At 43.1% G+C, this 56249-nt stretch carries 72 protein-coding genes and 2 pseudogenes (2 of these 74 running past the window's edge); 46 read left to right on the plus strand and 28 right to left on the minus strand.

Features of this window, described 5'->3' with window-relative positions; all coding sequences use genetic code 11:
- Positions 1–120, minus strand: the beginning of a protein-coding gene (locus J2755_RS03255) for a monomethylamine:corrinoid methyltransferase (protein WP_209679585.1). It extends 1251 nt beyond the left edge of the window; only the first 120 of its 1371 coding nucleotides appear in the window; it begins with the start codon at positions 118–120; the stop codon falls past the left edge of the window.
- 335 nt (positions 121–455) lie between these two features.
- Here J2755_RS03255 and J2755_RS03260 point away from each other — a divergent pair, with 335 nt between their 5' ends.
- The 24 genes from J2755_RS03260 (at position 456) to J2755_RS03365 (ending at position 13675) form a co-directional block, all read left to right on the plus strand.
- Entirely contained in the window at positions 456–2438 is a 1983-nt protein-coding gene (locus tag J2755_RS03260) for a type II/IV secretion system ATPase subunit (RefSeq protein WP_209679588.1), read from the plus strand.
- Between the two features lie 18 nt (positions 2439–2456).
- On the plus strand, positions 2457–4676 hold the full coding sequence (locus J2755_RS03265) for a type II secretion system F family protein (RefSeq protein WP_209679591.1): 2220 nt from the start codon (positions 2457–2459) through the stop codon (positions 4674–4676).
- Between the two features lie 9 nt (positions 4677–4685).
- Positions 4686–5327, plus strand: a complete 642-nt coding sequence (gene rnhB / locus J2755_RS03270; protein ID WP_209679595.1) for a ribonuclease HII — start codon at positions 4686–4688, stop codon at positions 5325–5327.
- Between the two features lie 265 nt (positions 5328–5592).
- Positions 5593–5880: a hypothetical protein gene (locus J2755_RS03275; protein ID WP_209679598.1), complete on the plus strand. Its 288-nt coding sequence runs from the start codon at positions 5593–5595 to the stop codon at positions 5878–5880.
- A 156-nt stretch (positions 5881–6036) separates the two neighbouring features.
- Positions 6037–6369 carry a hypothetical protein gene (locus J2755_RS03280; protein WP_209679602.1) on the plus strand — a complete coding sequence of 111 codons (333 nt, stop codon included), beginning with the start codon at positions 6037–6039 and terminating at the stop codon, positions 6367–6369.
- On the plus strand, positions 6369–6581 hold the full coding sequence (locus J2755_RS03285; protein ID WP_209679604.1) for a hypothetical protein: 213 nt from the start codon (positions 6369–6371) through the stop codon (positions 6579–6581). The genes J2755_RS03280 and J2755_RS03285 overlap by 1 nt, the downstream gene beginning before the upstream one ends.
- Entirely contained in the window at positions 6578–7222 is a 645-nt protein-coding gene (locus J2755_RS03290; RefSeq protein ID WP_209679607.1) for a hypothetical protein, read from the plus strand. Before J2755_RS03285 ends, J2755_RS03290 begins: the two co-directional genes overlap by 4 nt.
- 18 nt (positions 7223–7240) lie before the next feature.
- The gene (locus tag J2755_RS03295) at positions 7241–8266 is read left to right on the plus strand and encodes a tyrosine-type recombinase/integrase (RefSeq protein ID WP_209679609.1); all 1026 of its coding nucleotides are present in this window, start codon (positions 7241–7243) and stop codon (positions 8264–8266) included.
- Positions 8235–8390 (plus strand): hypothetical protein, encoded by a 156-nt coding sequence (locus tag J2755_RS03300; protein WP_209679612.1) that lies wholly within the window; start codon positions 8235–8237, stop codon positions 8388–8390. The genes J2755_RS03295 and J2755_RS03300 overlap by 32 nt, the downstream gene beginning before the upstream one ends.
- Before the next feature lie 165 nt (positions 8391–8555).
- Complete coding sequence (locus J2755_RS03305) at positions 8556–8807, plus strand: hypothetical protein (RefSeq protein WP_209679615.1); 252 nt, start codon at positions 8556–8558, stop codon at positions 8805–8807.
- Positions 8804–9121 (plus strand): hypothetical protein, encoded by a 318-nt coding sequence (locus tag J2755_RS03310; protein WP_209679618.1) that lies wholly within the window; start codon positions 8804–8806, stop codon positions 9119–9121. Before J2755_RS03305 ends, J2755_RS03310 begins: the two co-directional genes overlap by 4 nt.
- A gap of 233 nt (positions 9122–9354) precedes the next feature.
- Positions 9355–9564, plus strand: a complete 210-nt coding sequence (locus tag J2755_RS03315) for a hypothetical protein (RefSeq protein ID WP_209679620.1) — start codon at positions 9355–9357, stop codon at positions 9562–9564.
- A gap of 108 nt (positions 9565–9672) precedes the next feature.
- Complete coding sequence (locus tag J2755_RS11425) at positions 9673–9798, plus strand: hypothetical protein (protein WP_280954361.1); 126 nt, start codon at positions 9673–9675, stop codon at positions 9796–9798.
- The gene (locus J2755_RS11430; protein WP_280954362.1) at positions 9795–9917 is read left to right on the plus strand and encodes a hypothetical protein; all 123 of its coding nucleotides are present in this window, start codon (positions 9795–9797) and stop codon (positions 9915–9917) included. The genes J2755_RS11425 and J2755_RS11430 overlap by 4 nt, the downstream gene beginning before the upstream one ends.
- Complete coding sequence (locus J2755_RS03320; protein WP_209679623.1) at positions 9917–10306, plus strand: hypothetical protein; 390 nt, start codon at positions 9917–9919, stop codon at positions 10304–10306. The genes J2755_RS11430 and J2755_RS03320 overlap by 1 nt, the downstream gene beginning before the upstream one ends.
- Before the next feature lie 4 nt (positions 10307–10310).
- Positions 10311–11099: a hypothetical protein gene (locus J2755_RS03325; protein WP_209679626.1), complete on the plus strand. Its 789-nt coding sequence runs from the start codon at positions 10311–10313 to the stop codon at positions 11097–11099.
- 33 nt (positions 11100–11132) lie between these two features.
- Positions 11133–11459 (plus strand): hypothetical protein, encoded by a 327-nt coding sequence (locus J2755_RS03330; RefSeq protein WP_209679629.1) that lies wholly within the window; start codon positions 11133–11135, stop codon positions 11457–11459.
- Positions 11460–11777, plus strand: coding sequence for a hypothetical protein (locus tag J2755_RS03335; protein WP_209679630.1), 318 nt, complete (start codon positions 11460–11462; stop codon positions 11775–11777).
- A 4-nt stretch (positions 11778–11781) separates the two neighbouring features.
- Positions 11782–11946 (plus strand): hypothetical protein, encoded by a 165-nt coding sequence (locus J2755_RS03340; protein ID WP_209679634.1) that lies wholly within the window; start codon positions 11782–11784, stop codon positions 11944–11946.
- A gap of 2 nt (positions 11947–11948) precedes the next feature.
- Positions 11949–12230 (plus strand): hypothetical protein, encoded by a 282-nt coding sequence (locus J2755_RS03345; RefSeq protein WP_209679637.1) that lies wholly within the window; start codon positions 11949–11951, stop codon positions 12228–12230.
- 2 nt (positions 12231–12232) lie between these two features.
- Entirely contained in the window at positions 12233–12688 is a 456-nt protein-coding gene (locus J2755_RS03350; protein WP_209679640.1) for a hypothetical protein, read from the plus strand.
- Between the two features lie 6 nt (positions 12689–12694).
- The gene (locus tag J2755_RS03355) at positions 12695–12913 is read left to right on the plus strand and encodes a hypothetical protein (protein WP_209679642.1); all 219 of its coding nucleotides are present in this window, start codon (positions 12695–12697) and stop codon (positions 12911–12913) included.
- Between the two features lie 98 nt (positions 12914–13011).
- Positions 13012–13182 carry a hypothetical protein gene (locus J2755_RS03360; RefSeq protein ID WP_209679645.1) on the plus strand — a complete coding sequence of 57 codons (171 nt, stop codon included), beginning with the start codon at positions 13012–13014 and terminating at the stop codon, positions 13180–13182.
- Positions 13169–13675, plus strand: coding sequence for a recombinase family protein (locus J2755_RS03365; RefSeq protein ID WP_209679648.1), 507 nt, complete (start codon positions 13169–13171; stop codon positions 13673–13675). The genes J2755_RS03360 and J2755_RS03365 overlap by 14 nt, the downstream gene beginning before the upstream one ends.
- Before the next feature lie 345 nt (positions 13676–14020).
- On the opposite strand, the gene purQ is transcribed toward J2755_RS03365, so the two are convergent.
- The 4 genes from purQ to J2755_RS03385 all read right to left on the minus strand — a co-directional run bounded on the left by purQ (position 14021) and on the right by J2755_RS03385 (position 16264).
- Positions 14021–14707 carry a phosphoribosylformylglycinamidine synthase I gene (gene purQ / locus J2755_RS03370; protein ID WP_209679650.1) on the minus strand — a complete coding sequence of 229 codons (687 nt, stop codon included), beginning with the start codon at positions 14705–14707 and terminating at the stop codon, positions 14021–14023.
- Entirely contained in the window at positions 14704–14955 is a 252-nt protein-coding gene (gene purS, locus J2755_RS03375) for a phosphoribosylformylglycinamidine synthase subunit PurS (protein WP_209679652.1), read from the minus strand. Before purS ends, purQ begins: the two co-directional genes overlap by 4 nt.
- Positions 14956–15040: 85 nt before the next feature.
- Positions 15041–15562, minus strand: coding sequence for a CDP-alcohol phosphatidyltransferase family protein (locus J2755_RS03380; RefSeq protein WP_245312629.1), 522 nt, complete (start codon positions 15560–15562; stop codon positions 15041–15043).
- A 252-nt stretch (positions 15563–15814) separates the two neighbouring features.
- Positions 15815–16264: a tetratricopeptide repeat protein gene (locus J2755_RS03385; protein ID WP_209679655.1), complete on the minus strand. Its 450-nt coding sequence runs from the start codon at positions 16262–16264 to the stop codon at positions 15815–15817.
- 336 nt (positions 16265–16600) lie between these two features.
- Here J2755_RS03385 and J2755_RS03390 point away from each other — a divergent pair, with 336 nt between their 5' ends.
- The 12 genes from J2755_RS03390 (at position 16601) to J2755_RS03435 (ending at position 28005) form a co-directional block, all read left to right on the plus strand.
- Positions 16601–18733: a diphthine--ammonia ligase gene (locus tag J2755_RS03390; RefSeq protein ID WP_209679656.1), complete on the plus strand. Its 2133-nt coding sequence runs from the start codon at positions 16601–16603 to the stop codon at positions 18731–18733.
- A 29-nt stretch (positions 18734–18762) separates the two neighbouring features.
- On the plus strand, positions 18763–18957 hold the full coding sequence (locus J2755_RS03395; RefSeq protein ID WP_209679658.1) for a hypothetical protein: 195 nt from the start codon (positions 18763–18765) through the stop codon (positions 18955–18957).
- 33 nt (positions 18958–18990) lie between these two features.
- The gene (gene pyk, locus J2755_RS03400; protein WP_209679660.1) at positions 18991–20493 is read left to right on the plus strand and encodes a pyruvate kinase; all 1503 of its coding nucleotides are present in this window, start codon (positions 18991–18993) and stop codon (positions 20491–20493) included.
- A 37-nt stretch (positions 20494–20530) separates the two neighbouring features.
- On the plus strand, positions 20531–21769 hold the full coding sequence (locus J2755_RS03405) for a GntP family permease (protein WP_209679662.1): 1239 nt from the start codon (positions 20531–20533) through the stop codon (positions 21767–21769).
- Between the two features lie 42 nt (positions 21770–21811).
- Complete coding sequence (locus tag J2755_RS03410) at positions 21812–22354, plus strand: O-acetyl-ADP-ribose deacetylase (RefSeq protein WP_209679665.1); 543 nt, start codon at positions 21812–21814, stop codon at positions 22352–22354.
- Complete coding sequence (locus J2755_RS03415) at positions 22354–22845, plus strand: metallophosphoesterase (RefSeq protein ID WP_209679667.1); 492 nt, start codon at positions 22354–22356, stop codon at positions 22843–22845. Before J2755_RS03410 ends, J2755_RS03415 begins: the two co-directional genes overlap by 1 nt.
- 267 nt (positions 22846–23112) lie before the next feature.
- Positions 23113–23229 carry a symporter small accessory protein gene (locus J2755_RS11520; protein ID WP_342591043.1) on the plus strand — a complete coding sequence of 39 codons (117 nt, stop codon included), beginning with the start codon at positions 23113–23115 and terminating at the stop codon, positions 23227–23229.
- A complete protein-coding gene (locus J2755_RS03420) occupies positions 23229–24821 on the plus strand; it encodes a sodium:solute symporter family protein (protein WP_209679670.1) in 1593 nt (530 codons plus the stop codon). Before J2755_RS11520 ends, J2755_RS03420 begins: the two co-directional genes overlap by 1 nt.
- Before the next feature lie 133 nt (positions 24822–24954).
- Positions 24955–25068: a symporter small accessory protein gene (locus J2755_RS11525; protein ID WP_342591044.1), complete on the plus strand. Its 114-nt coding sequence runs from the start codon at positions 24955–24957 to the stop codon at positions 25066–25068.
- On the plus strand, positions 25068–26660 hold the full coding sequence (locus tag J2755_RS03425) for a sodium:solute symporter family protein (RefSeq protein ID WP_209679673.1): 1593 nt from the start codon (positions 25068–25070) through the stop codon (positions 26658–26660). Before J2755_RS11525 ends, J2755_RS03425 begins: the two co-directional genes overlap by 1 nt.
- Positions 26661–26730: 70 nt before the next feature.
- Positions 26731–27516, plus strand: coding sequence for a DUF1638 domain-containing protein (locus J2755_RS03430; protein ID WP_209679675.1), 786 nt, complete (start codon positions 26731–26733; stop codon positions 27514–27516).
- A 42-nt stretch (positions 27517–27558) separates the two neighbouring features.
- Entirely contained in the window at positions 27559–28005 is a 447-nt protein-coding gene (locus tag J2755_RS03435; protein WP_342591052.1) for an adenylyltransferase/cytidyltransferase family protein, read from the plus strand.
- Here the strand turns inward: J2755_RS03435 and J2755_RS03440 are convergent.
- The 20 genes and pseudogenes from J2755_RS03440 to J2755_RS03535 all read right to left on the minus strand — a co-directional run bounded on the left by J2755_RS03440 (position 28002) and on the right by J2755_RS03535 (position 45392).
- Positions 28002–29144, minus strand: coding sequence for a pyridoxal phosphate-dependent aminotransferase (locus tag J2755_RS03440; protein ID WP_209679678.1), 1143 nt, complete (start codon positions 29142–29144; stop codon positions 28002–28004). The genes J2755_RS03435 and J2755_RS03440 overlap by 4 nt on opposite strands.
- Positions 29145–29158: 14 nt before the next feature.
- Positions 29159–29563, minus strand: coding sequence for a 6,7-dimethyl-8-ribityllumazine synthase (gene ribH / locus J2755_RS03445; protein WP_209679681.1), 405 nt, complete (start codon positions 29561–29563; stop codon positions 29159–29161).
- Between the two features lie 68 nt (positions 29564–29631).
- On the minus strand, positions 29632–30096 hold the full coding sequence (ribC, locus tag J2755_RS03450; RefSeq protein WP_209679684.1) for a riboflavin synthase: 465 nt from the start codon (positions 30094–30096) through the stop codon (positions 29632–29634).
- Between the two features lie 6 nt (positions 30097–30102).
- A complete protein-coding gene (locus J2755_RS03455; RefSeq protein ID WP_209679686.1) occupies positions 30103–31251 on the minus strand; it encodes a pyridoxal-phosphate-dependent aminotransferase family protein in 1149 nt (382 codons plus the stop codon).
- 81 nt (positions 31252–31332) lie between these two features.
- A complete protein-coding gene (locus J2755_RS03460) occupies positions 31333–31890 on the minus strand; it encodes a CBS domain-containing protein (protein WP_209679695.1) in 558 nt (185 codons plus the stop codon).
- A gap of 75 nt (positions 31891–31965) precedes the next feature.
- Complete coding sequence (locus tag J2755_RS03465; protein WP_209679707.1) at positions 31966–32418, minus strand: hypothetical protein; 453 nt, start codon at positions 32416–32418, stop codon at positions 31966–31968.
- An 84-nt stretch (positions 32419–32502) separates the two neighbouring features.
- Positions 32503–33462, minus strand: coding sequence for a calcium/sodium antiporter (locus J2755_RS03470; protein WP_342591045.1), 960 nt, complete (start codon positions 33460–33462; stop codon positions 32503–32505).
- A gap of 37 nt (positions 33463–33499) precedes the next feature.
- A complete protein-coding gene (locus tag J2755_RS03475; RefSeq protein WP_209679710.1) occupies positions 33500–33913 on the minus strand; it encodes a response regulator in 414 nt (137 codons plus the stop codon).
- A 151-nt stretch (positions 33914–34064) separates the two neighbouring features.
- Complete coding sequence (locus J2755_RS03480) at positions 34065–34499, minus strand: class II SORL domain-containing protein (protein ID WP_209679713.1); 435 nt, start codon at positions 34497–34499, stop codon at positions 34065–34067.
- Between the two features lie 60 nt (positions 34500–34559).
- Positions 34560–34814, minus strand: coding sequence for an AcrB/AcrD/AcrF family protein (locus tag J2755_RS03485; protein WP_209679717.1), 255 nt, complete (start codon positions 34812–34814; stop codon positions 34560–34562).
- A gap of 11 nt (positions 34815–34825) precedes the next feature.
- Positions 34826–35104 (minus strand): monomethylamine transporter, encoded by a 279-nt coding sequence (locus J2755_RS03490; RefSeq protein WP_209679720.1) that lies wholly within the window; start codon positions 35102–35104, stop codon positions 34826–34828.
- A 13-nt stretch (positions 35105–35117) separates the two neighbouring features.
- Positions 35118–36512 (minus strand): APC family permease, encoded by a 1395-nt coding sequence (locus J2755_RS03495; RefSeq protein WP_209679723.1) that lies wholly within the window; start codon positions 36510–36512, stop codon positions 35118–35120.
- Between the two features lie 211 nt (positions 36513–36723).
- A pseudogene (locus J2755_RS03500) lies at positions 36724–38100 on the minus strand (monomethylamine:corrinoid methyltransferase).
- 12 nt (positions 38101–38112) lie between these two features.
- The gene (locus J2755_RS03505; RefSeq protein WP_209679901.1) at positions 38113–38751 is read right to left on the minus strand and encodes a corrinoid protein; all 639 of its coding nucleotides are present in this window, start codon (positions 38749–38751) and stop codon (positions 38113–38115) included.
- Between the two features lie 322 nt (positions 38752–39073).
- Positions 39074–39472: a response regulator gene (locus J2755_RS03510; RefSeq protein WP_209679725.1), complete on the minus strand. Its 399-nt coding sequence runs from the start codon at positions 39470–39472 to the stop codon at positions 39074–39076.
- A gap of 3 nt (positions 39473–39475) precedes the next feature.
- A complete protein-coding gene (locus J2755_RS03515) occupies positions 39476–41659 on the minus strand; it encodes a histidine kinase dimerization/phosphoacceptor domain -containing protein (RefSeq protein WP_209679728.1) in 2184 nt (727 codons plus the stop codon).
- An 18-nt stretch (positions 41660–41677) separates the two neighbouring features.
- On the minus strand, positions 41678–42454 hold the full coding sequence (locus J2755_RS03520) for a helix-turn-helix transcriptional regulator (protein WP_209679730.1): 777 nt from the start codon (positions 42452–42454) through the stop codon (positions 41678–41680).
- Positions 42455–42472: 18 nt separating this feature from the next.
- Positions 42473–43255 carry a helix-turn-helix transcriptional regulator gene (locus tag J2755_RS03525; RefSeq protein ID WP_209679731.1) on the minus strand — a complete coding sequence of 261 codons (783 nt, stop codon included), beginning with the start codon at positions 43253–43255 and terminating at the stop codon, positions 42473–42475.
- 98 nt (positions 43256–43353) lie between these two features.
- A pseudogene (locus J2755_RS03530) lies at positions 43354–44730 on the minus strand (monomethylamine:corrinoid methyltransferase).
- A gap of 14 nt (positions 44731–44744) precedes the next feature.
- Positions 44745–45392, minus strand: coding sequence for a corrinoid protein (locus J2755_RS03535; RefSeq protein ID WP_209679732.1), 648 nt, complete (start codon positions 45390–45392; stop codon positions 44745–44747).
- Between the two features lie 164 nt (positions 45393–45556).
- On the opposite strand from J2755_RS03535, the gene J2755_RS03540 reads away from it, so the two are divergent.
- The 7 genes from J2755_RS03540 to J2755_RS03570 all read left to right on the plus strand — a co-directional run bounded on the left by J2755_RS03540 (position 45557) and on the right by J2755_RS03570 (position 51246).
- Positions 45557–45967 carry a helix-turn-helix domain-containing protein gene (locus J2755_RS03540; protein WP_209679733.1) on the plus strand — a complete coding sequence of 137 codons (411 nt, stop codon included), beginning with the start codon at positions 45557–45559 and terminating at the stop codon, positions 45965–45967.
- Positions 45968–46166: 199 nt separating this feature from the next.
- A complete protein-coding gene (locus J2755_RS03545; protein ID WP_209679734.1) occupies positions 46167–47045 on the plus strand; it encodes a damage-control phosphatase ARMT1 family protein in 879 nt (292 codons plus the stop codon).
- A gap of 5 nt (positions 47046–47050) precedes the next feature.
- Positions 47051–47245 (plus strand): CooT family nickel-binding protein, encoded by a 195-nt coding sequence (locus tag J2755_RS03550; protein ID WP_209679736.1) that lies wholly within the window; start codon positions 47051–47053, stop codon positions 47243–47245.
- A gap of 92 nt (positions 47246–47337) precedes the next feature.
- A complete protein-coding gene (locus tag J2755_RS03555) occupies positions 47338–48345 on the plus strand; it encodes a type II glyceraldehyde-3-phosphate dehydrogenase (protein ID WP_209679738.1) in 1008 nt (335 codons plus the stop codon).
- A gap of 16 nt (positions 48346–48361) precedes the next feature.
- On the plus strand, positions 48362–49171 hold the full coding sequence (locus J2755_RS03560) for a bifunctional fructose-bisphosphatase/inositol-phosphate phosphatase (RefSeq protein WP_209679740.1): 810 nt from the start codon (positions 48362–48364) through the stop codon (positions 49169–49171).
- Positions 49168–50004 carry an NAD(+)/NADH kinase gene (locus J2755_RS03565; RefSeq protein ID WP_209679742.1) on the plus strand — a complete coding sequence of 279 codons (837 nt, stop codon included), beginning with the start codon at positions 49168–49170 and terminating at the stop codon, positions 50002–50004. The genes J2755_RS03560 and J2755_RS03565 overlap by 4 nt, the downstream gene beginning before the upstream one ends.
- A 57-nt stretch (positions 50005–50061) precedes the next feature.
- On the plus strand, positions 50062–51246 hold the full coding sequence (locus J2755_RS03570) for a homocitrate synthase family protein (RefSeq protein WP_209679745.1): 1185 nt from the start codon (positions 50062–50064) through the stop codon (positions 51244–51246).
- Positions 51247–51251: 5 nt separating this feature from the next.
- On the opposite strand, the gene J2755_RS03575 is transcribed toward J2755_RS03570, so the two are convergent.
- From J2755_RS03575 to J2755_RS03585, 3 genes are all read right to left on the minus strand, one after another.
- On the minus strand, positions 51252–51779 hold the full coding sequence (locus J2755_RS03575) for a TIGR00288 family NYN domain-containing protein (protein WP_209679747.1): 528 nt from the start codon (positions 51777–51779) through the stop codon (positions 51252–51254).
- A gap of 313 nt (positions 51780–52092) precedes the next feature.
- The gene (locus J2755_RS03580) at positions 52093–52503 is read right to left on the minus strand and encodes a hypothetical protein (RefSeq protein WP_209679750.1); all 411 of its coding nucleotides are present in this window, start codon (positions 52501–52503) and stop codon (positions 52093–52095) included.
- Positions 52504–52507: 4 nt separating this feature from the next.
- Positions 52508–53374: a rhomboid family intramembrane serine protease gene (locus J2755_RS03585; protein WP_209679753.1), complete on the minus strand. Its 867-nt coding sequence runs from the start codon at positions 53372–53374 to the stop codon at positions 52508–52510.
- Between the two features lie 418 nt (positions 53375–53792).
- On the opposite strand from J2755_RS03585, the gene J2755_RS11320 reads away from it, so the two are divergent.
- The 3 genes from J2755_RS11320 to cdhA form a co-directional block, all read left to right on the plus strand.
- Positions 53793–54290, plus strand: coding sequence for a PEF-CTERM sorting domain-containing protein (locus tag J2755_RS11320; protein WP_245312634.1), 498 nt, complete (start codon positions 53793–53795; stop codon positions 54288–54290).
- Positions 54291–54516: 226 nt separating this feature from the next.
- Positions 54517–55023 carry a PEF-CTERM sorting domain-containing protein gene (locus J2755_RS03595; protein WP_209679756.1) on the plus strand — a complete coding sequence of 169 codons (507 nt, stop codon included), beginning with the start codon at positions 54517–54519 and terminating at the stop codon, positions 55021–55023.
- Between the two features lie 301 nt (positions 55024–55324).
- Positions 55325–56249 carry the beginning of a CO dehydrogenase/acetyl-CoA synthase complex subunit alpha gene (gene cdhA, locus J2755_RS03600; protein ID WP_209679759.1) on the plus strand. 1484 nt of this gene lie beyond the right edge of the window, so 925 of the gene's 2409 nt are visible here — the first part of the coding sequence; the start codon lies at positions 55325–55327; its stop codon lies off the right edge, out of view.

Here is a 56249-nt window from a genome sequence, read left to right on the forward strand (position 1 = left end):
TTCAATTTCATATTCCTTTGCCAGCTCTTCAGATTTCATGAATACTGACATATCGTGCTGGCTTTCACTTTTTTCATCGCCAGTCATCGCAGATTTCAGATATTTGTATATATCACTCATATTTACACCCGCCTAAACTTGTGGATCGCAACCAGAAACATTTCCATAATACCATCTTTCACGTGGAACTATATATAGATTTCCACATTCTTGCATAAAGACCAAATTTCACATGTAGATGTAATGGTTTATTTAAGTGCCAAAATACAAACCATTTTTCACATAGAACTTGGCCAATGGCAACTGAGTTATTGACGAAAAAAATCAACACAACAAAACCGAAAATCTTTAATCATGGAAATTTATAAAAACCATTATAATTATAATGATAATATCAGATCTGGAGATCCGGTTAGATCAAGAAGCAATCCACAAGGAAGTTGCGGGGATAGAAAATGCATACTGATGATGATAAGAAAAAAGAGGGAAATGATACAAAGGATACCCAGTCCGGTAAAAGAAAAATTATTTCCCAAAAGGACAAGGACAAAACATCCGGTCCAAAGGTTTTCAAACCAAGCCAGGCAGAAAATCCATTCTTCAAAAGCCGCCCTGTTAATCCTACAATAAGCGTAAGTGAAGAACCTGAAACTACAAAAGATGCGGATTTTTTAGCATCAAAAATTGACAACATTGAACTTTCCGATGACAAAAATATTGATCAAACATCAGGAGATCTGGAACTTGAGGAAATGAAAAACGAAGACCTCCTCGAAAAACCTGACTCAAAAGCGGAGGAACAAGCCCCTGTAAGTCCGGAAAAGGAAAGCGGCCAATGCGCACCCGAAACCGAAAAAAAGAAGAAACTGGACTTTGGCGGTAAAATAAGAAACCTGTTTGAAAATGAAAGTGAGCCAATTGAAGCATATGAACCGGAAAAACACGGAGATATCACTGTTTTTTGTGGAGTTGACAACTATGAAGAACAGGAAAGATATTGGCTGAACGAACCTTACTGTTTTACTGTCATCCTGTACAATCCTACTACAAACGACTATAAGTACCACGTAGTTGAGCCGGAACTTACTGACTTTGAAGAAGTCTTCCTGGCAGAAATACGCGATAGACTTAGGAATGTCTTACTTGTGGAAGACATACCCGAAGATTCAGACAGGGAAGAAATACTGGAACTGGAAATCCGGAAAATTGTCCGCGATTATGCTATTGAAGTAACTCCAATGATGCTTGCAAAGATTCTCTATTACATAAAAAGAGATTTTGTAAGATTCGGGAAAATTGATTGTGTGATGTATGATGAAGGGATCGAGGATATTTCCGGAAACGGACATGATAAGCCCATTTTCCTTTTCCATCACAAGTACCAGAATATTGCCACTAACATCACGTTTGATGAAGACGAACTGGATTCATATATAATACAACTTGCACAGAAAAGTGGCAAGCATATCTCAATTGCAGAACCAATGATTGACGCGACTATGCCGGATGGATCAAGGATCCAGATGACACTGGGAACCAGCGTAACCACACACGGAAGTACATTTACCATCCGTAAGTTCAATGAAAAACCGATTACTCCTGTTGATCTGATAAACTGGGGAACTTTTTCATCCGAACAAATGGCTTACCTCTGGCTTTGCATTGAAAATAACAAGAGCTTGATATATGCCGGAGGTACAGCATCCGGTAAGACCTCATCTCTTAATGCGGTTTCCCTTTTCATTCCGGAAAAAGCCAAGATTATTACCCTGGAAGATACAAGGGAATTGAAGCTTCCTCATGCAAACTGGATCCCCGGTGTTACGAGAGACTCTTTCACAGCGGATGAAAGAGGTGCTGTTGATATGTATGACTTACTAAAAGCAGCTCTCAGGCAGCGCCCTGAATACCTGCTTGTGGGTGAAGTCAGGGGTCACGAAGCCCTTACACTTTTCCAGGCAATGTCAACAGGCCACACCACTTTTTCTACAATGCATGCAGATTCAGTTTCTTCAGCAATCCACAGGCTTGAAAACCCTCCTATCAGCGTCCCACGTAACATGATACAGGCACTTGATATCATGAGTATTCAGGCACAGACCTATTCGCAGGGGAGAAGAGTCAGGAGAAATATCAAACTTGTAGAAATCACCGACATTGATCCGCATACAAGAAACATCAGGACAAGTGATATTTTTACATGGGATTCAACCAGTGATTTCTTCAGGAAAACAGGCGATTCAAAGGCCCTTGAAGAGATCAAAATGCGAAGAGGATGGAATGATTCCAAACTTGCAAAAGAGCTCGATAATAGAAGAAGAATCCTAGAGCACATGCTAGACAATCAGATCTACGATTTCGGGACAATTTCATCGATAATAAATGAATACCAGTCAATTCCTGACAGGCTAATGGAAAAGCTGGGTTTGGACTATTAAGGAGCCGGTGGGGTAACTGTGACAGGACCTGAAGAAGAAAAAATCGACCTTCCAAACCCGGAAAATGCTGCCGGAGAGGACACTTCTGAGTCTGATAATGAAGCTGCACTAACCAGTGCACCTGAGAACAAGCCCAAACTGAAACAAAAGGGAAGTAAGAAAAAATTCAGTTTTGAGCAGATAAAGAAAAAACTGAAAGGCAAAACAAAGGATCCAAAGCAGGATTCCGGCGAAAGCAATCTTTTCCATATTTTACAGAAAATACCGTTCACCTTACTGGGAGATCGAATACGTAACCGCCGGGAAAAATATGCCAGCCTCGAACTACAACTCAAACAGGCACGAGTTCCTACTTCATATGAGATGTACGTATCCAGTGCACTCTTTTATTCCCTAGTTACGGCATTTGTTGGAATGGTTATAGGGCTCACTCTTACGTACTTTGTTTTCGTTGTTTTCGGATTACCAGAGCAGCTGACCAACGTGAGGATTAACGAGTCATTTGCATGGCTCTTAGTATTCAGGGATGTCATCCTGGGCGCATTTCTTGTAATTTTCTCGGTTGTTTTCTTTGGAGGAATCACATATGCACTTTTCATGCTTTATCCTTCATTCCAGGCAGGAGAGAGAAAAAATGAAATTGATCAGCAATTACCCTATGCCGTTACCTTCATGTATGCCCTGAGCAAAGGCGGAATGAACATCATAGAGGTTTTCCGTTCCCTGGCAAAATCCGAAAATACGTATGGAGAAGTGTCAAAAGAGATTGACACCATACTCAGGGAAATGGATTATTTTGGGCATGATTTGCGTACAGCCATTGCAAATGTGTCTGAAACCACACCCTCCACCAGAATGCAGGATTTACTATATAACCTCCTTACAATAATTGACAGTGGCGGAGACATTTCAAAATACTTCCAGGACAAATCAGAAAACTATCTCCAAAAAGCTGTTGTAGACCAGAAAGGATTCCTTGAGACCCTTGCCTTACTGGCAGAATCATACGTAACTGCTTTTGTCGCAGGACCCCTGTTTATCATAATTCTTGGAGTTATGATGTCTGTCATGGGATCCGGATCTGACACCATGGTTTATGCCATCATCTACGCCGTGCTCCCAATCGGCTCTATCATGTTTGTAGTGATGATCAGCATTATTACACCCGGTGAACTTGCGGATCCTGAATTATTAAAGACAAGAGAAAACTTGGACCATGGAATTCCTGAAATTCCCGAGCATCTGCAGCCTGCTTTTGATGAAAATGGCAACCCACTTGAAGAATCGGAAGAAAATATTGCAGAAAGGGAAAACTACGAGAATTTTATCAAATCAAAAAAGAACTTAAAGTTAAAGGGATACATCAAAAACCCGGTAAAACCGTTTTTGGAAAATCCAGTTTATTCACTCGGAATTTTCGGACCCTTGGGTCTCATGGTTATGGTTCTTCCATTACTGCTGAACATAAGAACCCTGAACGGACCCGCTGAAATTGTTGATTTTGCAGATGATTACATTGTATTTGGCGCATTTTTGATGATACTACCATTAGCCATATTCTTTGAAATCAAATCCAGAAGGCTGAAAAAACTGGAACGAAGCGTCCCTGATTTGCTCAAAAGGCTTGCGAGCACAAACGAAACTGGAATGACCCTTCAGGAATCCATCAAACTCATTGCAAGAACCGAAACCGATGAAATCAGCAAGGAAGTACGGAAAGTCTGGAGAGATATTGATTGGGGACTGGGGATTAATGACGGATTGATTCGTTTTGCAAACCGTCTCCGGACACAGGTGGTATCCAGATCATTTACCCTGATTACCAAAGCAAATGAATCAAGCGGTGATATCGGGGAAGTGCTCAGGGTAGCCGCCAGGGATGCTGCTTCCGAACAGGATATGAAACGTGAACGTGCAATGAATATGATGATTTACATTGTCATCATCTATATTTCGTTCCTTGTTTTCGTAGGAGTCATCTACGTTATTTCCACAACATTCCTTACTGAAATGGCACGGGCAGGTGAACAAATATCATCATCCGGAGCAAGTGGTGGATTCATTACAAGTTTTAATCTTGAAGATTACACACGCCTTTTCAAACATGCAGCCCTAATTCAGGGACTGAGCTCAGGCCTGATGGCAGGTGCAATGGGTGAAGGAAGAATCCTCGCAGGACTGAAACATTCAATTATCATGATGACCTTTGCTTATGTCATATTTACTATGTTCATCTGATGAGGGAATATGAAAGTAGCAGGAATTGACGAGGCCGGAAAGGGGCCGGTTATCGGCCCGATGTGTATTGGAGGAGTTCTGACAGATGAAGAAAATCTCCATTCAATAAAGAATCTTGGAGTTGCGGATTCCAAAAAACTAAGCCCTAAACGAAGAGAAGATCTTTTTCTCAAAATTGAAAAATATGCATCAAAGACTTTTGTTCTCGAAATTAGTCCATCCCAAATAGATGAATTGCGGAAAATAATGACCATGAATGAGATTACGGTGATGGGTTTTTCAAAGGTTCTTGAAAACTTACAACCTGATACTGCATACGTGGATGCCGCAGATGTTAAGGCAGAGCGTTTCGGGAAAAAACTTACCGAAAGTTATACGGTAAATGTGAGAAAGCCACTTACGGTTGTTTCCGAACACAAAGCAGATGATAAGTACCCCATTGTTTCTGCCGCTTCTATTGTTGCAAAAGTAACTCGCGACAGGCGTATTGAAGAGCTTAAGAAAAGTATTGGAAAAGATTTTGGAAGTGGGTATCCATCTGACAGGAAAACAAAAGATTTTCTTGATAACTGGGTTAAAGAAAATGGAAGCCTGCCCGATTTTGTCCGCCATTCCTGGAAGACTGCCGAGCAGTGCCTGGAAAACAAATAATCACTTTATGTGTTCAACCATTGATTTGAACATCCTTGGGCTGGTGCTTGGGCCTGCCGACGCACGAAACATGAATCGGCAGACCGATTAAAGTAAATTTTGGCAGGCCCTCGCGTTGACGCACGATGCACCGGCAAAGATAGATTGTTTCCAGTTCTATATATAAGCTTCCGCTAATTTTCCAAAGTTATATATATTGATAATTATATCGCTTTTTTTAGAGAGGTTTTGACGGACCTCTACTAGTTGAAGGAAAGTACGAAACATGACAGAAGAAAACAAACAAACGGATAGCGTAAGCTTTGTAACGGCACGTGAAAAGCTCCTGAAAGCAATTCTTGACAATAGTAGTGAGACTCTTCTTTCCATGATAAAGGAACACGGAAAGGACAGTCAAAAGTATGTAATGACTGATCATATTTTCCAGGTCATTAAAAAGGAATATGAGTTCCTGAGAGAGAAGAGGAAGCTCCGGGAATTCTGCCATGAAAATGGCCTGAGTCCTCTTGTCATCCTCGCACATGTTGAAGAACTGCAGGAGCTGAAGGTATGAGCAAAGTACCTCCCACATTTCTTGAGTATATTGCAGAATGCGCTCAGGAATAGCTCGGTGCACTGGATTATGAAATCGTGAATGTACAGGAACAAGTCGACGCTGGTGACCGTGTCCTGAGTGTCGATCTCCGGATCCAGTTGGAGATGTGAGCATGTGGATCGAATTCCTGCCGGAATATATGGAAGTGGAGGAGCTGCCCCCTCTCACCATAGATCAGGCACTTCTGAGAATTGCGGAAAAGGTGAACGAGGCCACGAGGGGATCCCTGTGATGAGGAAGTGGACTGACGAGGAAACGGATACTTTGAAAGAGCTATATCAAAGCTCTCCGCTCAAGGTTTCGGAAATCGGGGAACAACTTTCCAGGACAAAGTACAGCATCTACGGAAAGGCCAGATCCTTGCAGATTCGCAGGTCTTCAATGAGGTTAAGGCGCCGTACGTACCAGAGCTCAAAGCTCACTGATTTTTCTGCAGGAGTGGAATAATGGCCCTGCAGCTTACCATGGAAGAAGCTGAGAGGTGGGCCGAGCTTCGGAACTTCAGCGCAAGAAGTTCCAGGAAAACCTCTCCTAAAAGAAAGGCAAAAGCACTCAAACTATACCATGTTTTCAACGGTAAAAAAAGGCGAGTGTGTGAGGAAATGCACATGAGTGTCGTTACTCTCAACAACATCCTCAAGGAAGAGGGGATCCAGTGACTGAGCTCAGAGCCTGCATTACTACTCCTACTACTGTGCAAACAAACAGGATCCGGGGATATTCCCTGGATATCCTTTCTGAATTACAGAACACCGTCTTAACCGGCCCCGAAATTGCAGGAAAAATAGATCGAGGATATGCGTACACTAAAGTCTATCTTTATCGCTTGTACAATTATGGATGCATAGATCGGATCGAAAGATGGAGCTGGAAAATCACTCCGCTTGGCACTGAAATACTCTCTACTAATACTAATACTAAACTTGGTAACAGAAGAGTAACAGAAAAGGAACAGAAGAGTAACAGAAGAGTAACAGAAGAGTCCAATAAATCTTACACAACCGATTCCTCAAGACAACTCAATCTTTCCCTCTATACCTCCGATCCGGATGTCACAGAGCCAGAGAGAGTAGTAGTACTGGCACTGGCCAGTCACTATGAGAAAACTGGCGAGAAATACCGGTACTTCAGAGACATGTATGACTTCTGCGAACAGATCGAGATCTCAGCCGTAGGTATCAATGAACTTCTTGCCAAGCTCAAGCAGGAAGGAGTGATCTACATTCGGCAGGAGAAAATGCTTGGAATGTGGAAAATAGGTTTAAAAGTTAACTTTGTAGAACGCTTAACAATGTGTTGAGGGGAACGGGGTTTTAACATGTATTTGTACTACGATGAATTCTTAGAAGAATGTGCAGCGAGGGATCTTGTTCCTCAAACCATCGCAACGTATCGAAGCAATGTAGGCCTTTTTCTCCTGCACTTAACGCAGAATGGAAAAGATCCTCTGGATATCCAGATGAGCGATTTGCGTTCATTCCTGGTATATCTCAAAAATATGGATTATACCGTCGGGCGCCAGAGACGCAAGGGAGTTGCTCCGGCAACCCTCAAGGCCTATTTTACAGCGATATCCTCTTTCTATGACTTCCTTGTGTGGGAAAAATACATAGACTCAAACCCTGTGCCGATGTTCCGGAAAAGATACCTCAAGATCAAACTGCAGAGAGGAGGAGAAAATAGCAGGCAAGTTGTCAGCATTCCCGTGATGATGGAACTCCTGGAACGTGCTCTTCTTGAGAAAGATATTGTAGCCTGGGCCTACATGTTCTTTTCAGCCAAAACAGGAATGCGTAAAGGAGAGCTCCTTGCAATGAATCTCGCAGATCTGGATCTTGAGAAAATGGAATTCATAGTTCCTGGAAAAGCCAAAAGGACAAACCGTCGGGGATTCCTGGATGCTGAAACTGCCTATGTACTGCATCAATATCTGGAATGGAGAGAACCACGGGCAAGGGTTGACGATGCACTCTGGATATCTCCTGAAGGTTTCCGGATGAGCCGAAACGGACCTTATGACCTGGTCACTTATTACGCACAGCTTATTGGCATACATAATCCAGACGGGCCACTTATCCAGAAGTTCACTCCGCACTGTTTCAGGCATTTCTTTACAACTCACTTGAGACGTGCAGGCATGTCCCGCGAGTTCCGGATGGAGCTCCGGGGAGATGTCACCACAAAAGCCATGGATGACTATGACGACATCGAAACCGAAGAGCTTAGGCAGGCATACCTGCAGTATATTCCAAAGCTCTTGAGAATCGATTCAAAGCAGAGCACATTGATACCATTTGCCCAGGAGGTGAGCTATGTCAATCCAGTTGGAGCTCTCGGAAGATGAAGCCAGAAAATTGCATCTGATTCTGCTAGGTACAAGCTACGGTTTCTTACTTGCAAGACGTGACCATTATTTCCAATTTGTAAACAGAATTGCCAAACGTCTTGATCAGAAATTATCCCCCTGACAGGATCCTATCAATCTGATAGTTTCTGATGAAAATTGATATAAAATTTTTTACCTTTGTGTTCCGACCTCAATCGGAACACCGTTTTTTACAATGTTATTTTTGGGGTTAATTATCGTTATTTTCGATATCTACAAAAGTACAAGTCATCAATTTGACTCTTGTATGGTACTTGCACTAGACTTGCAGAAACAAATTCTTGACTTGTACCTGGATGGAAAGAAAGCATACGCTATTTCCCAGGAACTTAAAATCAATTACAGGACTGCGAAAAAGTACACTGATCGCCTTGACCTTGTAATGGCCGAGATCAGGACAGCTGTTGTATGTTGTATTTTCGATGAAATCAGAAAAAACCCTGAAAATTTCGTTGATTATTACATGCAAGTGCAAGACATGCAGGAGGAAAATACATGAAACAATTACCTGCCACAACTGAACAGGTTGAAAGGCCCAATGCTTCCACTGCAATGGTAGAAGACATCAAGAATAATTTTGGCATTGATGTGGGGGAAATTGCCGGATCCATTGCCAGGGATTACGTGAAAGAGAACGTCTTTGGAAGGAAGAGCACCACGCCTGCAGGCCGGTCCAAGTTTGCAAAGGCCTTGTTTGGGATATCCGAGTTCTTCAGGTCTGTCTGGTGGGTTCCTGCAGCGGCCTATGCTGCCATGATGCTGGTTGTGATTGCTGTCAGGCTTCTGGCTAATATTGCAGGTGTTGAAGTATGACCTTCCATGAAGCAAAAGTATAGCTCTCCGTGATGACACTCTGTTTCCTGGGAGGAATTCTTGTGGGGTTGAGTCTATGAATCGAATGGGGCTAATGCTGATTGTCGCATTTATTTGCGGAATGTAGACAGGGATAATGCTGGGAGTATGTCTATGAGCGATGATGAGGCGGATTTACTGTACTACTTCATTGTGGTGCTTGTTATCGTTTTGTTTTTGATTGGAGGGAAGCTATGAAGAAAGAAAAAGTATGCCTGACAGAAACTCAGATGGAGCATATAATTGACGCTGCCAGGAATGAGCCGGGGGCATGTCCCAAGGCCAAGGATTTTGTCGAGAGCTTCAGGCCTACAAAAGAAAGCAATATTGTCCTGCAGGCAGTTGACAGGCATCTCGAAAAGAAAGCAAAAAAGCTAATCAGAGACTTCCAACGCTGGTTTTAATGTTGTTCAACATTGTTATTGGGGTTAAATATCATTATTTTTGTTAAGTTTTTATTCTGATTTTCCCCTCTCGAAATTGAGACCTGGTAAAATCCAGGGAGGAATTTCATGGCAAAAAAAGGCATGAATAAAGGATTACGCAAAGCGCAGTGCGTCCGGAAAAAGAAAGCACAGGGTAAATCCCTGGCGCAAGCCCGGAAGATCTGCAAGGTCAAGGGGGCCAAGAAAAGATGAATCAGAGTGAAATGGAAGTCAAGATCCTTGCCTTAGAGGAAAGGGTTGCAGCACTCGAAGGAAAAGCAGACGAACCCGTCACAGTCGATGTAGACAAGATCCTCGAGGAGGGTAAGTAATGGCACGCAGACCAATCGGAATAAGTGCAAAATGGCTGAAATACTTCCCACAGCTTGCCGCTGTCTATGCATTTTATGAGTATTATGCGGCTGTTGGAGTGGAAGGTATCAAGGCAGACCTGGAAGCTCTCACATTTGAAGGAATCAAAGCACAGGCACAGAATATTCTTTCAGGGCTTGCAGCATTCCTCATCGGTGATGTAATCGCTTCAAGAGTGAAAGACAAGTACATCAAAACAATTGTAAGGACAATTGCCTACTACGTAGGTGCAAAGCAGATTGCAGGAGCACTTGACGCAGGATCTACCGTATCCCGTCAGGTAGAAGCAACAAAGCCGGCAGTAACACACGGAGGCCCGGCAATATCAAACGCTATCAGGGGGTACTAAGTAAATGGGATTCACTACAATAGCATTCTACGAATCAAGAGCAGGCACAACCGCACTCAGCAATGTTGCAGGCCTTGAAGATACGCATGTTGCCGTAAATGGTGACAACATCACCGTACCGCCAAGATGGAACCAGCTCATAGCTGCATGGGGTGGAATGAGCAATGCAACAGATGTACTTGTAGCAGCTCGTCTTTCCTCACCATCCTTGCGTAAGACATCCCTGGTGGACCTTGCAAACCTTGAGGCAATCGCTGCAGGTGGAGCACTCCAGCCAAGCTCTCCAACTCCTATTGACATCTTCCTGCAGAGAGCTGTACAGCTCGTTTCAGGGGAATTCCTGAACTATCTGCAGGCATCAGATGGTACTACAGCTGCTAACCTCTGTACTGCTGTTGTGTTCCTGGGAGATGGAAATTATGGCAATCCGTATGCTGGGAGGCCTATCCAGACTGTCAGGGCTACTTCATCCACAACCCTTACAGCAAACAAATGGTCTGCATGCACACTGACACTTGATCAGCAGCTGGAGTCCGGAAGTTATGCAATCGTGGGAATGAGAGCTCAGTCTGCAGGCGCAAAGGCTGCCAGGCTTATTATGCAGGAAACTCCTGCACGTCCTGGCTGTATTGCCTATGACAGCAACGCTGACATTGAACACCCAATGTTCCGCAACGGAAACCTTGGTGTATGGGGTACTTTCGTGCACACTGCAATCCCTCAGGTTGAATTCCTGAGTTTGTCTGCAGACACCAGCGAGACTGTATTCCTGGACATTGTGAAGATAGGCTAAGCCTATCTTTTTTCCTTTTCCGGAGGCAAAGCCATGGGGAAGAAACCAATCGTGTGGAGTCGTCCGGATTCCTCTGGGAAACGGACGGACATCACCTCTGAAAGGACAAATTTGTCCAGGAAACAAAAGGAAGCACTGGCCAACGGCGGAAGTGTCAAAAGGAAACAGAAAACAGAGGACACTGCTCCTGTAACTTCCGGTCCAGCTTCAAGCTCCGGAAGCTCCGGCAAAGAGTATGTTTTCGAATTCTCAAGGCCTATCAGCTCACGGGCTGCAAAGTATGCAGGCAAGCTGGCGAAGCTCCTTGGAGGGAAACAGGCCTACATTGAGGACCAGACAAAGCTAGTGGTGGTGATGTAAATGGTTGCACCTGTTGTCATTGGAGCCGGCGCAATGGCCTTAGTGAGGCTCATAGCATGGCTCTCATCAGCCGTTCTCATCACATCCTATGTCAGGGATATCCTGACAAAGGAACCCGGAGAAGACGTTGAAATAAGCCGTGATGATGTAGTCGAGAAAATCCTTGATAATCCGGATTTAACTGAGGAACAAAAGGAAAAAGCTCTCCTGGAATACCTGAAGATCTCAGGCTCCGGAGGCGGTGGCCTTGAGGAATATGCAAAATACATTCCAGTAGCCGTTGCTGGATTTGTGGCCATCTCGATTTTTAGGAGGTAAAGATATGCTAGATGCTGAATTCTGGTTAAGGGTTGCACAGATACTCGGTGTGCCTGTGGTGGTTGCTGCGTATTTCATGTATCGGGATTACAAGTTCAATCAGAAACTGGTTGAAACACTGACAAAAATCAGCACAACGCTGGAGCTTGTTCATAAGAAGGAGAACTGATCATGGTATACAAACCACGAGCATTCAATGTAACAACCGATCCGGAAATGGCTGTAAACCCGGATCCTGATCGTGACGTTGTCGTCATCACGAACCTGTCCGGGGCTACAATCTACTGGGGCGTGGATCCGGAGCTCAGCACTGCCAACGGTGCGCCTATCTTCAATAATGGAAGGGCTGAGTTTTCCCGGGAGAATGGAAGGGATCCCAGGATTGCCAGGTATCTGGTAATAGGCTCTGGCTCCGGAGACGTCAGGATCGATGAAGAAAGCACAGGAGAATGATTATGGGAACATATTCAGATCCTGCATTGATTCTGCCTGGAAGTGTTGACACTACCGGACTTGCTGATGATGCAGTTACAACTGCAAAAATAATAAATGATGCAGTGACAGCTGCCAAAATTGACACTCTGACAGAGGCATTAATTGATGCTGCAATGGGTGGAGATGTCCCGGTGATCTCCTCCGATTCCTTTGTTGGAAACAATACTCAGAATCGTGCTATTCCGCATGGTCTTGGTCGAACTCCAAAAATGGTACTAATCCGGGCGCAGGACAGAGGGTGGAATCAGGTACAGCTAAATGGTGGGGCTCGAATACATTATCAAGATACAGTTAACCAAAGCGTTCGCAGTGTTACCGCACCAGATTCAACTAATTTCTATGTTGGTGATGGTGTAGACTATGCCATATCTTGTAACTCATCTTCCCATACTTGGGAATGGATAGCAATTGGGTGATTTTAAATGAAGTACTGGAGAAAACCAGACGGGACATGTGGAACTTACGATGATGACGGCTTTGTCCCTGATTCAGAGGAAGTTGACCAGGCTACTTATGATGCCTGGGTAGCAGCTCAGCCAGTTCCGGAACCTGAGCCAGACCTGAAGGTTGAGTACAAAAAGCTCACAGATGACAATGCCAGAATCAAATTCATTGCTAAGAAGCTTGGATTTGATGACTGAAAAGGTATACCTTTCTGCAGATGGGAAATATCGTTATTTTTAGGGTTAAATAATGATATTTCCGAATGTTTTTTTATTGTTGTATACAATGTTGTTGCATGCCTATTTTACAGCAGGGATCGGATGGTAAATTCACGGTCACAGTACCAAAGTCTTTTGTCGTTGCGAAGAACTGGAAAAAAGGTGACAAAATCGGTTTTTCAATCGTTGATGAAATAAACAGGCCACAGCCTGGAGATATCTACATCCGGAGAAATGCCAGCCGGTAAAAGTACGGTTGTGCAACCAGGAATACACAACCCTGGTAAAGTTGCCTATGCCAGGGTTTCTGCAGATCACCAGAACCTGGACTCTCAGCTTGACGCTCTGGTTTCTGCAGGTTTCCGGAAAAATGAGATCCTTGTAGATGTCGAGAGCGGAACACATGACGGCAGGAAGGCCTATCAGGACCTGTGTGAGCTCATCAGAAAAGGCAATATCTCGGAAGTCTGGGTATATCGTATTGATCGCCTGGGAAGAAATCACTATGAACTTGTTTCTTTTTTGAAGCTCCTTGAAGATTCTGGATGCGAACTTATCAGCCTGTGTGAACCGTTCGTGAAAGAGTGGAGATCTTTCAGTTGGGCATTCCGTGCAACCTGGGAAGCACTCGGTGATGCACGCTATGAGCTCATGAGATTGAAGGAACGACAGAAGGCAGGCATTACTGCAGCAAAAGGAAGGGGGAAACATCTTGGAAGACCAAGGAAAAAAAAGTCATAAAATAGTCATAAAAAAGAACCTTGCCTCCAGCTAGGCACAAATCCATGAGGACACATACCTATCATATCAGCTTCATTGAAATCTGGCTCGTCATGTGATTCTGATACAAAGGAACAGTTTCTTACAGCACATTTTGTACATTTCCAAATTTCCATACAATAACCTATCCCGGATTCTTTAAAAGCGTTACTTTCCTTTTTGTACACCTTGCAACTGATACTGATTATATCCCCAGCTGAGCTGGTCCTGGAGAAAGGCCTTTCTTTGAAACTAACCTAAAAAGGAAAAAAGGAGGTTTGGTGTTGGTGGTGGAGTGACAATAGGATGCCGCACCACCCAAGGATGTCAGCAATGTTCAACCATTGATTTGAACATTGCAAGGCCATCTGCAGACCCGAGGATGTCTTCAGAAGCACGCTCAGGGTGTGGCATCAAACCCACTACATTCCCTTCGGAATTGCTTATTCCCGCAATGTTGTTTCGGGAACCGTTTGGATTTGCTTCCCCTGTAGCATTCCCTTTTTCATCGACATATCGAAAAGCAACCTGATTATTCTCTTCGAGATTTTCCAGCCCTAAGTCATTGATGTAATAATTGCCATCTTTGTGAGCAATCGGAATACGGACAATCTGCCCTTCCTTAAAACCGGAAGTAAAGGGAGTATTAGTATTTTCAACCCTGAGATATGTCCATTCACATCTGAATTTTGGATAGCGGTTGGTAGCAAGCGCACCGTCAAGAAGACCTGATTCAGTTAGTATCTGGAAACCATTGCAAATTCCAAGTATTGGTTTTCCGTCTTCGGCCATTCTGCGAACGGAATCCATTATTGGAGTTCTGGAAGCAATAGCCCCTGAACGCAGGTAATCGCCATAGGAGAAACCTCCTGGAATTACTGCTCCTTCATAGTCACTGAGGTCCGCATCCTTATACCATACAAGATTGGCATCTGCACCCACTACATCTTTCAATACATGCAGTACATCAAGGTCGCAATTACTTCCACCAAACTGCACGATTGCGATGCTCATTCAATCTCCCTCAAATCAATGGTATAATCATGGATAATAGGATTGGCAATTAATTTCTGGCACATCTGGTCAATTTGATCACGTGCCATGTCGGAAGACTCAGCTTCAAGTTCAATAAGGTATTCTTTTGCACTCCGGACACTGTCAGGGAAATAGCCAAGGTGTTCAAGAGCACGTTTGATTGTGGTACCTTCAGGATCCAGCATCCCTGCTTTGAGTTTAACGGTAACTTCTGCGGAATAGCGCATTGTAGGGCCTCTTAATAATTCTGATATGAGTAGTATAAAACAATCAGGCAGGTTAAACACCTGCAATTTGGTATATAACCTTTATTCACAATCTCTCTTTTGCGGAAATAATCCTCTGTAATAGTGTTACATGAGTGATAAGGGCAATGAATGCTAAAATCGGTCCGAGGAAACCGGTGAAAGCAGCAATTATCAAAAGGATCATACGTTCGGAACGCTCGGCAATTCCCACATTTAAAACACCGGAACCGGCAGCTTCAGCCCTTGCACGAGTATAGCTCACTAAAAAAGAACCAATCATTGCAAACATAGCCCAAAGCCAGACATCGATTCCAAGGAGAGGGGATTGTACCATATTTCCTGAAATAAGGCCATAAATGATACCAGCAAAGATTAATGCATCTGCATAGCGATCACAGACGGAGTCCAGAACTCCCCCAAACCGGGTGGTAAAATTCGAAGCGCGGGCAACTGCTCCGTCAAATACGTCAAAAATACCACTAAGTAAAAGCAGTACGCCACCCAGGATCATGCTACCCCTTGCAAACATAAAAGCTGCTATTGCACTGACAACAAGTCCAAGAACAGTCAGGGTATTCGGAGACAAAGGAATCCGGGCAGCAACAGGAAGAACTTTGACTCTTACGGTATCTTTTAAATCACCTAGAATTCGTTATCCCTCGCGATATTTGTTTCCGGTTTAGATAAAGGGATTCTTAGTATTAAAAGTGACTGGATTTGCAGGCAATGAAGGTTTCTAATCTCAAAATTGATGATAACACTGGAAATAGAAAGCGAAGAAGGAATTGGAACAACAGTAAAGTTATTGATTCCAAATAAATGAAAATAAAGAAGTGCATCAGACTTTATTATCGTTTTCAGACAATTTTCGAATAACTTTCTGCATGTTTAATTTAGCGTCATGGTAATCAGGATCAATGTGCAAAACATGGGCAAAGCAGTTGATAGCATCATCATATTCTTCCAGGTTTGAATGGGCTATCCCTTTATTGTTCCAGACAAAAGCTTTTTTCTCATCCGAAATTGAATGTCCTTCAAAAGAGATGTTTTCATAGCATTTGATGGCATCCTGATGTTTGCCAAGCATGCACAACATTAAGCCTTTGTTTATCCAGGCATTGTCATATGAAGGATCTATTTTGAGAACTTCGTCAAAACAGGAAAGAGCGCATTCCAGATCATAAAGATTGGAGCAGGCAACTCCTTTATTATACCAGACAAATGGATTAGTTGAATCAAGAGCCAGAGCCTTTTCAAAGCATTCAATCGCTGATTCATACTCACTCAAATCACAGTGAGCAATACCCTAATTTACCCACACAAGAGCCACTGCTTCATCTTTCCAGAGATGTGGGTCACGTGGACCTTCAAGAACCATGGAGTAATACTTGATTTTGTCTTCGGGATACTCCGAGTGAAAGGCCATATGAAACCATTTTTCAGCCGTTTTGTCTTCAGATGACACAATAAAACGCCTACCACATTAATGTAATCTGTTATTGCAGCAATAACGATAAAAGTTATAGTCAACGTTAACCTTCAAATACCTATTGTTTCTTTAAAAGCTGTAAATTACATCTACAAAAAACTCCAATTTACCTACTACTCCAGCGAAGTATCCCACATGACCAGAATTGCCGCATACTTTGATTTGAATCTACAAAATTCTTTTTTGGAGGATCTGAATAAGAAATTGCATGCTCGCAATCATTCAAACATCCGTATCTACTCTGAAAAAGAAGGTTGGAAATATACACATCTAGTTAAACCGGAATTTGGTTGTAAGAATATCATAATTGAAGCATCAACAGATAAAAAAAAAGATACATCAGGAGATGCAATTGTATTAGATTGCGATATTGTAAACCTTAACCATCTGGTGCAGAAGTATGCAGTAAGGATAAACAGTTCAAATGAAATCCTGAAAGAAATACTCAGGAAAAAACTTCAAGAAATTGCTCCTTCCAAAAAAAGCATTGCAGAAACTCTGGACAATACTCTCCGGGACGCGAGAGGATCTTATGCAATAATAGGCAAACTTGATAACTACGTATTTCTCTCCTGCGATCTCGAAGGGGTAAAAAATCTCTGGTATTCCTGCAAAAACGGGTTTGCAGCAGCTTCCGAAAAGAAATTCTTGCCAACAGATACGGATGCCGAAAAGCTGGACCCCAGAACAATTCTTGTTTTTGATACAGAAGAAAAAGCGTGTGAGTCTTTTAAGAGGGCGCATAATTTCGGATTCAGCAGAGCAGAAAAAGAATGTGATACTGCAGCCAAAGAATTACTGGAACTGGTGGAAGAAACTACTGATATCCGGATACCAGATGAACCGTTCGGAATCCTGTTTTCCGGAGGGCTGGACTCATCATTAATTGCGACTATTTGTAAAAAGGTGAATCCTGAAGCCCAATTTACCTGCTACACAGCAGGTTTTGGAGAAGAAAGTGAAGTCCCGGACGTGGAACATGCAAGAAGAGCAGCAGAAAGACTTGGGGTCAAATTAAAAATAGCAACCTTATCACTTGAACAGGCTGAAAAATATCTACAAAAACTTGTTCCCCTTCTTGAGACCACATCCGTTCCGATGGTGGGTGTGGGCCTTGCACTTTACGCAGCAACAAAGGCAGCCAGTGAAGATGGGATTAAAGTCCTTCTAACCGGCAGCGGAGCCGACGAGATGTTTGGGGGCTACAACAGACATAAAACAGCTGAAAACCTTTCAGAAGAATGCCTGAACGATACACTGAATATCCATATTCGTGATACCTACCGGGATGAACTAATCGGTTCAGAATGTGGCATAATCATGAGGGCTCCGCTTCTTGACAGGAAAGTGATGGAATATGCACTGGAACTTCCTGATGAATGCAAAATGCATGACGATGAGAACAAATATGTTTTGAGGCTGATAGCCGGGAAACTTGGAATGACTGAAGAAACCACCCACAGGCCAAAAAAGGCAGCACAATACGGAAGCCGATCCGATAAAGCAATTGAGAAGCTGGCAAAAAAATATGGATATAGCTGTAAATCCGATTATCTTGAAAGTCTGAAAAATGAAGATAAGCCTCCTTTAGGCGTGCTTTTCAGTTCGGGAAAAGACTGCACCTATGCCCTTCACCTTATGCACGATAAAGGATATCCAATCAAATGTCTCATCACTATCAGGAGCCAGAATCCCGATTCATACATGTTCCATACCCCAAATATCAATCTTGCACAGATGCAGGCTGATGCGATGGAAATTCCACTCATTGAATGGAACACCGAAGGGGAAAAGGAAGTCGAGCTCGAAGACCTGAAAAATGCACTCCAGGAAGCAATAGATAAGTTTGGTATCAGGGGAATCATAACCGGTGCCTTGCATTCAAATTACCAGAGAGAAAGGATAGAAAACATCTGCAGGGAACTTGGAATTGAAGCATTTTCTCCCCTCTGGGGCATGGATCAGGAGAACGAAATGAGAGAACTTCTTGATTATGGTTTTTCATTCATTTTCAGCAGCATTGCAGCATACGGGCTTAACAGCAATTGGGTTGGGAGAGAGATAGCCGAGGGAGATATTGAGAAGCTTGTAAAGCTTAATGAAAAGATAGGACTAAATGTTGCCGGAGAAGGCGGGGAGTTCGAGAGTTTTGTGCTGGATGCGCCACTTTTCAAGAAGAGAATTGAAATACTGGAAAGCAAGGTCATCGAACTTGACGAGTACACTGCGCGCTTTGTAATTGAAAAAGCTTTATTGGTGGACAAATAAAATATATTCATCAATTGGGAGGGTTTTAAGTGGGAAATATCAATCCAGATAAAAAGAAAGATGAAATTACTGACAAGGAAGCAGAGGATACCGAAGAAGAAATCGAAGACTGGTGTGAATCTTTCGTCGGTCCTGAAGATGAAATGACCGATGCTGACAAGCAGGTCAGTCAATGGTGTCGTCTGGAATCCGACGACAAGAAAAAGAAAGAAGATAAGGATTGAGACTGCTATAAATTATTCTTCGGGGTAAAAGAAATGGATCTTCCTGAACACCAGACAAAAATCGTATGTACAATCGGCCCTGCCTCATCTTCTGAAAGTAAGTTGAAGCAATTGATTCCTGCAGGCCTGAATGTTGCCCGCCTGAATTTTTCCCATGGAGATCTTGAGCAGCACCGAAATACCATTAAAAATATCCGCAAAGCTGCCTCTGATCTTAATGCTATTGTTAATATAATGGTTGACTTGCCCGGGCCCCGAATAAGAGTTGGAGACATGGGTGATGAGCCCGTTGACATCGAAACCGGGAATTTTGTCTATTTAACTACGGATGAAGTAAAAGGCAATTCGGAAATAATTCCTGTCAACTATAGCCAGCTATATGACAGTCTTGAACCTAATTCGAATGTATACCTCAATGATGGATTTATCCAGCTACTGTGCCATGAAATAACGGATAAAGGTGCCAGGTGTGAAGTTCTCGTCGGAGGAATACTATCATCACATAAAGGAATGAATCTTCCCCGTTCAAAGCTTTTTATCGATTCTATCACAGAGAAAGACCTGGAGTTCATGGATTTCGCTCTTTCAGAAGGGATTCATACCTTTAGCCTTTCATTCATAGAAAAAGCAGATGATGTCAAAAAAGCCCGCGAATTTGCTGCAAGTAAAGGTAAAAATGTCTACCTGATAGCAAAAATCGAAAGAGAGACTGCTGTCCAGAATATCGATGCTATCATCGAAGAAGCAGATGCTATTATGCTTGCACGAGGCGATCTTGGAGTAGAGGTTCCCATCGAAGGAGTGCCAATACTTCAAAAGGTAATCATTCACAAGGCGAATCTTGCGGGCAAACCTGTGATTACCGCAACCCACATGCTCGAATCCATGATTGAAAACAACCGTCCTACAAGAGCTGAAGTAACCGATGTCGCAAACGCCATCCTTGATGGCACCGATGCCGTAATGCTCTCCGGTGAAACCACAATCGGAAAATACCCGGTTGCATCAGTTCGCATGATGGCTGAAATTGCCGAAAGGACCGAAAGCTGGAGAAATGAAACCGGCTGGGGCCTGGATATCCTGACAAAAGGGATTGATAAAATCGCAAGTTCCATCAGAGCAAAATATAATGAGGGAGCGGTTTGTACCCTGGGTGACGATTTCGGCAATATTAACTCGTCCATAAGCGATGTGATAGCTCTGCAGGTGAATGAGGCCATCCAGAAGCTGAATGTGGACTATGTAATCACTCCAACGGTTTCCGGACGAACACCACGTCATATTTCCAGATTTAAGCCCAAATGCTGGATATATGCAATGAGCAAAAATTCCGATATATGCGAGCAGCTTGCATTGTCATACGGCGTATACCCAATCTGTGTTAAAGACGGAAAAGAGGATTGGGAAAACCAGGCAATTGATATTCTGAAGGATATGGACATTGCATACTGTGGTGAACTTGTGGTGCTTACTCAGGGTGCAAGCTCAGAATCCGGAAGCGGAACAAATCTGCTGAAGATTTTCAACATTGAGTGAGTAAATTGTACAACTCCCAATACACAGGAAATCAAGAATGGAAAGTATCCTGATATTCGCCCTTACACTCATTGGAATCACTGCTATTCTCTGGCGTTTCAGGCTACCTCCCTTTTTCGCCCTGACAGGAGCTGCACTTTTTTACGGTTTTCTTTCCGGCATGCAGGAGATGACAATTGTTTTTACGACACAGGGAGCCGGAAAAATATTTGCACTACTTGCAATTCCCATATTTTGCGGGTCCCTCATCGCACAGGTTGTCAGGCAGGAAAAATACGGATCAAGAATCGTTACGGATATTGAGAAGCTTTCAGGAAAACCGGCTCTTTCATCAGGTATCGTGGGTTACCTGCTTTCAATACCACTGATGTGCTGCATGACAGCCTATGTTGTAATGGTGCCTCTTGTGGAAAACCTGAAAGTGGATGAACATGTCAGGAAAAAATGTTTCTATGCAGCAGCTATCGGCAGTACTCTCTCATTTGTCCTCCTGTTTCCCCTTCCTGTGCTATACAGTATTACTACTAACCTTGGAATTGAGAATGTTGCCGCCTTTAATGGAATAACCTTACCTGCTTCAATTGTACTGTTTATTATTGGTTATCTTGTACTCTGGAAAAAGGATGTTCTTGCAGATGTATGGAAAGGCAGTGATGAGTTAGCTAAAAACATATCGAGAATTGCGTGGATTCCGATACTTCTGCCAATACTATTACTTGCAATCGGCTATGCTTATCAGGGATTCAGTCTTCTGACAAATATCAACCTGGCTATGTTTCTTGCAGCCCTGTTCTCCCTTTTTCTGCTCAAAGAAAAGAATCGCAGTGTTGTTTTCGAAAAAGGAACAAAGAATGCTGGCATAATTCTACTTGATCTTTGTGGTGCCGGAGCCCTGGGAGGAGTGATTGCTGCAAGCTCTCTTGCAGACGATACCTACCTTTTACTTGAAGGAGCATTCCCTATAATCGTTATTCCATTCATTCTGGCAGCACTTGTGCAAACCGCACAGGGTTCCAGAGTTGTGACTGCAATTGTTGCATCTTCGATTATCGCGCAGAGCTCATATGCAGCAGAGCTTACAGCATCCTCGCTTATCCTTATGATTTCCGCAGGAACTTTGATCGTTTCATATGTAACAGACCCTTATTTCTGGCTGATCCAGAGAACAACCAAAGATTCGATAAGGGAAGTTATTTGCAACTATACTCTGCCGCTGGCAACTCTTGGACTACTGCTTTTTGCTGCAACTCTTGTGTTGGATGCTTTCCTGTTTTAACTGGCGATAGCTATTAATCCAAACAGAGGTCACCTCTCTTTCATGGCACATCCAAAAATCGAAGTGATAAAGGGAGACATCGTGGAGCAGCATGTTGACGCAATTGTGAACGCTGCAAACAACAGCCTTCTTGGGGGAGGTGGTGTTGACGGTGCAATTCACAAGGCTGCAGGGCCACAGCTTTTAGAAGAATGTCGAGCTTTGGGAGGATGTGAAACCGGAGAAGCAAAGGTAACCAGAGGTTACAATCTTCCTGCGAAATGGGTTATTCATACTGTAGGACCTATCTGGAAAGACGGGAAACACGGGGAAGATGAATTGCTGAAACAATGTTACACAAATTCCCTCAATCTTGCTGTGAAAAACGAGATAAAGACTATTGCATTTCCGTCAATTAGTACCGGTGTTTATCATTTTCCAGTAACAAGAGCTGCAAAAATTGCAATAAAAGCAATTCACAATTTCTTATTACATAGTAATGAAATAGAGAATGTAATGATTGTTTGTTACAACAATGAGGCCTTTGAAAGCTATATGAAATCATTGGAACAAGCTCTGAATAGCATTCCAAAGAGGAAAGAATAATGATTGGTATAATCTCAGACACTCACGACCATCTCAATGCTGCAGAAGAAGCAATTGAAATCCTCAATAAAAACGAGTTAACTGCTGTACTGCATGCCGGAGATCTTGTATCCCCTTTCATGGCCCGTGCATTCAGCAAACTGGAACCTGAATTATACATGGTTTCCGGGAATAATGATGGAGATAAAATGACCATAAAAACATTGTTCGAGGAATTCGGCACTAATATATGCGGGGATTTTGCATCAATTGAAATTGAAAACCGAAAAATAGCACTTCTTCACGGAACCGATGAACTCATCATTGACTCTCTTGCAAAATCGGGAAACTTCGATCTTGTTGTACGTGGACATACACACGAAACATCGATTAAGAAAATTGGAAAAAGCCTGATAATCAATCCAGGAGAATGTTGTGGTGTCCTCAGCGGAAAAAGAACACTTGCCTTTTGGGATCCGGAGACAAATGAAGCTGAAATTGTAGAGTTCTGATAGAAAATTGCCAATTTGCGACAAAAGAGAGGAGGGGGCATCTTTGTACCCCCGTGTCTGAATACTTTTAGGCTGATAACAATTATTTAATAAGACGTAATACTTAATTATACTTAACGGTTGTCTAAATAATAATTAATATTTTTTGATGCTCATACATATTCATTACTGTTGCTTTTTTGACATCAGTAGCCATATAATTATAGAAACTTTAATGTATGTTATTTGGTAACATACATCATGTTAACATTGTTATAAGGTGAAAAAATGCTTGGCATAGATGATCCGTACATTTGGAGTGCTTACATTCTTTGCATCGTTAGTGCAATAGGATGTGCAGTATACGGTATTTTAAAATGGAACGAAGAAGAGGAGGATGAATAATGGCTGTCAGTACCCCCCTGCTGGGAGTTATCGTCCTGATCTACCTCATGGTTGTTTTCTGGTGTGGTTGGCTCGCTTACAAGCGTACCAAAGAAGTAGATGACTACATGGTTGCGGGAAGAAACGTACACCCGGTCATATTAGCCCTTTCATACGGCGCGGCTTTCATCAGCACATCCGCAATTGTAGGTTTTGGCGGTGCTGCCGGTGTCCTTGGAATGGGACTTTTGTGGCTCGCTGTTATGAATATCATCGTAGGAATCTTTATCGCTTTTGTATTCTTTGGCTCCAGAACCAGACGCATGGGAGTTAACCTTAAGGCAGTCACTTTCCCGGAACTCCTTGGAAAACGTTTCCAGTCACGCTTCATACAGGGTTTTTCAGGAGCAGTAATTGGCCTGTTCATGCCCCTGTATGCAGGAATTGTCCTTATTGGAGGAGCAAGATTTGTTGAAACCACTCTTGGAATCAATTATGACATTGCAGTATTAATCCTCGCGATTATTGTTGCAGCTTACGTTATCACAGGAGGCCTGCTCGCTGTAATGTATACCGATGCATTGCAGGGAGGATTAATGTTCATAGGAATGGCGATTCTTCTGGCACTTACATACATTAAGCTTGGAGGCATTTCCGAAGCCCATCTGGCTCTAACCAATATGGCAAGCCTTGTTCCAGATAGTCTGGCTGCCGGAGGACATACCGGCTGGACTTCGATGCCTGCATTTGGTTCGCCGATCTGGTGGACATTGGTTTCCACCCTGATTCTGGGAGTAGGAATTGGTGTGCTTGCACAGCCACAACTTGCAGTTAGGTTCATGACAGTGGACAGCAAAAAATCCCTGAACAGGGCAGTGCTTGTTGGCGGTCCTTTCATTCTTATGATGACAGGTGTTGCTTTTGTTGTTGGTTCACTTTCCAACGTCTACTTCTTCCAACAGGATGGGCTCATTGCAATCGCTGCAGCCGGTGGAAATCAGGATCTGGTTATTCCGGAATACATCAATAGCGCAATGCCGGACATGTTTGTAATAGTGTTCATGGTAACCCTGCTTGCAGCAGCAATGTCAACCATGAGTTCACAATATCACACAATGGGAAGCGCAATTGGTCATGACTTCTATCGCGAATTCCTGAAGAAAGGCAACGCCGGAAAAACCATTACCATGACAAGGCTTGGAATTTCCGTTACCATTATTGCAAGTGTAATTCTCGCATACATCCTGCCTATCAGCATAATTGCAAGGGCAACAGCTATCTTCTTTGGAATCTGCGCAGCAGCATTCCTTCCAATGTATGCAGGTGCATTGTTCTGGAAGAGGATGACAAGAGAAGGTGCCATTGCAAGTCTTCTGGTAGGTACTTTCAGCAGTCTCTTCTGGCTGGCATTTGTCCACGCAAAAGAAGCTGTACCACTGGGAATTTCACAGGCGCTCTTCGGTGTTGATACAATTCTCACCGGAACCTGGACAGTAGTAGATCCAATACTGGTAGCTACTCCACTCTCAGCAATCGTAGCAATCGGTGTAAGCCTCATGACAAAACCTACTCCTGAGGAACATCTCGACTTGTGCTACAAGGGGCAAAAGTAAGCCCCATCTTTCTTCTTTTTTATTGTACAATTTTTAGCATTATTGCTCTTTTTTCGCCACCGGTTGACGCTACCGCATGCAAAGCTTCAAGTATGTTACTTGCTAACACAAACCGTTACTTTGAGGTGGCTAAATGCTAGGTATTGACGATCCGTATATCTGGAGTGCATATATCCTCTGCATCGCGAGTGCAATCGGATGTGCAGTGTATGGTCTTTTGAAATGGAACGAAGAGGAGGAAGAATAATGGCTGTAAGCACAGCACTCTTCGGACTCGTAATCCTTGTGTATCTTCTTCTTGTTTTCTGGTGTGGATGGATAGCATACAAACGCACCAAGGAAGTAGACGACTACATGTTGGCCGGAAGGAAGGTTCATCCTGTAATTCTTGCACTGTCCTACGGTGCCGCTTTCATAAGCACAGCAGCAATCATTGGTTTTGGAGGAGTTACCGCAACCCTTGGTCTTGGAACTCTTTGGCTTGTATTCATGAATATAGTAGTGGGAATTTTCATTGCTTTCGCAATATTCGGGTCCCGCACCCGCCGCATGGGTGTCAATCTTAATGCAATAACCTTCCCCGAGCTTCTCGGAAAAAGATTCCAGTCACGTTTCATACAGGGTTTTTCCGGTGCATTAATCGGACTTTTCATGCCTCTCTATGCGGGAATTGTTTTAATCGGCGGTGCAAGGTTTGTGGAAACCGCACTTGGAATAGATTATGATATCGCGGTCCTTATTCTCACAGTAATGGTCGCTGCCTATGTTATTACCGGCGGCTTACTGGCAGTCATGTACACTGACGCACTTCAGGGCGGACTTATGATAGTTGGTATGACAATCCTTCTCGCATTGACCTATGCCAAACTCGGGGGAATCGTAGAAGCCCATCAGGCACTCACCAATATGGCAGGTCTTGTTCCGGAAGGTCTGGCAGCAGGCGGTCATACAGGCTGGACTTCGATGCCCACATTCGGTACACCCATATGGTGGACAATGGTATCAACCATTATTCTAGGTGTTGGAATAGGCGTTCTTGCCCAGCCACAGCTTGCAGTTAGGTTCATGACAGTAGACAGCAAGAAATCCCTTAACAGGGCAGTCTTTGTCGGTGGTCCATTCATTCTCATGATGGCAGGAGTCGCTTACATCGTCGGTGCACTCTCAAATGTTTACTTCTTTGAAACACAAGGAGTTATTGCCCTTGTGGCAGCAGGCGGAAACATGGATTCAATCATGCCTGAGTATATCAACAGCGCAATGCCGGATATTTTTGTTGTCATTTTCATGGTAACACTCCTTGCAGCAGCAATGTCAACCATGAGTTCACAATACCACACAATGGGAACCGCAATTGGCCATGATTTCTTTAAGGAATTCCTGATGAAAGGAAAATCCCAGCAAACTGTAACCGTTACAAGACTTGGGATTTCTGTTACGATTATTATCAGTGTGATCCTTGCTTACATCCTTCCGATAAGTATCATCGCCAGAGGAACAGCAATTTTCTTCGGACTTTGTGCAGCCGCATTTCTCCCAATGTACGCAGGAGCATTGTTCTGGAGAAGAATGACAAGAGAAGGTGCAATTGCAAGTCTTGTAGTCGGTACATTCAGCAGTTTATTCTGGCTGACTTTTGTCCACGCAAAAGAAGCTGTACCTCTTGGAATCTCACAGGCAATCTTTGGGGTCGATACAATCCTAACAGGAACATGGACCGTTGTAGATCCAATTCTTGTTGCAACGCCAATAGCAGCAATCGCAGCAGTCGTGGTAAGTCTAGCCACAAAACCTACTCCAAAAGAACATGTGGACTTTTGCTATAAAGGATTAAAATAAACTCCCAGCGCGTCAGCGTTAAATACGGGCAACCTGCAAATTCCTGTAAAAGGAAAACGGAGGAGAAAGGTTGCCTGTATTAACCCTTATTTGCTGCAGGATGTTTGAAGACGAAGTTGTACATCTTCTGGAAGAAGACCCACTGATTACTGACATTACTGTTATTGAAAATGATGAATCTGAAGGAATACAGCGAAAGCTGGAAGCTTCAGGCGTCCATCACCATCTCGCGCCATTGGAATCACTCAGCCCTGATGATTTCAACAAAATGGGATTCCATGTAGTGGTTCAGATGCTTGAATTTGCATTGCATGCAGTACCTGCAAAACTGAAAGATGAAGTATATGCAAATATAGAAAAATTCACTCCATTCTCAAATGGCATTCTCCTTTTCTACGGACTATGTGGCAACATCTTAAGGGATGTTGAGAAGGATTTTGAAGATCATAAGTGCAGAGTTGCCATCCTGAAAGAACCAAACGGTGAAATTATCGATGATTGTATCGGAGCCGTACTTGGGGGCAGGGACGCTTACCTCCAGACCCTGAAAAGTTTCAACGGGGAAGGAACGTTTTTCCTTACACCCATGTGGGCAGCTAACTGGAGAGATATGCTTGTATCATCTGGTTTTGGAAAGGATCCAAACGATATTGAAACATCCCGATTTGTTTTTGAGACGGTGGGTTACGTGCATGTTGCCAAGGTTGAAACCGGACTGCATTATGAGAAAGACTTCGATGCACAGGTCAATGAGTTTGCAGAACTCTTTGAATTTGACATTATGAATATTCCTGCAAGTCTTAGTACCCTCAAAGCCTGTTATGCAAATGTTCGGGATGCGGTCCTTGAAGGATAATTGGGAAAGTTCAAAAATCCTAAATAGTTTGTCACCTATGGAATTCAAACAGGTGATATTTTGACGAGAGTACTTGCAACCGGCACATTTGACCTTCTTCATCCCGGCCATCTCTTTTTTCTTGAGGAAGCAAAAAAGCTGGGCGATGAGTTGTACGTAATCGTTGCAAGGGATTCCAAAATAGAGCATAAACCTAAACCCATTATTCCCGAAGAACAGAGAGTCAGGATGATTACAGCATTAAAAGTTGTGGATTATGCAATCTTAGGAAGTGAAGGCGATATGTTTGAGCCTCTTGAAGAAATCCAGCCTGACATAATAGCTCTTGGACATGATCAGGTTTTTGATTCCGACAAACTCAAAGAAGAACTTGCAAAAAGAGGATTTGCATCCGAAATTACAAGAATCGAAAAATCAGAAGCCTGCAGATTCTGCAGCAGTGGAAAGATCATAAAAGAAATTCTGAAAAGATATGGAAAAAAGGATTAAAGCAGACAATCTTCAATCCTTTTCAGGGCTTCCCTTATTCTTTCCTGTGAAGTCGCGTAGGAAATCCTTACGAAATTCTTACCACTTGCACCAAATGCAGAACCAGGGGTTAAAGCAACGTGAGCTTCGGAAAGCAGTTTTTCTGCGATGGTGTCACCATCACCATATTCACTGACGTCTGCAAATGCGTAGAAAGCACCATCAGGTTTGTTGCACTTGATTCCAATTGCATTCAAACCGTCAATAAGAATGTCGCGCCTCTTCCTGAATTCGTCCACCATCTCCATTACAGGTTCCTGTGGACCTTCCAGTGCAGCCACTCCCCCATATTGGGCAAAAGTGGTCGCGCTGCTTACTGAATGGGAATGAATCTTCTTGAATCCCTGAAGAAGTTCCGGATTGGCGTGGACATAACCAAGTCTCCAGCCTGTCATTGCATAAGCTTTGGAGAAACCATTTACTGTGATTGTACGATCCTGCATCCCGTCCATCGCCCCGATGCTAAGGTGCTTGCGATCGTACACAATTTTCTCATAGATTTCATCGGAAAGTACGAGAAGATCGTGATCAATTGCCAGATCTGCAATGTTCTTGAGTTCTTTCTGGCTAAAAACACCCCCAGTAGGATTGCATGGGCTGTTTACCACGATAATACGGGTTTTATCCGTAATGTAGTCAGCTACATCCACAGGCATAAACCCGTTGTCTGGATCTGTTGGAACCCAGGTCGTGTTTGCACCTGCAAAGCTGATACATGGATCATAAGACACCCAGGCCGGATCAAAAATAATGGCCTCATCACCGTCGTCAAGAACAGACATCATTATTTCAAAAATTGCCTGTTTGGCACCAGGAGTAACAAGTATGTCGGATGCTTTTGCTTCAAGCCCGTTTTCGGATACAAGCTTGTTGGCAATGGCTTCCCTTAATTCAGGGATCCCGGGAGATGGAGCATAATGGGTAGCACCATTGTAAAGTGCCTCACTTGCAGCATCTGATATGTGTTTTGGAGTGTCAAAATCAGGTTCTCCAAGACTAAAGCTTATGACATCAATTCCATCGCTTTTCATCTGGCTCGCAATATTTGCAATGCGAATCGTGGGAGATTCACCTACCCTTTTTAAGCGTGAAGAAGACATACAATTTCCCTCAATTAAAGGCGGGTAAGAAGTTTAACTGCAGCTTCAACGGCCCTTTTTGCATAGTCCACACGCTGGTGTGCTTCCATGCGGGTCATACCCGGACCGGCAATACCAAGAGTTACAGGCTTATCGAATTCGAGGGAAAGATCAGTTATTTTACGTGCTGCATGCTGGACTACAATCTCATCATGCTTGGTTGCACCTTCGATGACAGCACCGATTGTTACTACAGCATCTATATCATCCCGACTGCAAAGTTTCTTGATTGCAAGAGGCATATCATAGACACCCGGAACAAGAATTGTATCTACAACTTCTGCACCAAGGAAAGTTGCATGCTCCTTTCCGAGGAGTTCCATCTGGTAAGTCAGATCCCTGTTAAATTCTGCTACAACAAATCCCAGCTTCATAGTCATTTAATAACACTCCTGAGCAAATATTGGTTTATCAATTAATATAAGGTTAAGCAATAATTTTTGATTTTTCAGAGGCGTGCAGGACCTGCATCCCTGAACCCTTGTCTTTGGCCTGTTCCTGCTTCTTTGATAAGTTGCTGAGGCTTAAACAACATTTTGATGACATTTACCGCATGCTCACGGGTTCGCATATCCATAAGAAAAACAAGTTCATTTTCATCCTTTGCCTCGTCCTCATGCACAAATACCTCGATAATATGTGTATTTGTCATGAGCTGAACCTGAATAAGGCCGGTGGAAGCTTCATGTGCACACACTTTGTCCTGTGCTTTTCCTCCGGGCATCCCGAGAGCCATCACAATGTCACAATTCTCTTCTTCGATTAGCTTTTTAGAAGCCACTGGCAAATCCTTGATACCGGGAACCGTGACACGGACTATTCGCACTGATGCATGCTGCTGTAGCTCATCCACAGCAGCAGCACCCATATTAAAGCGTGAAAACGTCGTGTCAACAATTCCTACGGATTTCATGACTGATCAAGCTTTGTCTATAACATCGGCAGCAGCTTCAATTGCCGGGCCAACGGAGTTGATAAGACCTTCTTTCTTGAATATAAGAGCAGCTTGCTGTATGGTTCTCATCATGTCACCATAGGTAACATTGCCCATACTGCCTATCCTGAATATCTTACCACTGAGATGTGCCTGCCCGCCTGCGATCATAATACCGCTCTTAAGCATAGCTTTCTTAATCGCATTACCATCAAGACCCTCAGGTGCTTTCATGGCAGAAACAGTATTTGAGTAGTTGCTGTGTTCATCGAGTTGTGGGAACATCTCAATACCCATGACATCCATTGCGGCCCTGACTGCTGCAGCGCCCGTTGCATGACGTTTGATTCGTGCTTCCATTCCTTCTTCAGCAACTATGTGGAGAGCCTCCTGTAACCCATAGAAAAGTGGAATTGCAGGTGTGTAAGGAGTCTGTGTTTTATCCTTGTTTGCACTCTTGCGATATGCTTTAAGATCAAGGTAGTAAGGAAGGCTTTCCTTGTCCATTGCCTCGAATGCACGTTCACTTACGGAAATCATTGACAGACCCGGTGGTGCTGCGACACATTTCTGGGAACCGACAATTGCAATATCTGCACCCCATTCGTCTACGCGGACATCGTCACCGCCAATGGAAGTAACACCGTCCATAATGAAAAGAGCACCATATTTCCTGGCAAGTGCACCGATTTCCTTTGCAGGATTGAGAATACCTGAAGAGGTTTCATTGTGAACCATTGTGACAGCTTTTGCTCCTTCCTGAAGGGCTTTTTCCAGCTCATCAAGATCAAAGGAGTGACCCCATTCGTATTCAAGGGGTACAACATCACCATACATTCCGGCAAGGTCTTTGAGACGTTCACCGAATTTACCGTTTTCAAGAGAAATAATGCGATCAGAAGGACCGGCAATACAGCCTACAGCTGCTTCCATTGCGGCAGTTCCTGAGCCGCTTATCACAAAAATATCATTCTTGGTCTGGAATACATCTGCAAGAATGTTGCGGCAATCGTCATACATTTCTGAAAAAGCATCGCCCCTATGATTAATCATGGGTTTTGACATTGCCCTTAAAACTCGCGGGACAACAGTAACAGGTCCCGGCATCATTAATAGTGTGTCTTCAAGATCCATAGGAATACCTCTAGTGTTTGTAATCCAACTCTATCCTAATGAATCCTTGCTATATAACTCTACTCAAATTCCAAAATAGAGTTATTCATGAAGCAATTTTATGACATCATGCTTTGTAACAAAGCCGATTGTCTGACCTTTTTCAACAACAAGAACGGCTGGATATCTTTCCAGAACCTGGGACACAAGACCTATGTCGGTTGTTGGTGATACAACAGGGAATGATTCACCCATAAAATCCGCAACTTCCATACGTGAAAGCTGGGAAGCTTTGTTTTCGGCCATTGCACGAACCAGCATATCTTCTGAAATACTTCCCATTGGAACACCATTATCAATAACAGGTAATTGTGAATAACCGTATTCCTGCATAATTTCCACGGCATGATCCAGCGAATCAGAAGAAGAAACGAATGTTACAAGGGAATGCATTATGTCACAGGCATGAACCTGCTCTTTTTCGGATTCTTCGAATGCATCAAATATTTTCCGGAGTGTAGAAAGCCGCGGATCAACATCTCCCGATTCAATCCTGGCAATCAAGGGCTGGCTTACACCTGCGCGTACGGCAAGATCATTTTGCGTTAATCCCAGTTCAATGCGTTTTTGCTTGAGCTCTTTAGGAGTTGGAAGATGCATATTATTACTGATAGTAATTCATAAATATAAATATTAGTTCTGGTTATTGCCAGAAATAAAAAAAAGAAAGGAACCTCACTCGGTTCCAAAATTGCTGAAATCCAGGGTGCCTTCAGCTGTTGTAATTGTTACGGATTCACCAATAACCCTCATCTCATAGACAACGTCATCTGATGAATCATAAGCAGTCCAGATAACAACTTCACCTTCTTCAGACCAATAGTACTCAACTTTGCTGATTTCAACATCATCAGCACCTGTAAATCCTTCGAGTTCCGCAACCGCGTGGCACACTTCAACTCCTTCGATTTCATCTGTACCAACAATCTCAAGAGTTATTTCCTGATTAGTTTCAGGATATGTTGAAATGTATGTTGTCCCTACAGGACACTCACCCTCTGCACCTTCTTCAAAAGTTATCTCAACATCGCCTTCTGGCGTTGAAACTTCTGTTGTAGTTTCATCACCGGTACAGCCAGCTACAAGAACCATAGCCACTACTAAAAATAAAAGCCACCATTTTGACATAATTTATCTCCGCAAAAAAAGGGAAGGAATATGATATAAGTGTTTCCTAAAAACAAAAACAAGAGATGAATTTAGATACTATTTTTAACTGTATAATATGAACAGCCCTGCCACATAAGCAAGATAGAAGCAAAGGATAAGGAAACCTTCCCAGCGATCAAAGCGACGTTTTGTCAATCCAAATACAATGATTGCAACCATAACTACAAGCATTACAGGAAAATCATAGCGCAGGGACTGAGCACCAATCGGAAGGTTAGTAAGCTGGGACGAAAAGCCCAGGATAAGCACAATATCCATTGTATTTGCGCCAAAAATGTTTCCGATTGTTAAGTCCTGATGATTTTTGAGTGTTGCTGATACCGCAGTAATGAGTTCCGGAAGGGAAGTACCAAATGCTACAAGAGTTAATGCAATAATCATTTCCGGAATTCCAAGCCAGTAAGCGATTTCTGTACCTGAATAGATCAGAATGCGACTACCCACCACAACAAAAATTGAACCGGCAAGAAAGTACATCACATCTTTTTTCATGCTTCCGCACTCTTCATCTTCACATTGAACGGATCGATCAAAAATTGCAGGCTGGGACCGGTAATTGAAGTAGAGGAAACCTGCAAAAAACAGGAGCATAACCAAACCGTCAAATCGTGAAATATTCCCATCCAGTGAAGTTACCAGCAGGATTATACCGGAGACCAGCATGAAAAGTCCCCTCTGCAGGAAAGAATCATCTGTAACCTGAATTGCTTTCAGGGAAATGACCGCTCCCAGTATCAATCCGGTATTGCAGATTGCAGAACCCACGGCATTTCCCACTGTCATATCAGTTTGGCCTAAATATGCAGCATAAGCCGAAACTGTGAATTCAGGTGCAGTAGTTGCAAAGCTGACAATCGTTGCACCGATGACCACCTTTGGAATCCCACTTTTTGTGGATATTGAAACTGCCGATTCCACAAACCAATCCGCACCCTTTGTGATTAGAAGAAAACTCAAAATGAAAAGAATGAGGACGTCTATCATCGGAATCGGTTTCTTCAAAGTCTGGATTGGATATAAAGATTATGAAGTTCTTCTTTCAAAGCCCTATCGGACTCTCCCCCTGGACGGTATAGCTTATCGTTCTGGAACAAAGCGCATTTTCTATAGCATCTTCTAATTCAAGATCCATAAACGGCTTTTCAATAAAACCGGCAGGTGTAATAGCAAGAGCCCTTGCCATAGTCTCTGCACTGCTATCCCCTGTTAAAAAGACTAATGGTATATCGTGAGTTTGCTTAATTAAAGTCGCTGTTTCCACACCATCAATTTCCCCTTTAAGTATTATATCCATTAAAATGATATCAGGATACGTATCTTCCACAACTTTTAATGCACTTAATCCGTTTGAAACCAAACCACAAACGAAATATCCCATATTTTCAAGCTTAAGTTTGATTCCCATGGCCACTATCATTTCATCTTCAACGACGAGTATGCGTGGAACTACCATTATCTTCATTCCCCCATCCGACTCAATCAAAAATTGATCTGGAACACTAATTCCCTGATTTAAACGAATAAAAAATCAGTGCCGGCCTCCCCCAAGGCCGGCATAACACAAATCTAAATCATACTTAAGAACAGATACTCAATTTAAAATATCACTTCTGCTCTTTGATTTCTATTTTCTTATGGCTGCCCCAGACACCATGGACATTGCAGCTTTCGATTGCCCGAAGATGTGTGAGAACTGAATCAAGACTCTCAGCACAAACATTTACACCGCGGATATTACACATTTCATATTCTTTTGCTGCAATAATGTCTTTTGTCGGTTTAACTGTAAATACGGCTTCTGCCTTTTCTGCCGACGGACCAAGATCGACTCTCCCGATTTTGCGGTCAGCCAGCCAAAGTTCAATCCACTCAATGTAATGTTCACCTTCCATTACATGAGGCAATATTCCCACTTCTACCTTCACTTCATAGGAATCACCCGTATCCATAGTATCCGGAGTAGTGATAACCGGTGCATGTTTCTTTTCAAGCTCGTTGAGCTCATCATCACTTTCAATCCACTTAATATCATATGACATATTCTTACCTGCCTGAATAAATTAAAGGTGCCCTAGATTACAAGGCACCTCTTTCATATTTTAGAACTTGTAATTCCTGACAGAGTGATACAGGATCACAATGAAGAAGACAAGAATTACAGCCAGCAGACTGAAATACGCTACCGGATCCCATACGAACTGCATTCCTCCGGTTTCACCCCACCCCACAAGGACAGTACCTTGAAGGATAACCGGTGTAACCACACACACACCTGCTACTACGAAGATAAACAGGATATCGAAGATCTGCATGAAGAGACTACGCTCTTCTCCACTTTTAGTAGTAACTCCCATCGAAACCCTCCTTAATCATAGTACTCAAATGTGTACATATGTTCCTTGATCGAACCGTATACCTTCAGACATCCGACTGTCTCAATGCCTATTAAGAGCACAAAGAAGAGGATATAAGCAGGTAATATTGTTGCAGCTTCCGGTACATCAGCCCATACTGTAGTAAGTATGTTGTAGACGATATAGCTCTCTGAGAAGTATAGTATACCAAGCAACAACACCACAATACCGGCATCCGCTTTTAGTTTACCGGCATATTTGCCGGTATCAACATTTGTATTTTCTTCCATTGAGTATACCTCCTTAGTCAGCTCCTACAGGCTCAGGCCATCCCATATCCTCACCCCAGTCATGGTGTACTTCAAGCGAACGATATCTCCACGTGAAGTAGAAATACGCTATCACATAGAACACCAGTCCGAAGATCAGGTTGTAGTTATATCCCCAGTTCAGTGTAGACATGATTACTATTGCAAGGATGATTGTAAACCATGCCAGCCCGGGTTGTAGCGGTCCTGCAAACGGACGTACAACATTCATGGTACCGTTACCGGACAGGTGACTGTTCGGGAACATCTTCCTGAAGCGTATCAGTGAGAACGGAATCAGGACATAGCAGACCAATCCAGAAGTGATTGAGAACGTAATAACCTGATCAAGGTAACCACTGAATGCAAACGCAATTGCAATTGGCATTGTGAAAATAACAGCCCTGTACGGAGTGTTGTATTTTGGATGAATCGCTGAGAACCATGGGGTCAGGAAGTGATCCCTTGACAGAGCAAACCATGACCTTGAAGAGTCACAAACCGTACCATTCGCACTTGCGAGACAGGTAAAGAGTGTACCTACTGCCAATAGTGCAATCAGGATTCCTACGCCACTGTTAGTTGCTGCTTCAAAGAGCGGATATGCTGAAACACCTAGATCGGTATCTGGTACCAGACCTGAACAAACATATAGAGTCATACCAGCTGCAAGCAGAAGGGTAATCATACCGGCCTGCTGACCCAGCGGGATAGCTCTTGTTGGGTGCTTACATTCCTCTGCGCACATCGCAGCTCCCTCAATTCCAAGATAGAACCAGGGACCAAACTGCAACGCCGCAAAAATACCCACAAATCCATTGGGTATTGCTCCGGATATCAGGTATTCGGGATGCCACTCGCCACCGAATCCGCTTATGTTCATAAAGAAGAATACTATAATTGCAATCAGTGCAGTGAAAGTCAGAGCAAAGTTAAGATTTAAAGCCGCCACTACACCCCTATAGTTCATGAACGTTAAGAAAGCTATAACAATTAACGTCACCGGAAATACTTCTATTTGTGCCGACGGGAATATCGCCTGGACTACCGATGCCACCACAATCGCATCCGCAGCTTCAAGAGCTATATATTCCATGTATACTGCCAGACCTACCAGTGCTGCTGCACCGGGACCTACAAACAACCTGGCCCAGTCGTAAGGTCCACCTGCCAGCTTGGTAGATGCACCCAGTTCACTGGCACAGAGAGAAACCATGATGTACATGGTACCTGCAACAATTAATGCCAGGAGCGAACCGAGAATACCACCTTTAGCGACAGTAAAGTTCCAACCCATGTATTCGCCCACAAGCACGATACCGACACCAAGGGCCCAAACATGGTAAGGACGCAATGTTTTAACAAGTGCTGGAGATTCTTGACCATCCATTTTATTGTCCCCCCTTATTTCCTCGAAACCCTCGTGGCATCCAGTAGCATGTAGCCAATCATGGCAAAACTTACGAGGTAAAGTACACCGTTAACAAGTGTCCAAGTATCCATATTGATGCCTCCAATTTTGGTTTATCTATTTTTATTTGGTTTTCTGTTCTGCAAATAAAGAAAAGCAGGCATTTCGCCTACTTTTCAAAACTTCAAACTTAGAATGAAAGACCGAGGTCTTCGAGTTTCTTCCTTGCACCATCGTACACCTTGACATATTCGTCAGTTGGTGTAACGGTCTTGACATCGTAACATTCCTGGAATGTCTTGCCACCGGGAGCGGTAGCATAGTCACCCTCATAGCTTGCTACGAGTTTGTCGAGGATGTCGTTGATTGTCTCGATTTCGACACCAGCGGTTGCACGTGATACTTCACCCATCATACGTGCTTCCATACCGGTGGTCTTGTCAGTGATAACACCCTTTGCGGATGCTACACCGGACAGAATTTCACGGCCCGAAGCTGTGTCAGTGATGGACTGTGCGGATGCTTCAAGCAGACACATCTCGGTACATGGACCAGCGCATGGATAGTACTGGTTACCGGAGAGCAGGTCAGTGAATTCACTGATGGTTGCACATGCCCATCCAGCGATGGTCAATGTTTCCCTTGTGTTGGTGGATCCCCATCTGATGTGGACAGGACCGTCAAGGTGCCAGCTGGCACTGCTCATGACCATGGAGTTGATGTGGGTTGCGATGTTGACGATTGTGGTTTCTTCAATGCCACCAGCGTATCCACCGAAGATTGGCATCTGTTCATCCATGATTATGTCGCTGTTACCCTTGTAGTGAGCCATAACTGCAATTGCATCGAGGTCGATCTTAAGCTCGTTGAGCTGGGAGACTTCGTGGCTGTCGCTTGGAACCTGGCCACCGACACAGTCGGAAGCGATGTTACCCTGAGCGGACAGGGAGGTCTCTGGGCCCTAAACTGCCATACCTGGACGACCTGCCATTGCCGCTGCGTTCTTGATGAGCCTGGTTTCAGTCTTGGCTGCGAGAACTTCATATGGACTGCCTGGAATTGGTGGTTTGCCACGAACGGAGGTCATTACACCGTTTACAATGGTGTCGACTTCTTTCTCGAGAGCGTAGCTCATGTGAACTGGAATAAAGACATCTTCGGAAATTGGAGAACCGGTTGGACCACCCTGTACAATAGATTTCCTCTTGTCCCCTACGGATCTCTTGGTAACCTGAACAGCATCCCTGCCGGTACCAAGCTGGAATTCCTTGTGTGGGTTGTTGATTGCATCCCAGATTTCGTCTTCTGTGTATTTGACGATCCTCTTGGTGTCGGTACAGTAGATACCACAGTCGAGGAGCATCTCGAAACCTGCTTTGAAGAGCCTCTCCATCTGGTCTTTGTCGGTTGGGATGAATTCTTTACCAAAGTCAAGGTTGTATTTCTGCTTGAGTTCCATTGCTTTCATTGGAATGGTCATCAAGTCCCAATCATCCTGTGTTGTCTTTTCACCGGTTTGTGCACGGTCATAGAAATCAAAACAGGTTACTGATTTTGTGAATGTCATCTTGTACACCTCTTATGCTTTCATGATTTTAAGAGCAACACTTGCTGCTTCTGCTGCATTTTCTGCAGTTGCGTCTGCGCCAATTTCTTCAATCCATGAATCTGTAACAGGTGCACCACCAAACATTACTTTGACTGAGTCACGGAGACCTTCTTCCTTAAGGAGACGGACAACATCTTTCTGACCGAGCATGGAGGTAGTCATAAGTGCTGAACCGGAAATCATGAGTTTCTCACCTTTGTGTTTTGCGACTTCCTCAACGACTTTTTCGTTAGGTACGTCAACACCAAGATCAATTACCTCAAAACCGTTTGCACCAAGCATGGTTGCAACAAGCCTGTGGCCGATATCGTGAATATCACCTTCCTGGACAAACTTGATGACAGTGCCGACCCTCTCACCTGCACCTTCTGCGAGGAGTGGATCAAGAATTTCCATTGCGTTCTTCATTGCCTTTGCAGACATCATGATCTGTGGAAGGTAAAGCTCTGCAGCTTCGAATTTGTCACCAACAACCTTCATACCAGCAGAAAGAGCACTGACCACATCAAAAGCACTCATACCTGAGTCAAGGGCTTCATTAACTGCTGCTACACAACCATCTATATTCTGAGTTATGATGGTTTCACTTAATTTTTCTGTCATTCCCATTTCATCACCGATTCCTTTCTTAGTTCCTTTCAATTTCTATTCTCAAAATGCGGCACCTCTACTACACCGCCAAAAAAACGTTGATATGGATTTTATATAACCTAGCCGACCACGATTTTGGGATAAACCTAAAAATATGCGGTTAGCTATGTAAAACAACTTAAGTACTCAAAATGGTGATTTGCGAGGTAAAAGTACAAAGGTTTTAAAATTGGACATAAGCTTTAAAAAGCAAATTGAAATTAGAAATTGAACAAAAAAGCTGAGAGAACAAGATGTTCCCTCGCGTGAATGGAAAAGTGATATGAGTAATTGTGATGCATCAGGAAAACGCTTTTTCACTGTCGGAACGATGACGGTGAAGGGCGATTTCAATGGTAGCGCTAAGATCTTTTTCAGTAAATGGTTTGATTATATATCCGTAAGGATCAACCTGTTTTGCCCTTTCAAGCGTCTTGTCATCAGAATGGGCGGTTAGGAATACAATAGGGACATTAAAACGCTCTTTTATGATACCTGCAGCTTCTATTCCATCCATATCTCCTTTGAGCAATATGTCCATTAGGATCAGATCAGGGTATGTACCCTCAACCCTTGTTATTGCTTCATTGCCACTGGCAGCTACCCCGGAAACAACGTATCCAAGAGACAAAAGTCTCTTTTTAATGACCATAGCCACTATGGCCTCATCTTCAACTATCAATATCCTTGCAGTTTCCATAAATTACACCTTTCCATCTGAAAATGTTATTGTAAATGTAGTACCTTCAGTAGTATCAAGCTCAATCGATCCATCAATTTGGGCTACCAGACGAGTCACTAGCTGTAAGCCAAGCGATTCCGTATTATTGATATCAAGATCCGCCGGGAATGAAGTCCCGCTGTCATGAATAGACAAAATAAAATCATTATTGTTCCTGAAGAAACTCATATCTATAACCCCTTCTTCACCATCCTTGAATGCGTGTTTAAGAGCATTAGAAGTAAGCTCATTGATAATAATTCCAAGAGGAACAGCCCGATCCATATCCAGATATACATCTTCGACTTTCAAATTCATTTTTACAAGATCTTCGTCAACATCATAGGAATGGAAAAGGAAATCAATCAAATCCGTAACGTATTCCGAGAAATCAAGACTTACGAGATCTGCAGAGCGATATAGCTTCTCATGAATTAATGCAATTGAGCGGATACGATTTTCACTTTCTTTGAAAGCTTCAATTACTTCAGCATACTTAAAATTCAGGGATTCAAGATATAGCAAACCAGAAACAACCTGCAGGTTATTCTTTATGCGGTGATGGACTTCCTTGGTACGTATTTCTTCCATTGCAATAAGAGCATCCTCTGCTAACTTGCTTTCTGTAACATCACGAACAGTACCTTGATAGCGAATCACGTTGCCAGCATTGTCGCGCTCAATGTGAGTATCTTCATGCACCCATCGAACTTCACCGGTTTTTGTTATGAGGCGATATTCCTGATGGGATTCAGTCCAGCCTTCCTCTGTGCGTTGGTTCAACTCGTCATAAATCAGGTTTAAATCGTCGGGATGAACGATATCACCGTAAATCAGTTTTCCAGAGAGGAAATCATCTACAGAGTAGCCGTATCTTTCAATATTACTCGAAACATATTCCACTGGATAACCGGGTTCTGCCTTCCACCAGAATGCGACAACCGGACTGTTGGTAACGGCTGATTCCATCTTTCTTATTATTTCATACGAATTCTTGACTTCCCGGGAATACTGCGTAAGCGCATCAAGGATCTCATTCAACCCAACTGGAATTTGTTTAAAATCTGTTTCAACATCAGTGTTCGCCCTTCTATCAAGATCACCCTTTATGGCTGAACTCGAAATATTCTTAAAATCACGCACAATATCATTGATCCTGTCCGTAAATGAAGTGACAATGATGTATGCCATAAGGCCCATGAACACTATCGAGAAGGAATAGATAGTCAGGAGATTAGCACGCAATGCGTTTACGCCTGCGAACATTTCATCCGTTGGGACTGCCAGAAGAACTGAGTAATTTCCTGTTTCTATAGGTTCATAAAATACAATGATATTTTCCCCGGATACTGGATCGATGGTTTCAACAAAACCCCCTTTTCCTTCGCTTATATCAGAAGTAATTGCAACCAGTTCAGAGCGATCAAATTCATGAAGATTCTTGTATCCTATCCAGTCTTTTCTAACAGGGTGGGATACAATAACCCCATCATTGCTTACCATGAAGAGATAACCTGTTTCAAAAACAGTTACACTGCTGACAATTTCATCCACATAGTCAAGCAGGACATCCACGCCTCCGATACCTACGAAGGCGCCATCCTTTATTATTGGCGAGTCATAACTCACCATGAGCACTCCTTCATAGAAATAGGGTTCAGTTATAACATCCCGCTTAAGGGTTTCAGGACCCTGATAATATTCCTGTTCATCGTAATAAACAAGTGGTTCAAGGTAAATGTTGTCCCCCCGGCGATACCAGTATGGAACAAACCTTCCGGTTGAATCATGCCCGTATGTATTCGCGTATTCGGAATCCTTACCGTCAAAAGCGTTGGGCTCAAATCCGACATAAGCACCCACAAGGTGAGGATTATCTTTTAATTGCTGCTCAAGCATCCTGTTTACTTCATCCCGATCAGGCGAGGTATCCGCAGCCATTGAGGATGCAATGCTTCTGGCAATTGCCATATTGGATTTCATATCGGCATTGAATCCATTTGCATATCGCTTGGCAAGCTCAGAGGCTTCATCATATGCAAGCTGTTCTTCATTAGTTGTTACAGTAGAGATTACAATTGAAGATGAGATAGAAAGAATCAGGAAAACTCCCGCTACAATATAAAGGACAAATTTTACTCGCAGAGGAAGGTCTTTCCAATTCATTGCTACACATCTCTTGATTTAATCCATTCCCGATATTTCTTTCACAGCAAAATAATAATCAAACAGTTCAGTTGCCCAGATTATTGCGTTTTTATCATAGCTGCAGACATCCCTGTGATCGTACCTTCCGGAGCTATTTAGCAAAGAAATATAAGCAAAATTGTTTCCCACATTCATGGACACAGGATTTATACAATCCTGGCAAATTGCAATACTAACGTTGTCACTGGAATTCAATATACTAAATTTTTCTGTATATTCATCACGTATCCTCGAGTAAACCGATTCTGTCAGCAACAAATCAATTGAGTTACCCGATTCAGCGAGATCTGCATACAGATCAATTTGCATAGGATGGAAAAATGGAACAACTGCCTTGATTTGAGAACTCGCTTGGAGTGATTCCACGAAAGTTTCCTGTAATTCATACATGTGATCAAGATCCGGTTCAATAAAGGAGATGTCACCAAGTTCACCAATCCTGTCCAGTAAGTGAGCCGGTATGGAACTCAAATCACGATTATACCAATAGGGAAGATTTTTGTCAAAAACACGGAAAAGAAGGGACAGATCCACCATATTATTAACTATTAATCGACCAATCGTGGTCAATGAGTACACACCATTGTCATCCTTGTTTACAAGACCTTCCTCACGTAGTTTCTTAATCTGTGGAAGCATGGAAGAGGAAGTAACATCCAGATCTTCCCTGATTTTCTCCATATCTGCCTCACCTTCAAGCAACATAAGCAGGAAATTCTCACGTTTCTCCGAAAGGAAAATTGTATCTATCATCCTGGAAGACATTCGTTTTCACCCATCAATCCTTTTTGAAACTGATTTGCTGTGTTCAAAAAGTTCCATCCCCCACTTAAGAGCACTATCATCAAAACTCATTATGTCACGATGATCATAACGCCCAAGCTGGTTGAAAAAACTTATGTACATAAACCAATCGGAAACATCGAGTGCTGGTGGTCTGGAGTTCTCCGGGTAGAGATATACTTCGCTTTTCGGAGAATCCATAAGTGTCTGCAGTTCATCCTGGCATGTATCTTTCATCCTTTCAAAAACAGAATCACTTAAAATAATGGTGACTTTGTCAGCAGTTGTGAGAAGTTCACAATAAAGTGACGGGTACTCCGGTCGGAAAAAGGAGATTATTGAATTAATGTTCCTGGAACGTCGCAGGTTTTCCGTGAATTCACGCGGTATTTCAAACGTATAGTTAAGATCCGGTTCAATTAAGAGGTAATTTCCAAGCTCCTGAATACGGGTAAATAGATGAGGAGGAAGAATGTCCAGATCACGTTGTTCCCAGTATTCACGGTTCTGGGATACCATGCTTAGGGTGTTCAAAAGCGGAAGTACTTTCTTTATGACAAGATCCCCAATATTGGAAAGCTTATAAGAACCCCCATCTTCCACAATAAGATACTTCTCTTTAAGTTTCTTTATCTGGGGCATCATACCCCTGGAAGTAACATTAAGAGATGTCTTAATCTGGTCAATATCCCTTGGGCCTTCCATTAAGAGTAGAAGCAAATTTAGTCTTTTTTCAGAAAGCCAGACAGTATCGCTTAGTGAAGCCGCCATATCATAGAATAGGAGGAGAGGCGCAATATTAATAGTTTATGCGTAAAGCAAAAAAAAGAAAGTGGGTGGCCGGCATGTTGCCAGCCGAAATATCAAACTTAGAATGAAAGACCGAGGTCTTCGAGTTTCTTCTGTGCACCCTCGTACACCTTGACGTACTCGTCGGTTGGTGTAACGGTCTTGACATCGTAACATTCCTGGAATGTCTTGCCTGCTGGTGCATTTGCGTAGTCACCCTCATAGCTTGCTACGAGTTTGTCGAGGATACCGTTGATGGTCTCGATTTCGACACCAGCGGTTGCGCGTGCGACTTCACCCATCATACGTGCTTCCATACCGGTGGTCTTGTCAGTGATGACACCCTTTGCGGATGCTACACCGGACATAATTTCACGGCCGGATGCTGTGTCAGTGATGGACTGTGCGGATGCTTCAAGCAAGCACATTTCGGTACATGGACCTGCGCATGGGTAGTACTGGTTACCAGACATCAAGTCTGTGAATTCACTGATTGTTGCACATGCCCATCCAGCGATGGTCAATGTTTCCCTTGTGTTGGTGGATCCCCATCTGATGTGGACAGGACCGTCAAGGTGCCAGCTGGCACTGCTCATGACCATGGAGTTGATGTGGGTTGCGATGTTGACGATTGTGGTTTCTTCAACGCCACCAGCGTATCCACCGAAGATTGGCATCTGTTCGTCCATGATTATGTCGCTGTTACCCTTGTAGTGGGCCATAACTGCGATTGCATCGAGGTCGATCTTAAGCTCGTTGAGCTGGGAGACTTCGTGGCTGTCGCTTGGAACCTGGCCACCGACACAGTCGGAAGCGATGTTACCCTGAGCGGACAGGGAAGTCTCTGGGCCCTAAACTGCCATACCTGGGCGACCTGCCATGGATGCTGCAGTCTTGATGAGCCTGGTTTCGGTCTTGGCTGCGAGAACTTCGTATGGACTGCCTGGAATTGGTGGCTGGCCACGAACGGAGGTCATTACACCGTTTACAATGGTGTCGACTTCTTTCTCGAGAGCGTAGCTCATGTGAAGTGGAATAAATACATCTTCGGAAATTGGGGAACCGGTTGGACCACCCTGTACGATTGGCTTCCTCTTGTCACCAACAGTCCTCTTCCTCATCTGGACAGCGTCCCTGCCGGTACCGAGCTGGAATTCCCTGTGTGGGTTGTTGATTGCATCCCAGATTTCGTCTTCTGTGTATTTGACGATCCTCTTGGTGTCGGTACAGTAGATACCACAGTCGAGAAGCATCTCGAAACCTGCTTTGAAGAGTCTCTCCATCTGGTCCTTGTCGGTTGGAATGAACTCGTTGCCGAAGTCAAGGTTGTATTTCTGCTTGAGTTCCATTGCCTTCATTGGAATGGTCATCAAGTCCCAGTCATCCTGGGTGCATTTCTCGCCTTTCTGGGCACGGTCATAGAAGTCAAAACAGGTTACTGATTTTGTGAATGTCATTTAAAGCACCCCGATTACTGGCCCATCAATTTCAGAGCAACGGTTGCGGACTCTGCTGCGTTTTCTGCAGTTGCGTCTGCGCCGATTTCCTCGATCCATTCATCGGTAACTGGTGCGCCACCGAACATAATCTTGACGGAGTCACGGAGACCTTCTTCTTCAAGAAGACGGACAACATCTTTCTGACCGAGCATGGAGGTGGTCATAAGAGCTGAACCGGAAATCATGAGTTTCTCACCTTTGTGTTTTGCGACTTCCTCAACGACTGCTTCGTTTGGAATGTCAACACCGAGGTCAATTACTTCAAAGCCGTTTGCAGCGAGAAGTGTTGCAACAAGCCTGTGGCCGATATCGTGAATGTCGCCTTCCTGGACGAACTTGATAACAGTGCCGACCCTTTCGCCAGCTTCTTCTTCAAGTAATGGAGTAAGGATTTCCATTGCACCCTTCATTGCCTTTGCAGACATCATGATCTGTGGAAGGTAAAGCTCAGCAGCTTCGAATTTGTCACCGACGATCTTCATACCTGCGGAAAGTGCAGCTACTGCGTCAATTGCGCTGATACCTGCATCGAGAGCTTCCTGAACTGCTGCTGCACAACCAGCAACATCCTGTTTCACGATAGTTTCATTGAGTTTGTCTAAAAGTTCCTGATTTCCCATTTCATCACCTAATTTTAATATTTTTTGATGATAAGCGCAAAACCGACCCTTGGGTTATAGAGTATAGGTGGCCTGCTAAACAGAGGAATGTATCGAGTTATTTTATTTAAATGTTTTCCGTAGCGAACCAAATGTTTTATACATATAAAGCACAATCATAAGACATGGTAAAAAAAGAAATGTATCCAATTCAAGAAAAAGTGACTTTTGAGGAACTTGAAAAGAGGATCAAGTACATCGAAACATTGATAAAAATACTGGATCGATTATATTTCGTAAGGTACAGGTACATGGGAGATTCCGTCGAAGAAGCTGCCAAAAAAGTTGGGGTGACAAAGCGTGTGGGATACATCTGGCAAAAACGCTGGAATCGTGATGGTTATCCCGGATTACTTCCACGATATAAAGGAGGAAGACCCTCAAAACTAAACCTTGAGCAAAAGGCTGAGCTTAAGCAGTATCTTGTCCAGAATGAAGGGCTCACATCGCACCAGATAAGAGAATATATTGAAGAGAAATTTGATGTAGAGTATTCATTAAAACAAGTAAGACTTATAATCAAGACATTGGGCTAAAAGTATAACTATATAAGTGCACTACATTTAAAATAATATCCTTAGATATAAACCGAATCGAGTTATGTGATCCTGTCAGGCAATAACAGACTAAAAAACGCTTTATCCTTTAACTCAGGGAAGCTGAATCGAAATTTTAAAATACTGTAGTTCACAGTTAACCATCAATTTCAGAAAACAAAAGCGGAAAGACAAAATCATGAAAATGGATCCACGCTGTACATACTGTTTACTCTCAAGAGTGCATTATGAATCAATGCTCTCGACAAAAGATGAAGAGCTTATCCGCAAAGCCCTTGTCTCCTGCATGGATGTAATGAAAGAAAAATACATTCCCGGCGTCGCTGCAGGCCACGTTTCAACAGCAGTCCACAGAAAAGCGTATGAAGTCCTTAATGATCCTGATCCTTATTATGAATTAAAGCAAGTCAGTAATCGCGCCGCTTCAAGAGTCTTCCCCATTGCGAAATCACTTATTTACGAGGGAAAGCCGAATGTAAAAGAAGCTTTCAGGAAAGCGATTCTTGCAGCAGTGATTGGGAATTTCTTCGACTTTGGCATCATGGGCCTGGAAGTTGGAGAAGATAATTTTGAAGCTACGTTTACAAAAGCTTTTGAAAAAGGACTTGAGGTCGATGATACTGACCGGATGTTTGACCTAATATCTAATACTGTATATGTAGCTGACAATTGCGGTGAAATAATCCTTGATACACTGGTGTTTGACATTATCCGAAAGCAAGGAGGAAAAGTAACTCTTGTTATCCGTGGCGAACCAATGTTAACTGACGTTACGATGGAAGATGTTAAGGCACTTGGAATCGAAGAACATGTAGACAGAATAATTACTACAGGTTGCAATGCAGTTGGAGTCTCCTTTGAGGAAGCACCGGATGAATTGCTTGAGGCGTTTGACAATGCCAGTCTTATTATTAGTAAGGGAATGGCAAATTATGAAACCCTCTCAGAGAGAACACTTCGCCCGATAGCATATCTCCTAAGAACAAAATGCGATGCTGTAGCTGAAGACATGGAATTGGAGAAAGATTGCTCTGTTGCTAAACTTTTCATGGAGTGATATGGATGTGTGAACTTAAAGCCATCTTTAAAACCGGAGACGATGAAAGTCGCACCGTAATGGAGTCTGTTACAAAAGTAATCGTAAACGACTCTCTTATAGAAATGACAGGTATCTTTGGTGAAAAGGAAGTCATTGAAGGCAAAATAAGTGAAATTGATTTCTCAAAAGGAGAACTCATAATTGTTGCAAATGACTAAATACTGCTCTGTATTATACTTTAGTGGGGTACTCTGTTCATATTAACTAAGTGGAACTCCCTTATTTTACTATTCAAGGAAGGTAAACTAAAATGGCAAAAATCAAAGTTGCTATAAATGGATACGGAACCATTGGAAAGCGTGTTGCTGATGCGGTAATGCTTCAGGAAGATATGGAAATAATCGGCATATCAAAGACAAGGCCAAATTTCGAAACACAAATGGCAGTCGAGAAAGGCTTTGACGTATACACTCCTGCTGAAAAGGTCAGCGACATGGAAAAAGCCGGAATAGAAGTTTCAGGCAATATTGAAGACATGGCTGCAAACGCTGATGTTGTGGTTGATTGTACACCAGGAGGAGTCGGAGAAAACAACAAAGCCCTCTATGAAAAGACAGGCACTAAAGCAATCTGGCAGGGCGGTGAAGACCACGAACTTGCAGGATGCTCATTCAATGCTATCAGTAACTACAGTGAAGCCCTTGGAAAGGATTTTGTCAGGGTGGTCTCATGTAACACCACAGGGCTGTGCCGGGTACTAACCCCACTTGACAGGAATTTTGGAGTTAAGAAGGCCAGAGTTACCCTTATGCGCAGGGCTGCTGATCCAAATGATATCAAGAAAGGCCCAATCAATGCAATTGTGCCTAATCCTATCAAACTACCTTCCCATCATGGCCCGGATGTAAAAACCGTAATTCCACACCTTGATGTGGCAACAACTGCAGTAAAATTGCCTACTACCCTTATGCACCTGCATACCTTAAACATCGAACTTGAAAAGGAATGCTCTGCAGAGGATGTTAAGGAACTCTTTGAACAGCAATCAAGAGTTCGCTTTGTCGGCCAGGGCATTACCTCAACTGCAGAAATTATGGAACTTGGAAAGGACCTCGGAAGACCACGTGGAGACATGTGGGAAAACTGTGTCTGGGATGAATCCATAACCATGTACGAGGGCGAATTATACTTCTTCCAGGCAATCCATCAGGAATCCGACGTAATACCTGAGAATGTAGATGCAATTCGTGCAATGACTGAGCTGGAAAGCGATCCACTCAAATCCATTGCAATTACTAACAAAAACATGGGCATTTAATGCCCATTCTTTTTTTATGGAGAACACAAACGAGTTCCTGGACATCTGTGAGAGAGCCTCAGAAAAAACTATTGAGGCAATCAGCAAACTTGTCGGGACACAAGAAGCCTATAAAGAGATATATGTAGGAGCCGACGGAACTCCCACGCGACTTATAGATGAGTTTGCAGAAAAGGCAATTCTGGAAGTCTTTGAAAGTACCGGGATTCCCATGAGAGTACTCAGCGAGGAAATCGGGGAAGTTATTTTTGGAAATAATCCGGAAATAACCATTGCGCTGGATCCACTTGACGGTACTTATAACAGTTCAATGGGAATCCCATTCTATAGCATCTCCATTGCAATTGGAAATCTGGATCTTTCAAGAGTAGATTTTGGATACGTAAGAAACCTTGCAAACAACGATACATATTATGCTATTGCTGGAAAAGGTGCATACTTCAATGGCGAAAGAATCCACATATCCGGAAAAAAAGAACTAAAAGAGGCCTGTGCAAGCCTTTACGGATACCGGAAAAATGTTGAGCACACATTAGGAATTGCCAGGGAAATCCGGCGTGTACGGCTTCTTGGAAGTGTCGCCCTGGAGCTTTGTTACGTTGCATCCGGGAAAATGGATGCTATAGTGGATGTGAGAAACTCATTAAGGCTTGTCGATGTTGCCGCTGGAAAACTCATTCTTGAGGAAGCAGGCGGCACTGTAACCAATGGTGCAGGAAGACAACTGTCACTTGATTGTAATGTTATAAACAGGCTCTCCATGGTAGCGTCAAACGGATATGTGCATAAAGCAATACTAGAATGTATTGGGGGAAAATACCAATGAAAGTCAGGAAAATCGGAATCGTTTCAAGATACGATAAAGCCGATGCAAGAGAAATGGTCAAGACTGTGGTCGAGCACTTTAAGGATAAAGTTGGTATCGCAGTCACCCCGAATTCAGCTTCATATTGTAAAATTACTGATGCCGAAATCATCCCAATTGAGAGAATGAGGGAAGCAGGCGTTGATCTGATTGTATCCATAGGCGGAGACGGCACGGTCCTGCGCAACATTTCAAAAATGGATGATCCACTGCCTTTACTCGGCATACACATGGGAAACCTTGGTTTTCTTGTAGAAACCGCTGCAGAGGATGCTATCCCTACGATTGAAAGAATACTGGATGGCTTTGAGTATGAAGAGAGAAAACGACTCAGGGTCATGTTGAACGGGAGAGAATTACCCTCTGCTACAAACGAAGTTGTCCTGACCACTGCAAGACCGGCTAAAATAATGGCTTTCAGAATAACAGTAGACCATTGCATGATAGAAGAAATACGGGCTGATGGCGTGGTTATTGCCACACCCACCGGTTCTACCGCTTATGCAATGAGTGCAGGAGGACCAATTATTGACCCCCGCGTAAATGCCACACTTATTGTCCCGCTGGCGCCTTTTAAGCTTTCTGCAAGGCCCTGGGTAGTCCCGTCAGACAGAAGTATCCGTGTTGAAATCACCATTCCTGAAAAAGAAGCTGCGATTGTTATTGACGGACAGCACAATTTTACCATGAAAATGAATGATGTAATTACACTCACAGAAGCGCCAAATCCTGCACGTTTTGTTTCAACGGACATTACTGGTTTTTACCAAAAAGTGGAGTCAAAGCTTCGATAATACCCAATGCATACTTATTTAAATGAGAGCTGAAGTTACGTTCTGACAGCGATTACTATGCCTTCAGATGAATTGTACTCCCGAAACAAACTCATTGATTACGTGGACATCAGACCCATTGACATCGAAATTTGCGATGTGACCCTCCGGGACGGAGAGCAGACGCCGGGAGTCGCTTTTACAAAAGAAGAAAAAATGGATCTTGCTACAGAATTGGATAATATCGGGATTGAAGTTATTGAAGCAGGTTTTCCGGTAGTTTCAAGTTCTGAAAAAGAAACTGTGAAATCAATCAGCAACATGGGACTTAATGCCAAGATCTGCTGTCTTTCAAGATCAATAACAACAGATGTGGATGCTGCTCTTGATTGTGATGTGGATATTGTAAGCGTATTCATAGCCATGTCTGATCTCCATCTCAGGTATAAATACCACAAAAGCTGCCACGATGTAGTTGCATGTGCAATGCACACTATTGAATATGCAAAAGATCATGGCTTAAAAGTAAGATTCGCAGCAGAAGATGCGACACGTACTGATGTAGCTCTCCTCCAGAAAGTCTTCAAGGAGGCGGAAAAATACAATGTTGAATACGTTAGCATCGCGGATACAATCGGAATACTCAATCCCAGTACAACTTACTACCTGGTAAGCAAAATCAAAGAAACCGTGAAAACCGACGTTTGCATACATTGTCATGATGATCTTGGACTGGCTACTGCAAATACGCTGGCAGCAGCCGAAGCAGGAGCAAAGCAGCTCCATACGACGGTAAACGGGATAGGGGAAAGAGCCGGAAATGCAGCCCTTGAAGAATTACTTGTTGCGTTGCGAGTCCAATACGGACTGGAAAGATATGATACGACTGGACTTAACCGGCTTTCAAGGAAACTGGAAAATTACTCTGGCCTGACAACACCTGTTAATAAGGCAATTGTTGGAAAGAATGCCTTTACCCATGAATCCGGCATACATGTGATGGCTATTCTTGAAGAGCCCCGTACATACGAATTATTCAGCCCGGAGATGGTTGGAGGGGAAAGAAACCTGATTGTAGGCAAGCATACCGGAATGAAAGCTCTTAAAGGAATCATAAAGGATATGGGATGCAATCTGGAACACGATGAACTCTGCGCTTTAATTGACAGGATTAAAAGCTGTACAGAAGTTAAAAGGGGAATCTCAAGATCCCGGCTCAAAGAAATAATTCTTGAATTAAAAGAACATGAAGGGCAGCAATAACCCCTTCATTCTTCATCCAGATCTTCCTCATCCACATCTTCTTCGTCAAGTTCTTCCATATCTTCATTCAGCATGACGACATAGTCAGAAGAGTTTTTCAATGCCGTCGAGAAACCTGGTTGAACTCCGAAAATTATCGTCTCTTTTCCATGCTCATTGGCTTTGCTTAAAAGAGGTTTAAAATCAGCATCCCTTGTTACAAGGGCAATGGTATCGATGTTGGGGTTGTGGACAAGTTCCATGCCTTCTACGGCAAGCCTGACATCCACATCGCTGGAACATATTATTGGTTCAAAACCATTGTTTTCTACAGCTTCAACCAGTTTATTTGAAGCGTACTGGTTTAGAAAAACACGACCTATTTTGACGTTTCCATACTCTTTGAGGACATCACGGATTTCCTCAAGATTCACATCGAATTCCTTACGAAGGACATTGGGACCATCAACCAAAAGTCCAATACTTCGGCGTCCTTCCTTCTTTGTACTCAGGTAATTCACAATGGAATTTATCCCGGTTTTAACATTCGCCATACTGCCTCACGATAAATGAAATAAATTCAAATAACAATTATAACTGTACCCGCATAATAACAATTAATATCATGAGATGATACGGCTAGGGTTTGGATGTTATCTTATATTACTCTATTGTGAGATATTAATCATGATTGAAACTGTTCTTAAAATGCCAAACCAGACAGATGTTAACAACGTTAACAATATAAGTCATTAACAATATATGGAAAACTTGGAGCAGGAAGTTACATTCAGTACAATTTTCAAAGAAGAAGGATTAGCCACCTCACTTTTTTGTATCCTGCTCCTAATCCATCTAACCTAAAAATTATAATTTTTCCGCAAGCATCCAGCCCCGAATATTTCCGTCTGTACAATCTGAATATTCAACACGGAAAAAATTTACGTGCTTTCTGCCTTCTTTCTTTCTAGAATAGTGTATCTCTCCACCATAGAGCAAAAATTCATTCAAAGTATCCTCAAAATGCATCCTTTCACTATTTGTAAGCTCTACTATGGATTCACCATTTCTATACCAGTTAAAAACCTTGAGCAGGAAAACTTCACGGACTCGTTTGAAGTTATCAGTATTTTCAAAACTATCTAAATAGACAGTATGTTTGAGTTCAGGAGACCATGCAGCGATTTTTCTCTCGAGATCTATAAAGCTGATAGGAATTTCCTCACCTTCATGCGGTCTTGGCCTGTAAGAGGAAAGCCGCTGAAGCCTGCCTTCCATGAAGTCAACTCCCGTAAGTCCTGCGTTTTCTGCCCATGGCTTTAATCCGAAGGCCCATGTAAAGACCAACCGCAATTCCACTCAGGTGAGCAGTATGGGCAACCATGTCATTTGTACCCATCAGTGCAAAGTCCAGTATCGCAAACAGGATAAGAGCATGTTTGATTCTCATCGGGAAGAAGAAAACATAAACCGGCAATTCCGGCGCAAGAATGGTCAGTGTTGCAAAAACTCCCATAATTGCTCCGCTTGCACCAACCAACGGCAGTGTGGTACTTGAAGTAAGCGAAAAACCAATCGCTGCGACTATGCCAGAAATGAAATAAACATACAGGAAAGTACGATTGCCTATCCTTCTTTCAAGTTCCCTGCCAAAGAAAAACAGAACCATCATGTTGAAGAAAAGATGGGATAAACTCGCATGCAAAAACATGTGAGTTATGATAGTCCATGGAAGGGAGAAAAGATCGTTCGGATAAAGCTGGAATAAGCCGTAAAAAATACCCAAAAATCCCGGAAACAAAACTGAAAGGAATCTGGGAATAAAAAATGCCGCTACACATGTAATTAAGATAGCCATTGATGGGCTGCTGTAAAATGAACGACGGGTGCGATAGGCAAAGTCATTTGCCGCTCCCTTGGCAGCTCCTTTTGCTGCATTCTTGAAGAAGACCTTAAACATCTCATCGTTGCCTGGAGAGCGATAAGTCCTCCCAGCACCGGGTTGGTTCCCAAAACGAGAGGAGCGATCTACGCCTGAGCAGGCATGTTGATGAGGCAACCTGTGTTCTGCACAGAAAGTATGCCCGCAATAAGGACATCCTGCTAAAAAGGAATCTTGCTTACCACAGATCCAGCAACTGTTTTCCAAACTATCCTCCGATAAGAAAATCCGGCTCTATGCTTATAATTGTATCGGAAATCGGTATTACATTTGTGATTGAAAGTTCAATAAATAATAGATTATATATACAATATGGACAATTAATCAAATTAAGCAAGTATGCTTAGAAAAAGAATGAATTGTAACAGGGGTTTGAATAATAGCGATTACAAATGGGCGTTTGCTATTGCTCGTAGGCATGGCGCTTATGGGATTATTGGGATTACTTTATCTGGGACTTGAACTTTGTTTTTGAAAGAAGAATTTGCAAATAAATGTTTTGAATTCCGAATTTTTGTTTCTGGAAATGCCTCCTAATAACGATTTCTTAACATCGTTTTGTACGGCTATATAACCCATAAATAACACATAATTATGTAACTACATCTGGTGGAGAGTGGTACACATGTTAAAGAATTTTTTAATAGCGATGCTAGTACTGGCGATTGCAATCCCACTTGCAACAGCAGCAAGTGTTACACCGTATTTGTTTGAAAATTGGCAGTCCGGTAATGCCGAATTCGAATGTGAACAGGCTGGAGGATGTGGAAATGCTGCATACAAAATCGATAATTGGAATGAAACAACTCCCGGCGTAATGGATGGGGAATACGTCCATGCAGGCAATACTATAACTATTTCAAACAGTGACAACAAAACCTTTGACTGGAGTTCAGAATATCAGGTTTGCAGAGTGATTGTAAAGGCTGGCACAGATGCATACCTCTATAATTATACTGGCGCATACAGCGACACTGGGCTTGTTGCTCCGGAAGGCAAGGATATCAGCCATGTAACATTCTGTTTCACCATTGATACGGAAATTCCGGAATTCCCAACTGTGGCGCTGCCGGTTGCTGCAATTCTCGGACTTGCATTTATTTTCCTTCGAAAGAAAGAGTGATTGCATGAAGTAAAATGAACATCTGTTGATCCAGATGTTCGACTTTCTCTTTTCTTTGCCCATACCATCCGAAGCCTACCTTTTCTGGAAAACAGTCTTTGAAAGTCGAATCTCAGTTTCGAAACATACCTCATAATGATGAGCATCATCCTAAAATATTGAGAAATGTTTATAAAATAGAACTGATATATACTAACTTAAGTAAACATAATTGAAGGTGGTACAAATGTTGAAGAAAATTATCATAGCAATGCTTGTGCTGGCAGTGGCAATTCCACTGGCAACGGCAGCAAGTGTAGAACCAACGTATTTCCCTAGCTGGACTCCCCCACCGGGAGGACCTGAAGAGGAATGTAAGCTGGCAGACTCATGTGGAGAATATGCATACAAAATTGAGCCTTGGAATGAAACCACAGGAGCAAATGGTACTTACACTCATGCAGGCACGGGTAACACCATTACCATTACAAACAGTAACGGTACATACTTCGATTGGGAATCAGATGATCCGGTTTGCACGGTAATAGTAAAGGCAGCTACGAGTGCGAATGTGTACTCCTACGGTGCTGCATACAATGACACCGGACTCGTTCCACCCAGTACAAATGCAATAAGCCACGTAACATTCTGTTTCAACAGTGACTTTGAGATTCCGGAATTCCCAACAGTGGCACTTCCAATTGCTGCAATTCTCGGACTTGCGTTTATCTTTACACGTCGCAGGAATGAGTGATTGTATAAACTGAAATGAACATCTGACATCCAGATGTTCAAACTTTTTCTTTTTTGTAATTCTTTGCTTTAATTCACTTATTGTCTTCTGATCTGAAATGTAAACGGTGAAAACAGAGCAAATAATTCTACAAGTATAATCGTGATAAATACTCGTAATGCTTATATATTTGATTCCCATAGATAGTCCGACAGTCTTCTATACTGTAAATACCGTTGAGTTTTATTCAATTTGTAACGCCCATTGCAGTTGTGGTATTAATTGCAATGTGCAAGAGGCCATCCAGGAGGATAATAAAAAAATGAGTGAACTGAAATCAGGCACGTTCTCAGTCGATGAGCTTGAGAATGTCCAGATCACCATAGGTAGCATTGTGGGTGCTATCGAACAAGCCGCAGAAGAAGAGGGAGAAGTGGGTCCAACCGTAAAACCAAAGGTTTCTGATCTAAGAGACTGGGATCACAAACTTCTCGACAAATACAACCCTGTTTACACTCCTATGTGTGATCAGTGTTGTTACTGTACTTTTGGTACATGTGACCTTACAGGAAACAAGGAAGGTGCCTGTGGTATCAACATGGAAGGACACAACGCAAGGGAATTCCTGCTTCGTGTCATCACAGGAGCAGCCGCTCACTCCGGTCACGGAAGACACCTGCTGCACCACCTGATTGATCTTTACGGAAAAGATTATCCACTGAAAGTAGGACCATCAAACATTATTGCACCAAACGTTCAGCTTGTTACCGGTAAGAAACCGGAAACCCTTGGCGACCTTGATGATGCACTGGATTACGTGGAAGAACAGCTTGTCCAGCTTCTCGCAGCTGTCCACATGGGACAGGAAGGAGAATCCATTGACTTTGAATCCAAGGCACTGCATGGCGGAATGCTTGACCACGTCGGAATGGAAGTCTCAGATATAGCCCAGATATCCTGCCTCGATATGCCAAAAGCCGAGGAAGGCACTGACATGGCTGAAATCGGAATGGGAACTATCGATTCCGAAAAGCCTGTCCTGCTGGTTATCGGACACAACGTAGCTGGTATTACCAACATTATCGATTATATGGACGACCACAATCTTAGTGACAAAATAGAACTTTGTGGTCTCTGTTGTACTGCCCTTGACATGACAAGATACAAGACCGAAGGCGGAGATGTTCCAAAAGCAAAGGTCGTAGGAACCCTTGCAAAGGAACTCAAGATGATCAGATCCGGTGTTC

Source organism: Methanohalophilus levihalophilus (assembly GCF_017874375.1).
Taxonomy (GTDB): domain Archaea; phylum Halobacteriota; class Methanosarcinia; order Methanosarcinales; family Methanosarcinaceae; genus Methanohalophilus; species Methanohalophilus levihalophilus.

Coding starts and splice junctions, on each gene's coding strand:
- J2755_RS03260 (WP_209679588.1), top strand. CDS start 456: ATGCATACTGATGATGATAAGAAAAAAGAGGGAAATGATACAAAGGAT.
- rnhB (WP_209679595.1), top strand. CDS start 4,686: ATGAAAGTAGCAGGAATTGACGAGGCCGGAAAGGGGCCGGTTATCGGC.
- J2755_RS03275 (WP_209679598.1), top strand. CDS start 5,593: ATGACAGAAGAAAACAAACAAACGGATAGCGTAAGCTTTGTAACGGCA.
- J2755_RS03285 (WP_209679604.1), top strand. CDS start 6,369: ATGGCCCTGCAGCTTACCATGGAAGAAGCTGAGAGGTGGGCCGAGCTT.
- J2755_RS03295 (WP_209679609.1), top strand. CDS start 7,241: ATGTATTTGTACTACGATGAATTCTTAGAAGAATGTGCAGCGAGGGAT.
- J2755_RS03300 (WP_209679612.1), top strand. CDS start 8,235: ATGTCAATCCAGTTGGAGCTCTCGGAAGATGAAGCCAGAAAATTGCAT.
- J2755_RS03305 (WP_209679615.1), top strand. CDS start 8,556: ATGGTACTTGCACTAGACTTGCAGAAACAAATTCTTGACTTGTACCTG.
- J2755_RS03310 (WP_209679618.1), top strand. CDS start 8,804: ATGAAACAATTACCTGCCACAACTGAACAGGTTGAAAGGCCCAATGCT.
- J2755_RS03315 (WP_209679620.1), top strand. CDS start 9,355: ATGAAGAAAGAAAAAGTATGCCTGACAGAAACTCAGATGGAGCATATA.
- J2755_RS11425 (WP_280954361.1), top strand. CDS start 9,673: ATGGCAAAAAAAGGCATGAATAAAGGATTACGCAAAGCGCAGTGCGTC.
- J2755_RS11430 (WP_280954362.1), top strand. CDS start 9,795: ATGAATCAGAGTGAAATGGAAGTCAAGATCCTTGCCTTAGAGGAAAGG.
- J2755_RS03320 (WP_209679623.1), top strand. CDS start 9,917: ATGGCACGCAGACCAATCGGAATAAGTGCAAAATGGCTGAAATACTTC.
- J2755_RS03325 (WP_209679626.1), top strand. CDS start 10,311: ATGGGATTCACTACAATAGCATTCTACGAATCAAGAGCAGGCACAACC.
- J2755_RS03330 (WP_209679629.1), top strand. CDS start 11,133: ATGGGGAAGAAACCAATCGTGTGGAGTCGTCCGGATTCCTCTGGGAAA.
- J2755_RS03335 (WP_209679630.1), top strand. CDS start 11,460: ATGGTTGCACCTGTTGTCATTGGAGCCGGCGCAATGGCCTTAGTGAGG.
- J2755_RS03340 (WP_209679634.1), top strand. CDS start 11,782: ATGCTAGATGCTGAATTCTGGTTAAGGGTTGCACAGATACTCGGTGTG.
- J2755_RS03345 (WP_209679637.1), top strand. CDS start 11,949: ATGGTATACAAACCACGAGCATTCAATGTAACAACCGATCCGGAAATG.
- J2755_RS03350 (WP_209679640.1), top strand. CDS start 12,233: ATGGGAACATATTCAGATCCTGCATTGATTCTGCCTGGAAGTGTTGAC.
- J2755_RS03355 (WP_209679642.1), top strand. CDS start 12,695: ATGAAGTACTGGAGAAAACCAGACGGGACATGTGGAACTTACGATGAT.
- J2755_RS03360 (WP_209679645.1), top strand. CDS start 13,012: ATGCCTATTTTACAGCAGGGATCGGATGGTAAATTCACGGTCACAGTA.
- J2755_RS03365 (WP_209679648.1), top strand. CDS start 13,169: ATGCCAGCCGGTAAAAGTACGGTTGTGCAACCAGGAATACACAACCCT.
- purQ (WP_209679650.1), bottom strand. CDS start 14,707: ATGAGCATCGCAATCGTGCAGTTTGGTGGAAGTAATTGCGACCTTGAT.
- purS (WP_209679652.1), bottom strand. CDS start 14,955: ATGCGCTATTCCGCAGAAGTTACCGTTAAACTCAAAGCAGGGATGCTG.
- J2755_RS03390 (WP_209679656.1), top strand. CDS start 16,601: ATGACCAGAATTGCCGCATACTTTGATTTGAATCTACAAAATTCTTTT.
- pyk (WP_209679660.1), top strand. CDS start 18,991: ATGGATCTTCCTGAACACCAGACAAAAATCGTATGTACAATCGGCCCT.
- J2755_RS03405 (WP_209679662.1), top strand. CDS start 20,531: ATGGAAAGTATCCTGATATTCGCCCTTACACTCATTGGAATCACTGCT.
- J2755_RS03410 (WP_209679665.1), top strand. CDS start 21,812: ATGGCACATCCAAAAATCGAAGTGATAAAGGGAGACATCGTGGAGCAG.
- J2755_RS03415 (WP_209679667.1), top strand. CDS start 22,354: ATGATTGGTATAATCTCAGACACTCACGACCATCTCAATGCTGCAGAA.
- J2755_RS11520 (WP_342591043.1), top strand. CDS start 23,113: ATGCTTGGCATAGATGATCCGTACATTTGGAGTGCTTACATTCTTTGC.
- J2755_RS03420 (WP_209679670.1), top strand. CDS start 23,229: ATGGCTGTCAGTACCCCCCTGCTGGGAGTTATCGTCCTGATCTACCTC.
- J2755_RS11525 (WP_342591044.1), top strand. CDS start 24,955: ATGCTAGGTATTGACGATCCGTATATCTGGAGTGCATATATCCTCTGC.
- J2755_RS03425 (WP_209679673.1), top strand. CDS start 25,068: ATGGCTGTAAGCACAGCACTCTTCGGACTCGTAATCCTTGTGTATCTT.
- J2755_RS03440 (WP_209679678.1), bottom strand. CDS start 29,144: ATGTCTTCTTCACGCTTAAAAAGGGTAGGTGAATCTCCCACGATTCGC.
- ribH (WP_209679681.1), bottom strand. CDS start 29,563: ATGACTATGAAGCTGGGATTTGTTGTAGCAGAATTTAACAGGGATCTG.
- ribC (WP_209679684.1), bottom strand. CDS start 30,096: ATGAAATCCGTAGGAATTGTTGACACGACGTTTTCACGCTTTAATATG.
- J2755_RS03455 (WP_209679686.1), bottom strand. CDS start 31,251: ATGGATCTTGAAGACACACTATTAATGATGCCGGGACCTGTTACTGTT.
- J2755_RS03460 (WP_209679695.1), bottom strand. CDS start 31,890: ATGCATCTTCCAACTCCTAAAGAGCTCAAGCAAAAACGCATTGAACTG.
- J2755_RS03465 (WP_209679707.1), bottom strand. CDS start 32,418: ATGTCAAAATGGTGGCTTTTATTTTTAGTAGTGGCTATGGTTCTTGTA.
- J2755_RS03475 (WP_209679710.1), bottom strand. CDS start 33,913: ATGGTAGTTCCACGCATACTCGTCGTTGAAGATGAAATGATAGTGGCC.
- J2755_RS03480 (WP_209679713.1), bottom strand. CDS start 34,499: ATGTCATATGATATTAAGTGGATTGAAAGTGATGATGAGCTCAACGAG.
- J2755_RS03485 (WP_209679717.1), bottom strand. CDS start 34,814: ATGGGAGTTACTACTAAAAGTGGAGAAGAGCGTAGTCTCTTCATGCAG.
- J2755_RS03490 (WP_209679720.1), bottom strand. CDS start 35,104: ATGGAAGAAAATACAAATGTTGATACCGGCAAATATGCCGGTAAACTA.
- J2755_RS03495 (WP_209679723.1), bottom strand. CDS start 36,512: ATGGATGGTCAAGAATCTCCAGCACTTGTTAAAACATTGCGTCCTTAC.
- J2755_RS03505 (WP_209679901.1), bottom strand. CDS start 38,751: ATGGGAATGACAGAAAAATTAAGTGAAACCATCATAACTCAGAATATA.
- J2755_RS03510 (WP_209679725.1), bottom strand. CDS start 39,472: ATGGAAACTGCAAGGATATTGATAGTTGAAGATGAGGCCATAGTGGCT.
- J2755_RS03515 (WP_209679728.1), bottom strand. CDS start 41,659: ATGAATTGGAAAGACCTTCCTCTGCGAGTAAAATTTGTCCTTTATATT.
- J2755_RS03520 (WP_209679730.1), bottom strand. CDS start 42,454: ATGATAGATACAATTTTCCTTTCGGAGAAACGTGAGAATTTCCTGCTT.
- J2755_RS03525 (WP_209679731.1), bottom strand. CDS start 43,255: ATGGCGGCTTCACTAAGCGATACTGTCTGGCTTTCTGAAAAAAGACTA.
- J2755_RS03535 (WP_209679732.1), bottom strand. CDS start 45,392: ATGGGAAATCAGGAACTTTTAGACAAACTCAATGAAACTATCGTGAAA.
- J2755_RS03540 (WP_209679733.1), top strand. CDS start 45,557: ATGGTAAAAAAAGAAATGTATCCAATTCAAGAAAAAGTGACTTTTGAG.
- J2755_RS03545 (WP_209679734.1), top strand. CDS start 46,167: ATGAAAATGGATCCACGCTGTACATACTGTTTACTCTCAAGAGTGCAT.
- J2755_RS03550 (WP_209679736.1), top strand. CDS start 47,051: ATGTGTGAACTTAAAGCCATCTTTAAAACCGGAGACGATGAAAGTCGC.
- J2755_RS03555 (WP_209679738.1), top strand. CDS start 47,338: ATGGCAAAAATCAAAGTTGCTATAAATGGATACGGAACCATTGGAAAG.
- J2755_RS03560 (WP_209679740.1), top strand. CDS start 48,362: ATGGAGAACACAAACGAGTTCCTGGACATCTGTGAGAGAGCCTCAGAA.
- J2755_RS03565 (WP_209679742.1), top strand. CDS start 49,168: ATGAAAGTCAGGAAAATCGGAATCGTTTCAAGATACGATAAAGCCGAT.
- J2755_RS03570 (WP_209679745.1), top strand. CDS start 50,062: ATGCCTTCAGATGAATTGTACTCCCGAAACAAACTCATTGATTACGTG.
- J2755_RS03575 (WP_209679747.1), bottom strand. CDS start 51,779: ATGGCGAATGTTAAAACCGGGATAAATTCCATTGTGAATTACCTGAGT.
- J2755_RS03580 (WP_209679750.1), bottom strand. CDS start 52,503: ATGGAAGGCAGGCTTCAGCGGCTTTCCTCTTACAGGCCAAGACCGCAT.
- J2755_RS11320 (WP_245312634.1), top strand. CDS start 53,793: ATGTTAAAGAATTTTTTAATAGCGATGCTAGTACTGGCGATTGCAATC.
- J2755_RS03595 (WP_209679756.1), top strand. CDS start 54,517: ATGTTGAAGAAAATTATCATAGCAATGCTTGTGCTGGCAGTGGCAATT.